The organism is Paralimibaculum aggregatum, from assembly GCF_030270585.1.
Classification (GTDB): Bacteria; Pseudomonadota; Alphaproteobacteria; order Rhodobacterales; family Rhodobacteraceae; genus Thermohalobaculum; species Thermohalobaculum aggregatum.
On record NZ_BSYI01000026.1, the window covers coordinates 1 to 57,671 of the forward strand.

Annotated in this window: 39 protein-coding genes (1 of these 39 running past the window's edge); 26 read left to right on the forward strand and 13 right to left on the reverse strand. The window is 70.0% G+C overall.

What is annotated here, in order from left to right:
- On the reverse strand, positions 1-5,712 hold a 5,712-nt coding region (locus QSJ97_RS15490), incomplete at its 3' end, for a beta strand repeat-containing protein (RefSeq protein WP_285672743.1).
- Positions 5,713-5,970: 258 nt separating this feature from the next.
- On the opposite strand from QSJ97_RS15490, the gene QSJ97_RS15495 reads away from it, so the two are divergent.
- The 7 genes from QSJ97_RS15495 (at position 5,971) to QSJ97_RS15525 (ending at position 17,141) form a co-directional block, all read left to right on the forward strand.
- Positions 5,971-6,477: a hypothetical protein gene (locus QSJ97_RS15495; RefSeq protein ID WP_285672744.1), complete on the forward strand. Its 507-nt coding sequence runs from the start codon at positions 5,971-5,973 to the stop codon at positions 6,475-6,477.
- Positions 6,478-6,479: 2 nt separating this feature from the next.
- A complete protein-coding gene (locus tag QSJ97_RS15500) occupies positions 6,480-7,139 on the forward strand; it encodes a response regulator transcription factor (RefSeq protein ID WP_285672745.1) in 660 nt (219 codons plus the stop codon).
- Positions 7,140-7,144: 5 nt separating this feature from the next.
- On the forward strand, positions 7,145-8,467 hold the full coding sequence (locus QSJ97_RS15505) for a sensor histidine kinase (protein WP_285672746.1): 1,323 nt from the start codon (positions 7,145-7,147) through the stop codon (positions 8,465-8,467).
- A 127-nt stretch (positions 8,468-8,594) separates the two neighbouring features.
- The gene (locus QSJ97_RS15510; RefSeq protein ID WP_285672747.1) at positions 8,595-10,883 is read left to right on the forward strand and encodes a peroxidase family protein; all 2,289 of its coding nucleotides are present in this window, start codon (positions 8,595-8,597) and stop codon (positions 10,881-10,883) included.
- A gap of 254 nt (positions 10,884-11,137) precedes the next feature.
- Positions 11,138-11,665 carry a hypothetical protein gene (locus tag QSJ97_RS15515; RefSeq protein WP_285672748.1) on the forward strand — a complete coding sequence of 176 codons (528 nt, stop codon included), beginning with the start codon at positions 11,138-11,140 and terminating at the stop codon, positions 11,663-11,665.
- A 12-nt stretch (positions 11,666-11,677) separates the two neighbouring features.
- A complete protein-coding gene (locus tag QSJ97_RS15520) occupies positions 11,678-14,446 on the forward strand; it encodes a hypothetical protein (protein WP_285672749.1) in 2,769 nt (922 codons plus the stop codon).
- 16 nt (positions 14,447-14,462) lie between these two features.
- Complete coding sequence (locus QSJ97_RS15525; RefSeq protein ID WP_285672750.1) at positions 14,463-17,141, forward strand: hypothetical protein; 2,679 nt, start codon at positions 14,463-14,465, stop codon at positions 17,139-17,141.
- 17 nt (positions 17,142-17,158) lie between these two features.
- Here QSJ97_RS15525 and QSJ97_RS15530 read toward each other — a convergent pair whose 3' ends face one another.
- Positions 17,159-18,046 (reverse strand): LysR family transcriptional regulator, encoded by an 888-nt coding sequence (locus QSJ97_RS15530; RefSeq protein ID WP_285672752.1) that lies wholly within the window; start codon positions 18,044-18,046, stop codon positions 17,159-17,161.
- A gap of 103 nt (positions 18,047-18,149) precedes the next feature.
- Between QSJ97_RS15530 and QSJ97_RS15535 the strand changes: the two genes are divergently transcribed.
- The 3 genes from QSJ97_RS15535 to ggt all read left to right on the forward strand — a co-directional run bounded on the left by QSJ97_RS15535 (position 18,150) and on the right by ggt (position 21,174).
- Positions 18,150-18,647, forward strand: coding sequence for a lactoylglutathione lyase family protein (locus QSJ97_RS15535; RefSeq protein WP_285672753.1), 498 nt, complete (start codon positions 18,150-18,152; stop codon positions 18,645-18,647).
- A 138-nt stretch (positions 18,648-18,785) separates the two neighbouring features.
- Positions 18,786-19,526, forward strand: coding sequence for an IclR family transcriptional regulator (locus QSJ97_RS15540; protein WP_285672755.1), 741 nt, complete (start codon positions 18,786-18,788; stop codon positions 19,524-19,526).
- 19 nt (positions 19,527-19,545) lie between these two features.
- Positions 19,546-21,174, forward strand: coding sequence for a gamma-glutamyltransferase (gene ggt, locus QSJ97_RS15545; protein WP_285672756.1), 1,629 nt, complete (start codon positions 19,546-19,548; stop codon positions 21,172-21,174).
- Between the two features lie 23 nt (positions 21,175-21,197).
- Here ggt and QSJ97_RS15550 read toward each other — a convergent pair whose 3' ends face one another.
- Positions 21,198-21,776, reverse strand: coding sequence for a cupin domain-containing protein (locus QSJ97_RS15550; protein WP_285672758.1), 579 nt, complete (start codon positions 21,774-21,776; stop codon positions 21,198-21,200).
- 165 nt (positions 21,777-21,941) lie between these two features.
- On the opposite strand from QSJ97_RS15550, the gene QSJ97_RS15555 reads away from it, so the two are divergent.
- The 6 genes from QSJ97_RS15555 to QSJ97_RS15580 are packed head-to-tail and all read left to right on the forward strand — an operon-like array spanning position 21,942 to position 29,992.
- Positions 21,942-23,963, forward strand: coding sequence for a hydantoinase/oxoprolinase family protein (locus QSJ97_RS15555; RefSeq protein ID WP_285672759.1), 2,022 nt, complete (start codon positions 21,942-21,944; stop codon positions 23,961-23,963).
- Positions 23,960-25,633 (forward strand): hydantoinase B/oxoprolinase family protein, encoded by a 1,674-nt coding sequence (locus QSJ97_RS15560; protein ID WP_285672760.1) that lies wholly within the window; start codon positions 23,960-23,962, stop codon positions 25,631-25,633. Before QSJ97_RS15555 ends, QSJ97_RS15560 begins: the two co-directional genes overlap by 4 nt.
- Complete coding sequence (locus QSJ97_RS15565; protein ID WP_285672761.1) at positions 25,630-26,913, forward strand: NAD(P)/FAD-dependent oxidoreductase; 1,284 nt, start codon at positions 25,630-25,632, stop codon at positions 26,911-26,913. The genes QSJ97_RS15560 and QSJ97_RS15565 overlap by 4 nt, the downstream gene beginning before the upstream one ends.
- 53 nt (positions 26,914-26,966) lie before the next feature.
- A complete protein-coding gene (locus QSJ97_RS15570; RefSeq protein WP_285672762.1) occupies positions 26,967-28,091 on the forward strand; it encodes a C4-dicarboxylate TRAP transporter substrate-binding protein in 1,125 nt (374 codons plus the stop codon).
- 49 nt (positions 28,092-28,140) lie between these two features.
- On the forward strand, positions 28,141-28,671 hold the full coding sequence (locus QSJ97_RS15575; protein WP_285672763.1) for a TRAP transporter small permease: 531 nt from the start codon (positions 28,141-28,143) through the stop codon (positions 28,669-28,671).
- A gap of 13 nt (positions 28,672-28,684) precedes the next feature.
- Complete coding sequence (locus QSJ97_RS15580; RefSeq protein WP_285672764.1) at positions 28,685-29,992, forward strand: TRAP transporter large permease; 1,308 nt, start codon at positions 28,685-28,687, stop codon at positions 29,990-29,992.
- On the opposite strand, the gene QSJ97_RS15585 is transcribed toward QSJ97_RS15580, so the two are convergent.
- Both QSJ97_RS15585 and QSJ97_RS15590 read right to left on the reverse strand, forming a co-directional pair.
- Positions 29,961-32,657, reverse strand: coding sequence for a cation-translocating P-type ATPase (locus QSJ97_RS15585; protein WP_285672765.1), 2,697 nt, complete (start codon positions 32,655-32,657; stop codon positions 29,961-29,963). The genes QSJ97_RS15580 and QSJ97_RS15585 overlap by 32 nt on opposite strands.
- Positions 32,658-32,768: 111 nt before the next feature.
- On the reverse strand, positions 32,769-33,689 hold the full coding sequence (locus QSJ97_RS15590) for a hydrogen peroxide-inducible genes activator (protein WP_285672766.1): 921 nt from the start codon (positions 33,687-33,689) through the stop codon (positions 32,769-32,771).
- Between the two features lie 178 nt (positions 33,690-33,867).
- Between QSJ97_RS15590 and katG the strand changes: the two genes are divergently transcribed.
- Positions 33,868-36,078 (forward strand): catalase/peroxidase HPI, encoded by a 2,211-nt coding sequence (katG, locus tag QSJ97_RS15595; RefSeq protein ID WP_285672767.1) that lies wholly within the window; start codon positions 33,868-33,870, stop codon positions 36,076-36,078.
- 66 nt (positions 36,079-36,144) lie between these two features.
- Here katG and QSJ97_RS15600 read toward each other — a convergent pair whose 3' ends face one another.
- The 4 genes from QSJ97_RS15600 to QSJ97_RS15615 form a co-directional block, all read right to left on the reverse strand.
- A complete protein-coding gene (locus QSJ97_RS15600; protein WP_285672769.1) occupies positions 36,145-36,924 on the reverse strand; it encodes an IclR family transcriptional regulator in 780 nt (259 codons plus the stop codon).
- Between the two features lie 10 nt (positions 36,925-36,934).
- On the reverse strand, positions 36,935-38,296 hold the full coding sequence (locus QSJ97_RS15605; protein WP_285672771.1) for a TRAP transporter large permease: 1,362 nt from the start codon (positions 38,294-38,296) through the stop codon (positions 36,935-36,937).
- A gap of 10 nt (positions 38,297-38,306) precedes the next feature.
- The gene (locus QSJ97_RS15610) at positions 38,307-38,975 is read right to left on the reverse strand and encodes a TRAP transporter small permease (protein ID WP_285672773.1); all 669 of its coding nucleotides are present in this window, start codon (positions 38,973-38,975) and stop codon (positions 38,307-38,309) included.
- A gap of 96 nt (positions 38,976-39,071) precedes the next feature.
- On the reverse strand, positions 39,072-40,307 hold the full coding sequence (locus tag QSJ97_RS15615) for a TRAP transporter substrate-binding protein (RefSeq protein ID WP_285672775.1): 1,236 nt from the start codon (positions 40,305-40,307) through the stop codon (positions 39,072-39,074).
- Between the two features lie 115 nt (positions 40,308-40,422).
- Here QSJ97_RS15615 and QSJ97_RS15620 point away from each other — a divergent pair, with 115 nt between their 5' ends.
- From QSJ97_RS15620 to QSJ97_RS15635, 4 genes are all read left to right on the forward strand, one after another.
- Positions 40,423-42,033, forward strand: coding sequence for a GMC family oxidoreductase (locus QSJ97_RS15620; protein WP_285672778.1), 1,611 nt, complete (start codon positions 40,423-40,425; stop codon positions 42,031-42,033).
- 37 nt (positions 42,034-42,070) lie between these two features.
- Positions 42,071-43,855, forward strand: a complete 1,785-nt coding sequence (gene xsc / locus QSJ97_RS15625) for a sulfoacetaldehyde acetyltransferase (protein WP_285672779.1) — start codon at positions 42,071-42,073, stop codon at positions 43,853-43,855.
- A gap of 109 nt (positions 43,856-43,964) precedes the next feature.
- On the forward strand, positions 43,965-44,996 hold the full coding sequence (locus QSJ97_RS15630; protein ID WP_285672780.1) for a YeiH family protein: 1,032 nt from the start codon (positions 43,965-43,967) through the stop codon (positions 44,994-44,996).
- A 29-nt stretch (positions 44,997-45,025) separates the two neighbouring features.
- A complete protein-coding gene (locus QSJ97_RS15635; protein ID WP_285672782.1) occupies positions 45,026-46,240 on the forward strand; it encodes an acetate/propionate family kinase in 1,215 nt (404 codons plus the stop codon).
- Between the two features lie 13 nt (positions 46,241-46,253).
- On the opposite strand, the gene QSJ97_RS15640 is transcribed toward QSJ97_RS15635, so the two are convergent.
- Positions 46,254-48,458 carry a TRAP transporter permease gene (locus tag QSJ97_RS15640; protein ID WP_285672784.1) on the reverse strand — a complete coding sequence of 735 codons (2,205 nt, stop codon included), beginning with the start codon at positions 48,456-48,458 and terminating at the stop codon, positions 46,254-46,256.
- Between the two features lie 121 nt (positions 48,459-48,579).
- Positions 48,580-49,581 carry a TAXI family TRAP transporter solute-binding subunit gene (locus tag QSJ97_RS15645; RefSeq protein WP_285672785.1) on the reverse strand — a complete coding sequence of 334 codons (1,002 nt, stop codon included), beginning with the start codon at positions 49,579-49,581 and terminating at the stop codon, positions 48,580-48,582.
- 119 nt (positions 49,582-49,700) lie between these two features.
- Between QSJ97_RS15645 and QSJ97_RS15650 the strand changes: the two genes are divergently transcribed.
- A complete protein-coding gene (locus QSJ97_RS15650; RefSeq protein ID WP_285672787.1) occupies positions 49,701-50,636 on the forward strand; it encodes a LysR family transcriptional regulator in 936 nt (311 codons plus the stop codon).
- A 30-nt stretch (positions 50,637-50,666) separates the two neighbouring features.
- Here QSJ97_RS15650 and QSJ97_RS15655 read toward each other — a convergent pair whose 3' ends face one another.
- On the reverse strand, positions 50,667-51,581 hold the full coding sequence (locus QSJ97_RS15655) for a LysR substrate-binding domain-containing protein (RefSeq protein WP_285672789.1): 915 nt from the start codon (positions 51,579-51,581) through the stop codon (positions 50,667-50,669).
- A 96-nt stretch (positions 51,582-51,677) separates the two neighbouring features.
- Between QSJ97_RS15655 and QSJ97_RS15660 the strand changes: the two genes are divergently transcribed.
- The 3 genes from QSJ97_RS15660 to QSJ97_RS15670 are packed head-to-tail and all read left to right on the forward strand — an operon-like array spanning position 51,678 to position 56,803.
- Positions 51,678-53,195, forward strand: a complete 1,518-nt coding sequence (locus tag QSJ97_RS15660) for a trimethylamine methyltransferase family protein (protein WP_285672791.1) — start codon at positions 51,678-51,680, stop codon at positions 53,193-53,195.
- 29 nt (positions 53,196-53,224) lie between these two features.
- Positions 53,225-54,310 (forward strand): alcohol dehydrogenase family protein, encoded by a 1,086-nt coding sequence (locus QSJ97_RS15665; RefSeq protein ID WP_285672793.1) that lies wholly within the window; start codon positions 53,225-53,227, stop codon positions 54,308-54,310.
- Between the two features lie 27 nt (positions 54,311-54,337).
- A complete protein-coding gene (locus QSJ97_RS15670) occupies positions 54,338-56,803 on the forward strand; it encodes a GcvT family protein (protein ID WP_285672795.1) in 2,466 nt (821 codons plus the stop codon).
- Between the two features lie 99 nt (positions 56,804-56,902).
- On the opposite strand, the gene QSJ97_RS15675 is transcribed toward QSJ97_RS15670, so the two are convergent.
- Positions 56,903-57,112 carry a hypothetical protein gene (locus QSJ97_RS15675; protein WP_285672796.1) on the reverse strand — a complete coding sequence of 70 codons (210 nt, stop codon included), beginning with the start codon at positions 57,110-57,112 and terminating at the stop codon, positions 56,903-56,905.
- Positions 57,113-57,204: 92 nt separating this feature from the next.
- Here QSJ97_RS15675 and QSJ97_RS15680 point away from each other — a divergent pair, with 92 nt between their 5' ends.
- Positions 57,205-57,671 carry the 5' portion of a LysR family transcriptional regulator gene (locus tag QSJ97_RS15680; RefSeq protein WP_285672797.1) on the forward strand. 457 nt of this gene lie beyond the right edge of the window, so 467 of the gene's 924 nt are visible here — the first part of the coding sequence; it begins with the start codon at positions 57,205-57,207; its stop codon lies beyond the right edge, outside the window.

The window sequence follows — 57,671 nt, forward strand, 5'->3', positions numbered from 1 at the left end:
ATCCCCGTCAATCCGCTGCTCGAAGAGGAAGAGATAGGACACCACGTCGTCGAACCTGCCCTCGAGGCTGCCATCGATCGTGACGACCCGCATCGCATCGCCGAACGCCACGGCCAGCGGGGCGAGCTTCAGCGTGCCCGCAAGCCGGGCATCGCCGCGGATCGTGAGGATGTCGCCGCCTTCCGCCGGCAGCGGCGCCTCGAGCGTGGCGCCGCTGCCCTGCGTGAAGTCTCCGATCACCTCGAGCCGGTCGCCGAGCAGGATCAGCCCGTCGTTCCGGATGTCGCCGGCATAGAGCGTGGCGTCGCGGAGCGTGCCGCCGGCCATGTTGTGGACCTGCATCGCCGCGGTGCCGGCGATCGCCGCCGCCGGGGCCGCGGCGGCCTGCTGGTCGATGATCCCGGTGCCGGTCGAGCCGTCCGCGTAGAGGCCATAGATGCTGCCCGAGACCGTTGCGCCGCTCTCCACCACCACCTGCAGCCCGTCATCGTTCTGCTCCGACTCGCCGAGATAGAGGATGGCATAGGAGCTCGAGCCCTCCGGATCGTCCACCGCGACGGTCGCGCCCTGGCGCACCGTGACGCGGTTGGTCGGCACGCCCTGGCCGTCGCGGATGCTGCCGCCGACCACCTTGATCCCGGCGCTGTCGTTCTGCGGCGTCTGCAACAGGATCACTTCGGAGCCGACATCGACGGTGATCGGCCCGCCGCCGTCCGGCCCGACGCTCTGCGCGAAGATCGGCGAGGCGTAGATGCTGTCGACGATGATCGGCGCGGTGGTGGTGATCGTGACCGGGCCGCCGCTGCCGGTGCTGTCGCCGCCGCCGGTCGAGCCCGCGATGGGCAGGGCGGACGAGCTGGAGCCGGCGAAGCCGCCACCGCCGCCGATCGACTGGGCGAAGATGCCGTAGGCGTTCCACCGGCCGCTGACGCTGATTGCCGCGGCGCTGTCGATGGTCACGGCCCCGCCATCGCCAAAGGAGGCGGTCTCGCCGTCGATATCGGTGGTGATCGGGTCGAACTCGACGGCGCCCGCGATGCCGCCGCCGCCGCCGATCGACTGCGCGACGATGCCATGTGCCGCAACGCCCTCGGTGCTGATCGTGCCGCCGGAGAGAGTCACGGATACGTCGCCGCCGGTGCCGTCGCCGTTCCCGAGGGTGGCGGAGGTGTTGTACTGGTTGAGGGTCGGCGCAAAGCCGCCGCCGCCGCCGATCGACTGGGCAAGGATGCCGTAGGCGGCGGTGCCGCGGGTGGCGATGTCGACCGTGCCGGAATAGCTGACCGTGCCGGCCTCGGCGGTGCCGCCGTCGATGGTGCCGTTGCCGGTGGCGATGGTGGTCTCGACATAGCCGGGCTCGCCGAGCTGTGTGGAGTCTTCGTCGAGGGCGGTGATCTGAGCCACCAGCGCATTGCCCATCAGCGAGGTGCCGCCGCCGCCGGCGATGGACTGGAGCACCATGGCCGGAGCGTCCATGCCGAGGGTGGTGATTGCGGCCGGACCGGTTGCGCTGACGGTGCCGGCGTCCTGGTTGTCCGGCCCGTCGGCGCCCGAGAAGCCGAGCTGGGTGATGCCGAGGATGCGGTCGGAGCCGGAGCCGCCGTCGCCGCCGCCGCCGCCGATCGACTGCACCAGCGCGCCGAAGGCGCCGTAGCCCTGGGTGGCGATGCTGTTGCCCTCGCCGAAGCTCAGGTTCGCGGGGCCGCCATTGCCGCCCTGACCGCCTTCGCCGCCGAGGTTCATCTGGATGCTGGTGCCGGATTCGCTGCCCTGCGAGGAGACGCCGCCGCCGACACCGCCGCCGCCGCCGATCGACTGCACCACCACGCCGTCGGCATGGTCGCCCAGGGTGGAGATCGTGCCGGACTGGGTGAACGAGGCGCTGCCGCCGTCGCCGCCGGTGCCGCCGGCGCCGCCCATGCTGACGGTGAAGTCCATCCACAGGCTCACGTTCTTCAGGTTGCGCACCTGGGTGAGGGTGTTGCTGGCCTCCTTCAGGCGGTCGACATCGTTGCTGATCGCGCCGCCGAGCCCGCCGCCGCCGCCGATCGACTGCACGAGCACGCCGTCCGCGCCGCCGCCATAGGTGGTGATCAGGCCGTCGTTCCGGCCGCCGGCGCTGCTGCCATTGCCGCCCTCGCCGCCGGTCTGGCCGAGCTTGATCTTGAACTTGAGGCTGGGCAGCGTCTTGACGACGCCGCCGGCCGGAAACTTGAAGCCGAGCGAGCCGCCCTGCGAGATGCCGCCGCCGCCGCCGATCGACTGCGCCACGAGGCCGCGCGCCTCCGAGCCATTGGTGGTGACGGTGCTCGTCTCGCCGAGGGTCACGGTGCCGCTGCCGCCGCTGCCGCCGCTGCCGCCGGTGGCGCCGAGCGCGAGGTCGACCGCGAGGCCGAAGCCGCTGGAGAACGGGTAGGAGTTGGTCGAGCCCGGGCCCGCGACACCGCCGCCGGCGCCGACCGACTGCGCGACCATGGCGTTCGAGAAGTCGTCCCAGGTGATGATCTGGCTGCCCTCGGCGGCGCTTGCGCTGGCCGTGTGCCCGTCGCCGCCGCCGCCGCCATCGGCGCCGAGCACGAAGTTGACCTTGCCGCTGTAGGTGTTGCTCGACTTGCGCAGGGCGTTGATCGCGGAGGCGCTGCCGGCGATGCCGCCGCCGCCGCCGATCGACTGCGCGAGCAGGCCGAAGCCGCTGTCGCCGCGGGTCTCGACCGTGATGCCGGAGAGGTCGATGCTGCCGGTGCCGCCCGAGCCGCCCGAGCCGCCGACGCCGCCGGCGCTGGCGCTGAACGCTAGGCCGGCAGAGAGGCTGGCCGTGCCGATCGCCTGGGTGAAGGCGCGGGAGATGCTGGAGCCGCCGACACCGCCGCCGCCGCCGATCGACTGCGCGACGATGCCGTGCGCGTCGGTGGTGTCGTCGGTATCGTCGGTGCCCGTGACGATCGTGCCCGCGGTGTCGAGCACCACGCTCGCGGTGCCGCCACTGCCGCCGAGCCCGCCATCGCCGCCCACCGCGGCCGCGAGGGACAGGCCGAAATCGATCGTGTTGGCGATGGCGTTGCCGCCGGTGCCGCCGCCGCCGCCGATCGACTGCGTGAGGATGCCGATGGCGTGGTCGCCCGCGGTGCTGATCGTGGTGGAGCCGCTGCTCTGGCTGTTGATGATCTCCACCTTGGCGGTGCCACCATGGCCGCCGCCCTGGTCGCTGTCGGACGGGTCGCTGTCGGCGCCGCCGGCGATCTGCACCGAGACGATCCCGATATCCGTGCCGGTCGCGTCGCCGCCCGAGCCGCCGCCGCCGCCGATCGACTGTACGAAAAGCGCGTGGGAATTGTAGCCCGAGGTTGTCACCCTGTAGTCGTTGTTCAGCGTCCCGCGGTCCGGGAGGGCGATCTCCGCCGTGCCGCCGTCGCCGCCCTGGCCGCCATCGCCGCCGACACCGACCGCCGGGATGATGACGCTGAAGTCGAAGGCGTCGCCGCCATTGCCGCCGCCGCCGCCGATCGACTGGAGCTGCACGCCGTAGCTGTAGTCGCCCGCCGTATCGACATAGAGCCCGTAGTTCTGCTCGCTGTCGGGCGAGCCGAGCTTGACATGGCCGCCATCGCCGCCGGTGCCGCCGGCGCCGCCGACCGAGACGATGCCGCCGGTGCTGCCGCCATTGCCGCCGCCACCGCCGATGGATTGCGCGAGCAGGCCGATGGATGCGTCCCCGGAGGTGCTGGAGAGGAGGTCCGAGGAGAGGTCGATGAAACCGCCTCCCCCGCCATAGCCGCCGGCGCCGCCGATCACGAAGAGCCCGGTCTGGTTGCTGTCGCTGGTGGCGTCGCCGCCGCCACCGGCGATCGACTGGAACAGCATGCCATGGGCGTAATCGCCGAGGGTTACCGCCGTGATCGTGCCGTCGGTCGAGATCGTGCCGCCGGCGCCGCCATTGCCGCCCACGGTGTCGGCCCCCGGGGTGTTGATGAAGGCGAAGCCGGCCTCGGCATCGCCGGCCACGCCGCCCGCGCTCTCGAGGTGGATCGCATGGGAGGAGACGCCATGGGTCGTCACCACCGAGGCGCCATCGGCGGCGAGCCTGATCGTCCCGCCGGGCGCGCCGGAGCCCGCGCTGGTATCGCCGACATTGATCACGGTGAACTGGTCGTCGCTGTAGGCCCCGCCATTGCCGCCGAACGAGAGCCCGACGAGCCCGCGCGCATTGTCGCCCAGCGTCTCGATGTCGGTCATGTAGAGCTCGAAATTCAGCGGGCCAACATCGCCGCCATTTCCGCCGCTCGATTCGTTGATGCCGTAGCCGCCCTTGCCGCCGTGCAGCTCGCCCATGACGCCGACGATATGGTCGCCATCGGTCGTGATGGTTCCGGTCGAGAGGTTGATGAACGAGGTCTGCAGCGGGTCGCCCGCGCCGTCGGAGGAGCTGGCATCGCCGCCCCTGCCGCCATCCGCCGAGGACACCGCATCGGCCGAGCCCGGCCCGGCACCGCCATCGCCGCCGACGCTGAGGAGATAGATCCCCGCCGAGCGGTCCGAATAGATGCGCCCGGGGACGCCCGGCTTGGGATCGGCCGCCGGCGGGGTGCGCAGCGGCGTGTAGCTCGGCGCGGCGAGCCCGTGGGCGGTGACCGTGATGTCGCCCGAATGGACGATCTCGATATTGTCGGCGGTGCCACCCTGGCCGCCGGCGTCGGAGCCGTCATAGGAATACCAGTAGGCATGGCCGGCCACGGTCGCGGCATAGATCCCGCGCACGCCCTGCGAGATCGTGCCGAGGCTGCCGGTCATGTCGAGGGTGATGTCGCCGCTGTTGGTCACATAGACCTGGTTGGCCTGGCCTCCGGCCGAGGCATCCTCGCCGCCGGAGCCGGCCATCGCCTCCGCCCCGATGCCCCATAGCGCGCTGGCGACCGCGCCTTCGAGGCGGATGTCGCCCGAGTTGTCGATGCGCACGAAGTTCACGTCGCCACCATCGCCGCCGAACTGGTCGTCGCCGGCGGCGCTGTCCTGCCGGCCGCCGCTGCCGCCATAGGTCGCGGCATAGATGCCGATGCCGGCATTGGGAAAATCGGTGTCGAGCGTGATCGCGCCGCTGTTGGTGATCCTGGCATAGTCGGCGCCGCCGCCATGGCCGCCATCGCCGCCAGAGACGTCGCTGCCTTCGTCGGCATTGCCGCCATTGCCGCCGAAGGAGCCGATGGTGATCCCGCCGATGAAGGCGTCGGAGGCGAGATAGCCCAGCGTGCCACCGGAGCTGGGCGGGACGTCGAAGCTGATATCGGTCGCCGTGAGGGGGGCCTGGTTCTGCACCTCGACCGAGCCGCCGTCGCCGCCGCGGGTTGCGTCGTCATTGCGGTCGGCGGAGCCATCCGCAGCCCAGGAATAGAAGGAGATGAGCCCCAGCCGGGTCTCGCTGTCGGCGCCAACGTCTCCGGATAGCGTGATGGGCGTCGTGTTGAGGTTCTTGAAGAGATAGTCCTGACCTGCTGTGCCAGGCTCGCCGTCCTTCGCGGCGGGCTTGGTATAGGACAGCATGAACCAGGTGCCGGGGTCGTTCTCGCAGCCGCTGGCCTGGGTGATGGTCGCCGAGGTGCAGCTCGCCTGGGCAGGGGCGGAGATCGCCAGCGCCAGCACCGAACTGGTGGTCAGCAGCGCGAGCTGCACGGGTAGGAGGCGGAAATTGCACCGGGATGACTGGGCGCGTCGCGTCATGGCAGTATGTCCTCGCTCATTGCAGCAGCAGGCCGGGTGCCGGTCTCCCGGCCGGCGCCCGCGCGGAAACTAATCCGAAATACATCCGATTCCCAACCGTATTTCGAGAATACTTTTCCGGGCTGCCGCGATCGCTGGCAGACGCCCCGGGCACCGCTGGCAAGGCTTGTTCAGGGCCCGTTCAGCCGCTACCCGATAGGGTGGGGGTTCGCAGGCGCGGGGCTCGGGCCGTCGGTGAAACAGGTGCCGGAAGAGACGATGGCGGGCATCCGCGATCTCACATTGATTCTCGGGCTCGCCGGCGCAGTGGTGTCCGGCGACCCTTCGGCGGCCGACGACAGCGGCAGGCACGCGGAGGCGGGCGCTTTCGCGCAGCTTCTCGAGGCGGCGCAGCAGGCGGTTCCGGGAGGTGTTCTGATCGACGCGCAGGCGAGCGAGCGTGCCGGCAAGCCGGTGCTCGACTTCCTGTTCCTGCGCGACGGGGTGGATCTCGTCTCGGTGGAGATCGAGACGGAGACGGGGCGGATCGCGGGCATTCATGGCAATGGCTCCGACGCGCCGGGCGGCCCCTCGGGTAGTGCCTCGCCGGGCGCGCGCGGCGCGGGCGGGCAGCCGGGCGGCCCCGGCAGCGAGGCTGGTGCAGGGCCGGGCGGCAGTCCGGGAGGTGGCCCGGGTGCCGGGCCTGGCGGGGCCGGCCCCGGTGGCGGCGGCCCGGGCGGCGGCGGTCCCGGTGGCGGCGGTGGCGGCGGCGGGAGTGGGAGATAGCCATGCGGGTGCTGCTGGTCGATGACGAGGCGGATCTGGCCGAGCAGGTGCGCGCGGCGCTGGAGGATGCCGGCATCACCGTCGATCTCGCCGGTGACGGGGAGGATGCCCAGCATCTCGGCGCAACCGAGTGCTATGCCTGCATCGTGCTCGATCTCGGCCTGCCGCGGCTCGACGGCGTCTCGGTGCTGCGCAGCTGGCGTGCCGAGGGCATCGCGACGCCGGTGCTCATCCTGACCGCGCGGAGCAGCTGGCAGCAGCGGGTCGAGGGACTTAACGCCGGGGGCGACGACTATCTCACCAAGCCGTTCCACATCGAGGAGCTGATCGCCCGGATCAGGGCGCTGGTGCGGCGGAGCGCCGGCGCGGCGGACCCGGTGCTGCGCGCCGGAGATATCGAGCTCGACACCGTCGCGATGAGCGTGCGCGCCGCCGGCCTGCCGGTGAGCCTCACGGCCCATGAGCTGAAGGTGCTGCTGACGCTGATGCTCCAGCCCGGCCAGGTCCACGGCAAGGCGGATCTCGCGGCGGCGGTCTACGGCTACTTCGAGGAGCGCGACAGCAACACTATCGAGGCCTTTGTCGGGCGGCTCCGGCGCAAGCTCGGCGCGGGGGCGATCGAGACGGTGCGCGGGCTCGGCTACCGCATCGCGTCGGGATGAGAGCGGTGCGAAACCGGTCGCTGCGCGTCCGGGTGCTGATCGTGGCGGCGCTCTGGATCACGGTGGCGCTCGGCGCCGGGGGCTACGCGATCTACGAGGTGTTCCGCGCCTCGGCGCTGCGCCAGTTCGACCTGCGCCTCGAGGAGGAGCTGGCGCTGCTGCGCGTTGCCGTGGCGCGGGTGCCGGAGGACCCGGGGCGGCGGATGACCTCGCCGGCCTTCTCGCGAGTCTATTCGGGACACTACTGGCAGGCGCAGGCGGCGGGGGCGGCGCCGGTCGCCTCGCGCTCGCTCTGGGATGCGCGTCTGCCGCTCGGGCAGCTCGAAAGGAATGCGGCGCGCCTCGCGGTGGCGGGGCCGGCCGGGCAGCGGCTGCGGATGCTGGCCAGCCGGCTGCGCACGCCGGACGGGCGGGCATGGCGCATCGCCGTGGCGGCGGATCTGGCGGATCTCGAGCGCGAGATGCGGGCGCTCAGGCGCGGGCTGCTGGTGCCTGCGCTCGGGCTGGTGCTGGCGCTGGTGGCCTCCGCCGTGGTGATGCTGCAGACCTCGCTCGGGCCGCTGCGGGAGCTGCGGCGCCGGGTGCGGGCGGCGCAGATGGCCGACCGGGTCGCCCCGGCCGAGGATTTCCCGAGCGAGGTCGCGCCGCTGGTGGAGGACCTCAACGCGATGGTCCGCAAGAACGCGATGCTGCGCGAGAAGGGGCGGGTGCAGGCGGCCAGCCTCGCCCATGCGCTGAAGACCCCGGCGGCGATCCTGCAGAACGAGCTCGACAAGGCGCGCCGCGGCGGCGCCATCGACCTGCAGCTCGCCGACGAGGCGATCGCGCGCATCAGCGCCTCGGCCGAGCGTCACCTGGCCGATGCCGCCCCGGGTGCCGCCGCCCTGCCGGACCACGAGCGCACGGATGCCGGCGCGGTGCTCGCGGAGGTCTGCCGGGCGCTGCGGCGGCTGTTTCCGGCGATCCGCTTCGAAGAGCAGATGGCGTCCCCGGTCGCCCTGCCGATCCCGGCTGCCGACCTGCAGGAGATCCTCGGCAACCTGCTCGAGAATGCCGGCAAATGGGCGGATGGCCGGGTCGTGGCGCGCCTCTCGGCGGCAGAGGGCCGGGCCGAGCTGGCGATCGCCGACGATGGCCCCGGCATCCCCGCGGCGATGCGCGCCGAGGTGCTCGAGGAAGGTGTGCGGCTCGACCCGTCGGTCCGCGGCTCGGGGCTCGGGCTGGCGATCGTGCGCGATCTCGTCGAGCGCTATCGCGGCCGGCTCACGCTCGGCGAGGCGGCACTCGGCGGGCTCGAGATCCGGGTCGTGTTTCCGCAGACCGACTGATCCCTCGGCCGAGATGAACGGCGCCTGAACGGCCGGTTCAGCATTGGTTCAAGCGGCCTCCGCTATGGCTGCCTTCCATCGGAATTCCGACGCGGAGCAGGCGTCGAAGATGAGAAGGACCAGCAGGATGGCTTGGATCTCGGCCTTTGATCGGATCAGGAACGCGCTCGCCGGGATGCCGGTCGGGCTGCAGTCGGGCGATGCGGAGGACATGGCGGCGGCGGCGGCCCCGGCGGAGGGGGGGGAGACCGACACGCCCGTGCCGGTCGCCCGCCAGTCTGCGGCGGGAGACATCCCGGTGAACCGGGCCGGCGACGCACCGGCGGCCGCGGCACCGGCGCCGGAGCTGCCGGACGCGGGCGACACCGGGCAGGAGGCGCTCCGCATGCCGCAGCAACGCCCCGCAGCGGGGCAGGGAGGCGGCGCCGACCGCGACCTCCCCGCAGGCCCGGACAATGCCGGCGGGCCGCGCGAGATCGGCGCCCCCGCTGGGGGCGAGGGCCGCGGCCAGGGCAGCCAGGGCGGCCGCGACATGCGGAGCGCGCCCGGTCCCGGCGAGATCGTCACCCGCAGCATCGACGGCTCCGGTAACAATGCCGAGCATGCGGACTGGGGCGCCGTCGGCCAGGAGCTGCTGCGCCTCGCCCCGGCCAACTACGCGGACGGCATCGGCGAGATGGTCACCGACCTGCCGAACGCACGCGAGATCTCCAATGCCGTGGTGGCGCAGGAGGACGAGATCGAGAACAGCTTTGGCGCCAGCGACTTCCTTTGGGCCTGGGGTCAGTTCATCGACCACGACATCACGCTGACCGAGGGTGGCGATACCGAGTTCGCCCCGATCGCGGTGCCGGAGGGCGACGCCGTCTTCGCCGAGGGCGGGGTGATCGTGTTCAGCCGGGTGACTCCGGAGGAGGGGACCGGCGAGGACAGCCTGCGCGAATATGTGAACGAGGTCACCGCCTTCCTCGATGCCAGCATGATCTACGGCTCGGATGCCGAGACCGCCGAGGCGCTGCGCGATGGCGCCTATCTGCTGCTCGACGCGGATGGCAACCTGCTGCTCACCGACGACGGCGGCGTGCTGGCCGGCGAGGTCCGCGCCGCGGAGAACATCGCGCTGACCTCGATGCAGACGCTGTTTGCCCGCGAGCACAATCGCTGGGTGGACGAGCTGGCCGAGCGTTTCCCCGAGCTCTCCGATGACGAGCTCTTCGACGCGGCCCGGATGCGGGTGGAGGCCGAGATCCAGGCGATCACCTTCAACGAGTTCCTGCCGCTGCTGGTCGGCGAGGACGCGATCGCGGACTATGAGGGCTATGACGCGAGCGTGAACCCGGGCATCGCCGTGGAGTTCTCCGCCGCTGCCTTCCGCTTCGGCCATTCGCTGCTCTCCTCGGAGCTGCTGCGCCTGGAGGAAGACGGGAGCAGCATCGAGGCCGGCTCCATCGCGTTGCAGGACGCCTTCTTCAACCCATCGGAAATCACCGAGAACGGCGGCATCGATCCGCTCCTGCGCGGCCTCGCCGGCAGCACGGCGCAGGAGCTCGATACGCAGATCGTCGAGGATGTGCGCTCCTTCCTCTTCGCTGCCGATGGCGAGGCGGGGCTCGATCTCGCGGCGATCAACATCCAGCGCGGGCGCGACCTTGGCGTGGCGAGCTACAACGACCTGCGCGAGGCGCTGGGGCTCGAGCGCGCCGAGAGTTTCGCCGACATCACCTCGGACGCCGATCTCGCGGCGGAGCTCGAGGCGCTCTACGGCGATGTCGATCTCGTGGATGCCTGGATCGGCGGGCTGGCCGAGGACCCCTATGGCGACGGCATGCTGGGCGAGACCTTCTCGCTGGTGATCATCGACCAGTTCACCCGGATCCGCGACGGCGACGCCTACTGGAGCGAGGCCGGGCAGTTCTCCGACAGGGAGCTCGACGCGCTCTGGGACACCACGCTGGCCGATGTCATCGAGGCGAACACCGATATCGGTTCGGTGCAGGACAATGTCTTCCTCGCCTATACCCGGCTCGGCGGCGACGAGGCCGACAACCTGCTGGTGGGCAGCACGGGCCGCGACCTGATCCTCGGCGAAGGCGGTGACGATACGCTGGAGGGCAGCGCCGGCGACGACCAGCTCGAGGGCGGCGACGGGGCCGACCGGCTCGACGGCGGCGCAGGCGACGATCTCCTCTATGGCGGCGCCGGGGCGGATGTCTTCGTCTTCGTCGAGGGCGGTGACGACGTCATCGCCGATTTCGAGGCCGGGATCGACAGCCTCGAGATCGGCTTCGAGATCGATGCCGGCATGCTGGCCTTCGAGGGCGGCAACGTGGTGCTGCAGATCGACGAGGACACGAGCGTGACCTGGCTCGATGCCTCGCTCGACGACGTGACCTTCGATCTCTTCGGCATGGGCTGACGGAGGCGGGGACGGTTCCCGGCGGGGTGGTGCGCCCCGGCCGGGGGCCTGGCGGCGAGGAATGCACCCATCGCCGCCAGGCCGCCTTGCAGGCCGGCCGACAATGCAGGGCCGCAGGATCGGGGAACCGTGCGCCCGACCGCAGCCCCGCTCTGGGCAAGTGAATTTCCCGAGCCGCTCTTTCCGCCTTGCAAGCCCGCGCGCCTTGGCGTTCGATACCAGGGCGGTTGGCGAACACGGCGCGGAGGCTACCGATGCCACGTATCGAGCTGGAGCCCGAAGTCGATTCCTGGGTGGACGAGGTCTTCGGTGTCACGGCGCTCGGGAAACGCGCGCCGCCGGATCCGGACCCGGAGACATCCGAAAGACCGGTCTCCCTGGTGCGGCTCGGCAAGGCGCGGATCGAATGGATCGCGGTGCGCCGTGCCGCCGCGCGCGATATTTCCCTGCTGAAGGACGCGATCCGCCAGAAATATGCCGCTTTTCCCGGCGTGAGCAATCGGGTCGAGAGCGCTCTCGGCAAGCTCGACACGGTGATCGAGACACTGAACGAGAACCTGCAGGACCAGCTCGACGAACTGCTGAACGCAGACGGCACGGAGGCGCGCAAGCGCATCGCCGCCAAGGTTCGGGTCACCGCCTCGAAATTCGATAGCTATGCCGCGTCCGACAGCGTCGCGGCCAGCATCGACGGCACCGCCTATCTCCCCTCGACACGGGTGATCGGGCCGGTCCGCGCCAAGCTCGCGGACATCCTGTCGGCGCTCGGCGCCATCGACTGAGGGGAAACGCACATGACCACGAGCGTCGAGACCGGCACATCCTTCTTCGAGCAGGCACGGCGGAAGCTCTTCGAGACCCTGGTCCAGCCGCTCCGGAAGCTGCAGTCCGACCCGTTGCATGCAAGCCTCGGGCTGCCCGAGGAGAGCGAGCTCACGCCGAAGGATGTCGAGGAGATCCTCAGGACCGTCGATCTCGCCGATGAGGAGGACGAGCTTCCGGAGAACGAGGCCAGCCGGCTGGCCGAGACCATCGAGGACTGGCTCGCCGGGCTGGTCTCCGAGCAGATCGCGCTCAGCCTGCTGATCGTCGCGAAGGGCGACATGCTGGTGAAGTCCGGCCGGCCGCATGATCGCGTGCCGGCAGATCTGATGGCCCGCGCGCAGAAGGCATTCGGCGAGATCGAGAAGCTGCTCGTCCAGCTTCGCGGCGAGGCGGCGAATCTTGCGCGGCAGCTCGACGGCTCGATGGGCGTGAGCAAGCGCACCGAGCTCGAGCACGCGGTCGGGCAGCTCGAGAAGGATGCCAAGCGGATCGCCGACGGGATACCGCTGGTCGCGCCGCCGATCGAGCAGGCGCTGGTCGAGGCGGTGAAGGGCGCGACCGAGGCCTATGCGAAGTATCTCTTCCTGCCCAAGCCCGTGATACTCAGGCCCGAGGGGGGGGTGCAGTTCGTGCCGGAACCGGAGCCCGAGCCGGAGCCGGTCACCTATCCCGAGGGCCTTGGCGGCCGGCTGATGAAGGCGATCGACGGGTTCTCCCAGCGGCTGACCGAGATCCGCAAGGATGCCGGCGCGGCGATCGAGGAGAAGGCCGACATGCTGACCAAGGCGGGCCCCGAACATGCCAAGCTGCCGGCGGTGCTGGTCAAGCGGCTCGACAGCATGGTGGAGAGCGCTCGCAATGCGCTCGGCGTGCTGCGCTCGACCGCCGCGAGCTATGCCGAGGAGGAGCCGGAGGTCCCGAGCCACAAGCACTCCCAGTGGCTGGAGGACCGCGAACCGACCCGCGACGAGATCGACCGCCAGGGCGAGCAGATCGAGAAGATCGAGCGCTCGCTCAAGAGCCTGCTCGAGCAGGCGGTGAGCCGGGCGGCGGAGGATTACCGTCTCTTCGAGCAGCGCAACCGGCTGGCCGAGACGGAATTTGCCAAGGCGCTGTCGCAGCTCCGCCCGATCCTCGAGGCGGTGGAAACCTGGGATGCACCGGAAGCGCCCGAGCTGCTCGCCCGGCGCCGGAAGATCGAGGCCGAGGCGCCGAACAACTGGGTGGCGGCGCTGGAGGCGATCCGTGCCGTGCAGCGCGATGCGATCGTCGCCCGCGACGCGATCGAGGACAGGTTCGGCCGATACCGGATCGCGGTCGAGCAGCGCATCGAGCAGGCCGTGGCAAAGCGCAAGGAGAAGGAGGGGCGCACGGTACGGTCGGAGTTCATCCAGGCCATCGAGGCGCCGATCGCGGAGGCGCGGAGCATCCTGGCATCGGGCAAGAACCTCGCCGCGGCCACCGCCGCGATGGATCTGGCCAACGAAGCCTATGACGCCGCGGCCGAACTGGTCGCCGCGATCGACAAGCTCGACGAGATCGAGCCGCTGCAACGGGATATCGCCAAGGTCCTCGACAAGGGTGCCTACAAGGCGCTGCGGCCGAAGGATCAGGCGGCGCTGAAGGCGCGCTATGCCGAACTGGAGAAGGGCTGGGTCAAGATGAACCCGGACAAGGCCGTGGAGGCCCATGCCGTGCTGAAGGAGGCGGTGCTGGGCACGGGCGACAGCTTCCAGACCCGCTGCGAGGCGCAGGCGAGCTGGGCCAACGAGATGAAGCAGCTGATCAAGGATGCCGAGAAGGCGATCAAGGCGCTCGACACGCTGGCGGCGGCGCATCCCGAGGCCGGCACGCATGGCCGGAAGTATCTCGGCCAGCTCGGCACCGAGCTTGCGGCGATCAAGGCGCTTCATGGCGGTGAGCCCAGCGCCAGCGAGCGGGCCGCGGCGAAGCTCCGGATCCAGTCGATCAAGCGCACGGCGGAGCTCTATGCGCAGCTCACGCCCGAGGATCTCGCACCGGAGAACCGGGAGTCCAACCCGCTCGCCGAGGAGTTCTTCCGCGACCAGAAGGCGGGCGGCGAGACGGCGGCTGCCGAGCTCAAGGCGAAGGAGGATTTCGAGCGGGACCTGAAGGCGCTGAAGATCAAGCATTCCGATTGTGCCTCGGAGGAGAGCGTGAAGGCCGACAAGGGCGAGCACGACGCGATCGGCCGCCAGATCAAGGCGGCCGAGAATGCCGCCAAGTCCGGCGACAATGCCGGCGCCCGGGCCATGCTCAAGCGGGCGCAGCAGCGGCTCGATGCGCTCAAGAACGGCCCGCCGCCGCTCGACAGGGAGAACCTCGGCAAGATCGGCGCGACCTGGAACCATGCGTCGCTGACCTTTCGGGGAAAGTGCGACGACCTCGTGACGGCGGTTCGCGACACGGCGAAGGAAACCCCGCGCGCCGGGGCCGAGCGCGATGTCGAGCTGGCGCTCAAGAGCACGGTGGCGGCGATCAATGCGCTCGATTTCGCGCCGGAGGGCAGGGTGCTCGGCAGTGAAACCTCGAAGGAGGCGGACCGCAAGCGGGCGCGCGAGACCGCGCTCGCCAAGATCCGCCAGGCGAGCACGCTGATCTCGGGCAATCCGGCGGTGCGGCTCGCCGTGGCCAATCCCTTCGGCGTGGATGCCGTGGCAAGCGAGGCCAATTCGGTGATGAAGCAGATCGAGCTCGAAGTGCTGCGCGGCGTCTGAGCCGGGAGGAGAACCGATGACCGAGCTGACCCAGAAGCAGTCCGACTGGCTCGACAAGCTGGGCGCGGCCAAGGCCACCATCCTGCGCGACGCGGCGATCCGCGAGGCCAGGACGAACGCGCTGGAAAGCCTGAAGCTGGTGATGACGCCGGAGGCCCTCGGGGAGATGCGCGAGACGCTCGGCAGCATCCGGGTCGAGACCAAGGGCGAGGGCCTGATGGGCGCGATCAAGGCGCGGCTCGGAATGGTCGAGCAGATCTCGATCCTCGATCCCGGCGGCAACCCGATGAAGGAGATCGACACCTGGGCGCCGGAGGATCTGAAGGCGATCCACGGCCTCACCGACGAGGATATCGGCAAGATCGGCGCGGTGATGGGCAAGCTGATGCACTATTCGGCGGTGCTGCGCGAGATGAAGACCGAGGATGGCGAGCCGATCTTCAGGGACGATGTCGATCTGGCCAACGAGTTCTGGCAGCCGCTGGTGCGCGAGGGGGTGATCCCCGAGAACTTCGTGCCCGACCGCTATTCCGAGGTGACGCGGACGCTCGCCGGCGCCAACGAGCTCTATGACGAGCGGCTGCAGGAATATTCGAAGAGTCTCAGCACGCCGGAGAAGTTCCTGCAGCATCTCGACCTGCCCGTGGCGATCGTCACCGGCGGGCTCAAGATGGCCTCGGCCGGCATGAAGATGGAAGCCGGCATCCGTGCCTTCGGCGCCCATGTCGAGGACGTGAAGGACTTCAAGGTCGGCAAGGAGCTGATCACCAAGGCCGATATCGTCGAGGGCGTCGCCGCCTGCATCGGCTCGCTGAAGAAGGCGGCGGACGAGGCGCTGGTGGCCAAGGATTTCGGCAAGGCCTCGGACAGCTTCATCGCCGGGCTCAAGGCGGTGCTGACGCCGGTGCTCGGCAAGGAGACGACGACGCTGGTGGTGGGGATCTGCACCGCCGCCGCCAAGACTGCCCCCATCGGCAAGGCGATCAAGGAGAAGAAGGTCGGCGATGCCTTCCGCGAGATCGGTGCCGCGGTGGCCGGAGCGCTCGATGCGGCGAGCGGCAGGGCCGAGGTCTGCGGGGACATCGCGACCGGGGTGAAGGAGGGCTTCAAGCTGATGGGCTCTGCCGCCGACACCGTGCAGAAGGCGAAGGCGGGCGAAACCGGCGCGGCCTTCGAGGCCGCGATGACCGGCATCACCGGCGCCGTCGCGGCGGCCGCCAAGGAGATCAACGGCAAGGTGCAGGAGCGCGCGGTCGAGAAGGCGGGGACCGACGAGCAGAAGAAGAAGGCGATCGAGGCGCATTTCGAGGCGATCGACAATGCCATCGAGAAGGGTGGCGAGGGGCTCGAGAAGCTCGAGGAACTGCCGGGCGAGCTGAAGGAGCTGGCCAAGGACGCCGAGGAGAAGACCGACAAGTCGGTGGTCGCCGAACTCGAGGCCCGTGAGCGGGCGGCGCAGGAGAAGGAGCTGGCCGCTCTCCTGACCGAGCCCGACCCGCAGTTCGACGCGATGCTGGCCTATGGGTTCTCCGAGGCGCAGACCGACGAGGAAGGCAACGCGATCACCGAGGAGATGAAGCTCGCCTCGATCGAGAGGCTGATGGCGGAGGTCGCGCGCAACGACAAGATCTACACGCTAGCGACGACGCTGGCGACCGGCGGCGCCGGCGTGGTCGCCAAGTTCATCCCCGGGGTGGGGCTGGCCAAGGTCGGGCTCGAGATGATCTTCGCGATGGGCGAGGCCTATCAGAAGGGCAAGCAGCTCGCGATGTGGATGGAGAACGTGAAGGATGCCGGCACCGCGGCGACAGCGCAGCTTCACGCGATTCGCAACCGCTACAAGCTGCAGAACCAGCAGACCATCGAGGCGCGGGCGCAGGCGGCACTGAAGGCCATCGAGGTGATCGGCGAGGCGATGAAGCTTGCCGCGCATTTCGCTCCCGTCGGCTACGCGGTCGCCGCCGCCGCCGCGGGGGCCGAGGCGGCGCTCGAGACCGCCAAGAAGATCTATGACGCGAACGAGATGCGCAGCGCCTGGAAGATCTACCAGGACGCGATCGCAAATCCGAAGAACCGCAAGCGCGCCCGCGAGGCGATGGAGACCAACCCGACGCTGGCGAAATACGCGCTGGCCTGGGGCGCGCTGAACGACGGCAACGCCATCGCGCAGGAGGCGCTGCGCCGCTGCGGCCTCAATGACCGGACGCTGGCCAATCCGGGCACCAATGTGAACAAGGTGGTCCAGTATCTCGAGCTGATCTACAAGGACGACCCCAAGCTGCTGCGCGCCGTGCCGGTGCGCAAGGACTGGTATCCGGGCAGCATCGAGCTCTCGGTGAAGGGCTGGAACGCCTTCTACAAGGCCGCGCAGGAGAAGGCGAAGCCGAAGCTGGTGGCCTCGGGCGATGTCAGCGGCATCATCGGCGGCCTGTTCGCCGCTTCGAAGGATCGCGAGGCCTTCCTCGCCGCGGCGACCGACGAGGAGCGGCTGCAGCGCGGGCGCAAGGCCCAGGCCACGGCCGAGAAGCTCGTGTCGGCGTTGGCGCGCTTCACCGCGAAGTCGGAGAAGGGCGGCGAGCACGAGGAGATGGCAGGCTATGTCGCGGCGCTTCGGGAACAGGCGATCGAGCAACGCGAGGAATATGCCGCCGCGGTGGCCGAGCTGGAACGCCAGCCCAGCGAGAGCATCGACTGAGCCGGGCACGGGCGCCGTCAGAGCCCGGCGGCAAGGCTCCGGATCACCTCCGCCACGCGCCTGATGCGGGCGGGCATCTGCCGGCCGCGGCGCGAGACCAGCCAGAGTTCGTGGTGGCGCCGCTGCGGCAGCGCGGCGACCGACAGCAGGTCCCGGCGCGGATAGGCGTCGAGCCCGCTGCGGGGCAGCAGCGTGTAGCCGATGCCATGCGCCACCGGTGTCGGGATCTGGCCGATCTGGTTCACATGGGCGCGGATGCGGAGCCGGTCGGCGCCCTCGAACTCGCCCGGGAAGTTCAGCGTGAAGAGCTCGTCGGCATAGGCATGGCCATCGGGATGCGCGACGAAGCCCCGCGCCTCGAGATCGCCGAAATCGAGCGGCGCGCCCTCGGCATCAGCGGGCAGGATGAGGCAGAGTTCCTCCTGGCCGATGCGCCGCGCCTCGAGCCGCGGGTGCCCGGGATCGCGGCCGGCCACCCCGAGATCGAAACGCCCCTCCAGCACGCCCTCCGGCACGCGGACCGCCGGTGCCGCCTCGAGATGGATCTCGAGCTGCGGCGCGTGCTGCATCAGCGGCAGCAGCATGGGCTGGAGCAGCAGCGCGAAGCTGCCTGAGCAGGCGACCGCCACCCGGCCGCTATCGGGATCGTCCGCCCGGATCGCTTCGCGCAGGCGCTGCTCCTCCTGCCGCCGGGCCTGGCCGAGCGCCAGAACCGCCTCGCCCGCCGGCGTCGGCACGAAGCCCTTGCCCTGCCGCGAGATCAGCGGCTGGCCGAGCTGCGCCTCGAGCTTCCGGAGGTGCTGCGAGACGCCGGGCTGGGTCATCGCGAGCCGGTCAGCGGCGCGGGTGAAATGGCCGGTCTCGCAGAGCACGGTGAAGGTCTCGAGCCAGCGTGCGTTGAGCATGGTGATTACAGAGTGTTATGATTTCGAGATGTAATGATAATTGGCATGCAGGGGAACGGCTGTCCATATCCGGCGCGACAGCAACCCGAAAGGATCACGCCCCATGCAGCCCACGCCCCGCAGCTTTTCCCATATCGGTCTCTCGGTTCCCGATCTCGACGCGGCCGTGACGTTCTATGCCGAGGTGCTCGGCTTCTACGTGATCATGGCGCCGACCGAGGTGGTCGAGGACGACAGCGAGATCGGCCGGATGTGCACCGATGTCTTCGGCCCGGGCTGGCAGCGCCTCCGGATCGCGCATCTGGCGACCGCCGACCGCATCGGCATCGAGCTCTTCGAGTTCGAGGGCAATGCGGCGCCCGCGGAGAACCTCGATTTCCGCCGGCACGGCACCTTCCACTTCGCCATCCAGGATCCGGATCTCGAGGGACTGCTGGCGCGGATCGTCGCCGCCGGCGGAAAGCAGAGGATGCCGGTGCGCGAGTACTTCCCGGGCGAGAAGCCCTATCGGATGGTCTATGTCGAGGACCCGTTCGGGATCGTCTTCGAACTCTACAGCCACAGTTACGAGCTGACCTATTCCGCCGGCGCCTATGCCTGACACCTGGATGCGGTGAGCTGACCGGCACAGCGCCCGGCCCGATGGGCCGGGCGTTCCCGTTTTCATTTGCGCTTGACAGCCATTCCGATGCGCTGCAGCATCTGTATATCGGATGCAACAACCGATAATCGGACAAGCATGGCGCCAGATATCAGTCTCTCGGCCGCGAAGGCCTTCACCGTGTTCAAGGCGATCTGCCGGCTGGGCGAGCCGTGCTCGATCGCGCAGATCGCGGAGATCGTCGGTTATCCGCGGACCGTGATCACGCGCATGGTGGCCACGCTCGAACATCACGACTTCATCACGCGGAACCCGCAGAGCGGGCTCTATGCGGTCAGCCCGATGCTGCTGCATTTCGTCCAGAGGGGGCTGATCCGGAACCCGGTGCTGAGCCGGGTCGATCTCATCATGAACGATATCGTGCGGGTGACCGGCGATACCGCCCTCTACATGATCCGGAGCGACGAGACGGCGCTGGTGATCAGCCGCGTCGAGGGCTCCGCGCCGGTGCGCGTGCTGGCCTCCGAGGTCGGCATGGAGCTGCCGCTGCATTGCGGCGGCGCGCCGCTGGTGCTGCTCGCGCATGCGCCGGAGGAAGAGATCGCGCGCTATCTCTCGGGCACGCTGGTGCGCCGCACGGCGGCCACCGTCACCGACCCGCAGGCGATCCGGGCGCGTCTCGAGGAGGTGCGCCGCGACGGCTACTCGGTCGGCAATGGCGATCTGTTCGACTTCGTCGTGGGTGTCGGCGCGCCGGTCTTCGATGCCGGCGGCAAGCTCGCCGGGGCGGTGAGCGTCGGCAACATCACGCAGCGCTACACGCCGGAACGGGCCCGCGAGGTCGGCCGGATCCTGCTGGAAACCATCGCGAAATACTGAACGTCGGGAGGGGGATGCGATGACACGAGGCCGGGAAAGCAGCAGGCGGGCGATGGTCGTGACGCCGCAGCCCGAGGCGACGGAATGCGGCGCGGAGATCATCGCGGCGGGCGGAAACGCCGTCGACGCGGCCATCGCCGCCGCCTTCGTGCAGGGCGTCGTCGATCCGCTGATGTGCGGCATCGCCGGCTTCGGCAGCATGGCGGTCTGGCAGGCGGCGGACGGCGCGCACGAGTATGTCGACTTTCACGCCCCGGCCCCCGCCGCCGCCCGGCCGGATATGTGGGAGGACCTGATCGAGGGGGAGGCCCGCGACGGCTATGGCTTCGTGCTGCGCGGCCGGGTCAACGATATCGGCTACCGGTCGATCTGCGTGCCGGCTTCGCTCAGGGCCTATGCGACGGCGCATGAGCGGCACGGGCGCATGCCCTGGGCCGAGCTGCTGAGCCATGCCATCGGCTGGGCGCGCGGCGGCTGGGTGGTGCGCCCGCATGTGCATGGCTGGTGGTCGATCCCGTCGGAGATGGGCCGGACGGCGAACAGCGAGCGGATCGCGCATACCCCCGCCAGCCGCGCGCTCTACTGCCGCGAGGATGGAACCCCGAAGCAGGTCGGCGACCCCGTGCGCAACCCGGATCTCGGGGCTGTGCTCGAGACCATCGCCCGCGACGGGGCGGACGCCTTCTACACCGGCGACATCGCTGCCGCGATCGCCGCGGACATGCGCGCCAATGACGGCCTGATCACCGCCGAGGACCTCGCCTCCTATCGCGCCCGGATCGCCCGGCCGATCGAGACCGAGTATCGCGGCCACAGGGTCACCACCAACCGGCCTCCGGGCGGCGGGCTGATGCTGGCCGAGATGCTGAACATCCTCGAGCGGTTCGACCTCTCCGCCATGGGGCACAACAGTGCCGAATATCTCCGCACCGTCGCCGAGGCGATGAAATGGGCGACCATCGACAAGGACCGCCATATCGGCGACCCCGACTTCGTCGAGGTGCCCGTCGAGCGCCTGCTCTCGAAGGCCCATGCGGCGGCGCTGGCGGAGCGTATCCGCAGCGGCGAGAAGGCCGAGGTGCCGCGCTTCTCGCCCGCCGGGCCGAGCCGCGACACGACGCAGATCTGCGTCGTCGACCGGGACGGCAGCTGCGTGTCGATGACCCATTCCCTCGGCATGCCCTCGGGCGTCGTCACCGAGGGGCTCGGCTTCATGTACAACGGCTGCATGGGGGTGTTCGATCCGCGGCCTGGCCGGGCCGGCTCGATCGCGCCGGGCAAGGCGCGGTTCAGCTCGATCTGCCCGACGATCATCTTCCGCGACGGCGCGCCGCGCCTGGTGATCGGGGCGCCCGGGGCGACGCAGATTGCCATGGGCGTGCTGCAGGCGGTGCTCAATGTCATCGATTTCGGCGCCTCGATGTCGGATGCCGTGGCCTGGCCGCGCTTCTCGGCCACGAGCGACATGATCGACGTGACCAACCGCATTCCGCATGGCGTGACCCGCGCGCTGGAGCATGAGGGCTACGAGATCGTGCGCAGCCCGACGAGCTACGGCATTGCCTGGGTGCACGGGATCCTGCTCACGGATGACGGCCCGCAGGGTGGGGCCGACCCGGCCACCGACGGGATGGCAATGTCGTGCTGAATGCGATGCCGTCGCCTGCCGTGCTATTGCGTGTTGATCCAGATGATCTCGGCGCCGCGCTCGCCGACGCATTCGAAGCGGTGCGGCCGGGTGGAGACGAAGCCGAAGCTGTCGCCCTCGGTGAGCAGGTAGATGCGCCCCTCGACCTCGAGCCGCAGCGCGCCGCTCAGCACGTATCCCGCGTCGAGGCCGGGATGGCCATAGGCCTCGGGGCCGGAACTGCTCGCCGGCTCCATGCTCACCAGCATGAGCTGCAGCCCGTCGAGCGCCTGCGGCGTGAGCAGCCGCTTGGCGATGCCCTGCGCGCTGACCGCGAGATCGGTGCCGCGGTTCTGCCGGACGACGATGCCGTCGGCCTCGGCATCGTCGCTCTCGGCGAAGAAGTAGGAGAGCGGAACCGCGAAGCTGGTGGCCAGCTTGTTGAGCGTGCGGATCGAGGGGGAGGAGATCCCGCGCTCGATCTGGCTGAGCGCGCCGATGGAGATCTGCGCCCGGGACGAGAGCTCCTTGAGCGACAGCGCATGGCCCTTGCGCAGCATCCTGAGCTTGTCGCCGATCGATGGCTCGGCCGTCGTGTCCTGCCCGGACCTCTTGTCCTGCATGTCCTGTTCCTCCCTCGGGCGCTTGCCTTTTTTCAAGCATTTCAAGCTCATGCAAGAGAAGTGAAAAAAATTCTTAAAAATTACATTTTTGATGAAAATATGATTGACATCGTTCCGTCAAGATGAATTTTTATGGATAAAGATTCACTTTTGGGGAGCCACGCGATGCGGGTGGGAGTTGAAGTCGGCGGCACGTTCACGGATCTCGTTGCCGTGGACGAGGGGGAGATCCAGATCTGCAAGGTGCCGTCCACACCTGCCTCGCCCGATATCGGCGCGCTGGCATCGCTGGATCAGGCGGGGATCATGCTGGCCGGCGTCGGCGATCTGGTGCACGGCTCGACCGTGGCGACGAATGCGCTGCTGGAGCGCAAGGGCGCGAAGGTCGCCTTCGTGGTGACGCGCGGCTTCCGCGACATCCTCTTCCTGCAGCGCCACGACCGGCGGAACATCTACGACCTGCGCTACAAGCGCCCCAGCCCGGTGGTCGAGCGGGCCGACTGCTATGAGGTGGCCGAGCGGATCGATGCCTCCGGCACGGTCATCGCCGCGCTGGATGTCGAGGCGGCGGTTGCCGAGCTGGCGCCGAAGCTGCGGGCGGGCGGCTATGATTCGGTGGCGATCTGCCTGCTCTCCTCCTATGCCAATGCCGCGCATGAGGAGGCGCTGCGGGCGGCGCTGAACGCCGCCCTGCCGGAGATGCTGGTGACCGCCTCGGCGGATGTCACGCGGGAGTTCCGGGAGTTCGAGCGGGCCTCGACGGCGACGCTCGCCGCCTATGTGCAGCCGGTGATCGACAGCTACCTGTCGCGGCTCGACCGCGAGCTGGTGGCGCGCGGGTTCTCCAGCCGCTTCTCGATCATGCAGTCGAATGGCGGGCGGATCCCGGCCCGGGCGATGCGGCGCAACGCGATCTCGGCGCTGTTCTCCGGCCCGGCGGCAGGGGTGGTCGGCGCCATCCGCCAGGCCGAGCGGGCAGGCACCGGCAATGTCATCACCTTCGACATGGGCGGCACCTCGACGGATGTCTGCCTCGTCACCGACGGCAAGCCCGGGATCTCGCCGGATACCGAGCTCGACGGGCTGCCGGTGCGGACCCCGGTGATCGACATCGCCACGGTCGGTGCCGGCGGCGGCTCGCTGGTCTGGATCGACGACGGCGGCATGCTGCGGGTCGGCCCGCGCAGCGCCGGCGCCGAGCCGGGCCCGGCCTGCTATGGCAAGGGCGGCACCAAGCCGACGATCACCGATGCCCATGTGCTGCGCGGCACGATCCGGCCCGAGGCCTTCCTCGGCGGCGCCATGGAGATCGACCGCGCCGCGGCCGAGCGGGCCTTTGCGCCGATCGCCCATGCGCTCGGCCTGAGCATCCCGGAGGCGGCCTCGGCGGCGCTGCGCCTCTCGGTGGCCAACATCGTGCGCGCGATCCAGCTGGTCTCGACCGAGAAGGGCAACGACCCGCGGGACTATGCGCTGGTGCCCTATGGCGGCGCCGGTCCGCTGCTGGCCGCCGAGATCGCCGACGAGATGCAGCTCGACCGGGTGATCGTGCCGCCGAACCCCGGCGTGCTCTCCGCCTATGGCCTGATCGCCTCGGACTTCTCCAAGATCAGCGCGATCACCCGGCGCTTCGTGGTGGACGGGGACGCGCCGGCGCGGATTCGCGCCACCCATGCCGAGATGGAAGCCGCGGCCCGCGCCGATTTCGCCAGCTTCGGGCTGACCGACGGGCTCGGCTTCGAGTTCGTCGCCGACATGCGCTTCGTCGGCCAGGCCTTCGAGGTTCCGGTGGAGCTGAGCCCGGCGACGCTGGCCGGGCTCGACGCGGCCAAGCTCGAGGAGCTGTTCCAGCAGGCACATCACCGGATCTTCCTGCATGGCGGCTCGAAGGGGCAGAAGATCGAGGTGGTCGGCTTCCGCATGACCGTGTCCCGCCCGCTCGAGTCGCTGCCCGCCTTCCGCGAACGCGCCAATGCGGCCGAGACGCCGAAGGAAAGCCCGATCGTGCTGGCGGATGGCAATGCGGTCAGCGCCGCGGTCCGGGCCGCGGCATCCCTCACCCTCGACGCGCCGGTCGCCGGGCCGGCGCTGATCGAGGGCTATTCCTCGACGACCTATGTGCCGCCCGGCTGGCAGGTCTGGCGCGATGCCGATGACAACCTGACCATGACGAGGACCGCGAAATGACCGTCTCCCCCATCGATTACGCCATTCTCAGCCAGGCGATCCTCGCAGCCGCGCGGGAGATGGGCGCGAAGCTGGTGCGCTCGGCCTATTCGACGATCCTGCGCGAGGCGCGGGACGGCTCCGCGGCGATCCTCGACCGCGACGGCAACACCGTGGCCCAGGCCGAGCTGATCCCGATGCAGCTCGGCACCATCGGGCTGGTCTTCCAGGCCTGCGCGCGGGAATACGATCTCGACGCCGTCGGCCCGGACGATTTCTTCGTGATGAACGACGCCTATTCCGGCGGCCAGCACCTGCAGGACGTGTTCTTCTTCCACCCGATCTTCGCCGGCGACCGGCGGGTGGGCTTTGCGGCCTCGGTGGCGCATCACCTCGATATCGGCGGCGGCAGCCCGGGGCTTTCGGTGCATGCGCGCGACGTGCATTCCGAGGGCATCATCATCCCGCCGACCAAGTTCTCGATGGCGCGCGACTGGAACGGCGGCCCGCTCGAGCGGATCCTGCGCGCCAATGTCCGCGCGCCGCTGCAGACCATGGGCGATTTCAACGCGCAGATCGCCGCGAACCGGATCGGCGCGCAGCGCATCGGCGAGATGTGCGCGCGCTACGGCGCCGAGACCGTCGAGGCGGTGATGGCCGAGTTCCAGGCCTATACCGAACGGCGGGTCCGCGCCGCCATCGCCGAGGCGCCGGACGGCACCTATACCGGCGAGGCGGTGCTCGACGATGACGGCCTCGGCCGCGGGCCGATTCGGGTCCGCTCCACCGTCACCATCGCGGGCGACCGCATCAGGGTCGACTATGACGGCACCGATCCGCAGGTCGCGACCTATCTGAACGCGCCGCTGGCCGGGACGATCTCCGCCACCATGTCCTGCGTGAAATCCGTGCTCACCTCGCCGGACATTCCCTTCAATGCCGGGCTCACCCGTTCGGTCGAGGTGGAGGTGCCGAAGGGCAGCATCCTCAACCCGCATTACCCCGCACCGGTGCGGGCCCGGATGCTGTCCTGCTACCGCGCCTTCAACGCGACGATGAACGCGCTCTCCCAGGCGGTGCCGGAGAAGGTGATCGCCAACGGCTTCGACTGCACCACCGTCGCCTGCCTGAGCTGGCTCAACGACGGCGCCTACTCGGTCTATCTCGAGATCTTCGGCGGCGGCTATGGCGCATCGGCCGACGAGGACGGCTGCGATGCCATCGACAGCCCGATGTCCAACTGCGCGAATACCCCGGTCGAGGCGGTGGACCAGGACTATGCGTTCTTCCGGGTCGAGGAATACGCGCTGACGCCGGACAGCTTCGGCCACGGCACCGCGCGGGGCGGCACGGGCTTCGTGAAATCCTATCGGATCCTGCGCGACGGCGCGACGGTGGCGCTCTATGGCGACCGCTTCACCACCGCGCCGCAGCCGCTCTTCGGCGGCGCGCCGGGCACCACCGCGGCCTGCGAGATCCGCCGCGGCGACGAGGTGATCAGCCTGACCTCCAAGGACATGAAGGAACTCCGTGCCGGAGACCTGGTGACCTTCCGCCTCGGCGGCGGCGCCGGCTACGGCCCGGTCTCGGGCCGGTCCGCCGAACGCATCGCCGAGGATCTGCGCAACGGCCTGCTGACGCGCGAGACCGCAGAGCGGGTCTATCCGGCGCAGCTGGTTGCCGCGGAATGACGTTGTCTGCCGATCTCTGGTCCCGCTCCTTCTGGTGGGCCACATCCGCCGAGCCGGCGCCCGAGGGCGACCGGCCCGAGGATGCGGATGTGCTGGTGATCGGCGGCGGCTATTCCGGGCTCTCGACGGCGCTGCACCTCGCCGAGGCGGGCAGGCGCGTCACCCTGCTCGAGGCGCGGGAGATCGGCTTCGGCGCCTCGGGGCGCAACGGCGGGCAGGTGATTCCCGGGCTCAAGATCGACCCGGTCGCGATCCGCGCGCGCTGGGGCGCCGAAGCCGGGCAGCGCCTGGTGGATTTCGTCGGCACTGCGGCGGATCGGGTCTTCGACCTGATCGACCGGCATGGCATTGCCTGCGATCCGCAGCGCAGGGGCTGGGTGCAGGCGGCGCCCTCCGAGGCGGCGGCGACGCTGCTCCGTGCCCGGGCGCGGGACTGGCAGGCAGAGGGTGCCGCGGTCGAGATTCTCGATGCCGAGCAGGTCGCCCGCGCCACCGGGGCGGCCTGCTATCGCGGCGGGCTGCGCGATGCGCGGGCCGGCACGGTCAACCCGCTCGCCCTGGCGCGGGGGCTGGCGCGGGCCGCGCGCGCGCAGGGGGCGCGGATCGTCACCGGCCAGCCGGTGCGGGCGATCCGCCGGACCGGTGCGGGATGGACCGCGGATCTCGGCAATGCGTCGGTTTCCGCGCCGACGATGGTGCTTGCCACCAATGCCTATGACGCGGCGCTGCTGCCGAGGCTCGCGCGCTCGCTGCTGCCGGTGCAGTCCAACATCATCGCGACGGCGCCGCTCGACCCGGCGGTCGCCGCGCGCATCCTTCCCGGCGGCGCCTGCTGCTCGGAGGCCCGCCATCTCGCGCTCTACTACCGCGTGACGCCGGACCGGCGGCTGGTGATCGGCGGGCGCGGCGGTGTCGGCGCGACCCATTCGGCGGCGCTGCAACGGGCGCTCGAGAGCGCCATGCGCCGGATGTTTCCCGGGATCGGCGATGTCCCCGTCGCGCATGCCTGGTCCGGCCACCTGGCGCTGACCATGGACGGGCTGCCGCATGTCCACGCCCCCGAGCCGGGCCTCTGGGCGCTGGCCGGCTACAACGGCCGCGGCATCGCGATGGCGACCGCGCTCGGCGCGGCGCTCGCCGCCCGGATCGCCGAGGGCCGCCCGCTGCCGCTACCCGAGACACCGGTTTCGCCGCTGCCCTGGCACGGCTTGCGCCGCCCGGTGATGAACGCCGGCGTGCGCTTCTACTGGCTGAAGGATCGACTGGGGCTCGCCGCATGAGCGGGGGGCACGAGAACCGCCGGCATCCGACCGGCACCAACTGGGAGACGATCATGACCAAGCTTTCGACCAAGGCCCTGCTTCTGGCCTCCGCCATGGGCGTTGCGCTGCCCGCCGCCGCGACGGAGATCACCGCCTCCGTCTGGTTCCCGGACACCCATCCGCTGACCCGCGACGGCTACATGGAGCTGGCCAAGACGCTGGAGGAGACCTCGGGCGGCGACCTCACCCTCAAGCTCTATACCGGCACCTCGCTGCTGCCGCCGGTGGCGCATCTCTCCGGGCTGACCGACGGCATCGTGCAGATGACCTATCATGCCGGCACCTACACCCCCTCGGACCTGCCGGAGGACAACACCCTGGCCGCGCTCGCCATCGGCCTGCCCAACAGCATGGCCACGGCACTCGCGGTGGCGGAGTTCTACATCAACGACCCGGCGATGCAGGCGATGTTCGAGCGCCTCGGCATCGTCTTCCTCGGCTCCTATGCCACGCCGCAATACGTGATGATGTGCGCCGAGGAGGTCCGCACCCTCGAGCAGGTGGCGGGCAAGAAGCTGCGGATGCCGAGCCCGGTCCACGCCGCCTGGGCCGAGAGCGTCGGTGCGGTGCCGGTCAACGTGCCGTCCTCGGAGATGTTCTCCGGGCTCGAGAAGGGCCAGCTCGACTGCGCCATCAACGCCGCCAACGATCTCAAGTCGCGCTCGCTCTGGGACGTCGCCAAGCACACCACGCTGCTCGGTTTCGGCCCCTATTTCGCCGGCTGGGAATACGCCATGGCGCAGGATGCCTGGGCCGACCTGACCGATGCCGAGCGGCGGATGCTGCTCGATGCCATGCCGTCGAACATCGTGCACCTGGTCGCGGCCTATTTCGCGACCTCGGACGAGGCGCTGGCCGAGGCCGATGCGCATGGTGTCGCGGTGACCGAGCCGGCCGACGATCTGGCGAACAGCCTCAGGGACTTCGTCGCCAACGAGGTCGCGGAGATGGCGGTCGCCACCGGCGAGAAGCTCGGCGCCGAGGACCCGGCAGGCCTCGCCAGCCGCTTCCGCGAGACCTACGAGAAATGGGAAGGCCTGCTGAAAGACGTCCCTGCGGACGACTACGACGCGATCGCCGCGCTCTTCAAGGCCGAGGTCTACGACAAGGTCGACGCCTCGGCCTACGGGCTCTGAGCGGGACCTGACAGGCTGACCAGAGGCTGACCACAGGGAGGCGACGACGATGGCCGCACTTGTCGACAGGGCGCTGCTGCTGCTCGCGCGGGGGCTGATGTTCCTCGCGGGGCTGGGGCTCGCGCTCATGATGATCCAGACCGTGGCCGACGTCGTCGCCGACAATTTCTGGCGGCGCCCGATCCCGGGCAATCTCGAGGTGATCTCGGTCTACCACATGGTGCTCGTGGTGTTCCTGCCGCTGGCCTATGTCGAGTGGCAGCACGAGAACATCGAGGTCGACCTGCTGTGGCGCCTGATGCCCGGCTGGCTGCAGCGCGCCGTGCTGGTGCTCGGCTATGCGGTCTGCGTCGCCTTCTTCGCGATCCTCGCCCGGCAGACCTGGTTCGACGCGATGAAGGCGATGGCCAAGGACGAGATGATGATGGGCAATGTCTACGTGCTCATCTGGCCGGCGAAGTTCGTTCTGCCGATCGGCTTCGCGGCGATCTGCCTCGTCTCCCTCCGCCATGCGGTTCATGCCGCGATCGACCCGGATTTCTCGCCCGACCCGGCGGATCCGACCGAAGGCCATATCTGAGAAGGGGTCCGGTATGGACAATGTCGCGATCGGATTTCTCGGCCTCGGCGCCGGGGTGTTCCTGCTGCTGCTGCGGGTGCAGATCGGCGTTGCGCTGGGGCTGGTGAGTTTCATCGGCATCGCCGTGCTTCTCAACATGCGGGCGGCCTGGGGGATCATCACGGCGATCCCCTTCAACTTCGTCGGCGACTGGAACCTGACGGCGATCCCGATGTTCCTGCTGATGGGGTTCATCGCCTCGGAGGCGGGGCTCTCGGCCGGCGTCTTCCGCACCATGCGGCTGGCGCTGAGCTGGCTGCCCGGCGGGCTCGCGGTGGCCAGCGTCGGCGCGAGCGCGGTGCTCGCCGCGGCCTCGGGCTCCTCGGTGGCCACCTCGTCGGCCTTCGCGCGGATCGCGACGCCCGAGATGCTGCGCTATCGCTACGACCCCGGCCTGGCCACCGGGGTGATCGCGGCGGCGGGCACGCTCGGCTCGCTGATCCCGCCCTCGATCCTCATGGTGCTCTATGGCTATCTCGCCGAGGTCTCGGTGGCCAAGCTCTTCGCCGCCGGCGTGCTGCCGGGGATCCTGACCGCCTTCGCCTTCACCACGATGATCGTGCTGCGCGTGCTGAGGACGCCGGCACTGGCGCCGAAGGTCGAGAGCGATTTCACCCGGGCCGAGCTGATCGCCGGGCTGCGCGACACCTGGGCGCTGCCGGTGATCATCCTCGGGGTGCTGCTCGGGATCTTCCTCGGCGTGTTCACCCCCACCGAGGCCGGCGCGGTCGGCGCCGCGCTGGCGATCGCGGTGGCGGCGCTCAAGGGCACGCTGACCCGGCGGGTGCTCGGCGCGGGGTTCCGCCAGACGCTGATCAGCACCGCGAGCATCTTCATGGTGGTCGTCGGCACCTCGCTGCTCGGGCGGTTCATGGCGCTTTCGGGCGTGCCGACCTATGTCGCCGACACCTTCATCGAATGGGGCAGCTCGCCGCTGATGGTGATCCTCGCGGTGTCGCTGCTCTACCTGATCCTCGGCTGCTTCCTCGACAGCATCGGCATCCTGCTGCTGACCATGCCGATCATCCTGCCGATGGCGCGCGAGGCGGGGCTCGACCTCGTCTGGTTCGGCATCATCCTGGTGAAGCTGCTGGAGATCGGGCTGCTGACGCCGCCGGTGGGGCTCAATGTCTACATCATCAAGGGCGCGCTGGGCGACCGGGTCTCCCTGACCACGATCTTCCGCGGCGTGGCGTGGTTCGTCGTCGTCGATCTCTTCGTCCTCGCCTTCCTCGCGCTGGTGCCGGGCTTCACCCTCTGGCTGCCGGGCCTGGTCGACTGACCGGGCCGGCGCGGCGCCGCTCGAGCGCCTTCGCCGCCTCCTCGACGCCGAGCAGGACGGCGGCGAGGCAGAGCAGCCCGGCCCATTCGGCGAGGGAGATCGGCGCGATCTCCAGCACGCCCGACAGGCCGGGCACATACATCGCCCCGACATGCAGCAGCTGCGCCGCCGGCACCGCGAGCGCCAGGAACGGGTTGCGCGCCAGCGGCATCGCGAAGACCGAGCGCGTCTCCGACCGGCTGGAAAGCGCGTGCAGGTTCCCGAACAGCACCATCAGCATGAGCGTGAGGTTGCGGGCGGCCTCCGGCGCATGCCCGCTCCAGATGAGCGCGGCGTAGAGGCCGAAGGCCAGCAGCCCCATCACCGTGCCGGCCAGCAGCACATGGCGCAGCACCCGGGCCTCGAAGATCGGCTCGTCCGGCCGCCGCGGCCGCCGGTCCAGCTCGCCGCCCTCGCGCGGCTCGAAGGCGAGGGCGACATCCTGCAGCCCGTTGGCCACCAGATTGAGCCAGAGCAGCTGCACCGCCGTCAGCGGCATCGGCAGCCCGGCAAGCACCGTGAGGAAGAAGAGCAGCAGCGCCGAGAACCCGGTGGCGATCAACAGCGCCACAACCTTGCGGATGTTGTTGTAGACGACGCGGCCCTGCTCGATGCCGGCGATGATCGAGGCGAAGTTGTCGTCGGTCAGGATCAGGTCGGCGGCGTCGCGCGCCACATCGGTGCCGCCGCGGCCCATCGCGACGCCGACATTGGCGCGCCGCATCGCCGGCGCATCGTTGACCCCGTCGCCGGTGACGGCGACGAAATGGCCGGCGCGCAGGAAGCTCTCGACGATGGTCACCTTCTGGCGCGGCTCGATGCGGGCGAAGACCCGTGCCGGCTGGATCAGCGCATCGAGCGCCGCCTCGCCGCCGGGCTCGGCGGCGCGGATCATCGGGCCGGTCACCACCGGCCCGTCGCCGTCGATCAGCTCCAGGTCGGCGGCAATCGCGCGGGCCGTCGCCGGGTGGTCGCCCGTCACCATCGCGACGCCGATGCCGCCGCGCCGTGCCTGCGCCACCGCGGCGCGGGCCTCCGGACGCAGCGGGTCGATCATCGCGACCATGCCGAGGAAGGTCATGCCGCCGAGTGCCTCCTCGGCGAGGTGCTCCGCCGCGCCCAGGCCCTCGCGCCGCGCCAGCGCGATGATGCGGTAGCCCTCGCCAGCCAGGGCCTCGAACTGCCGGGCGATCGCCGCGCGGTCGATCGGCACGGTGCCGGCGGCGGTCTCCATCGCGGTGCAGAGTGCCAGCATCTTCTCCGGGCTGCCCTTGGCGTGCAGCACGGCGCCATCGGCGCGGCGGTCCAGGCTGGCGCTGAAGGCCCGCTCGGATTCGTAGGGGATCAGCGCGAGGCGCCGCTGCTCGGCCCGCAGCGCCGAGAGCGAGAGCCCGAGCTTCTTGGCGAAGACGAGGAAGGCGACGTCGACGATGTCGCCCTCGCTGACCCAGTCCCCGCCGGAATAGTCGAGATGGCTCTCGTTCGCCAGCGCCCCCGCGATCGCCAGCGCGCGCAGCCGCTCGGTGCGCTCGCCCAGCACCGCGCCGCCGGGCCGCACCCCCGCGCCGGTGACGTCGAAGGCGGTGCCGCCGGGCAGCACGGCGCGGGCGATGGTCAGCTCGTTCACCGTCAGCGTGCCGGTCTTGTCGGAGCAGATGAAGGTGCAGGAGCCGAGCGCCTCCACCGCGACGAGCTTGCGGATCACCACGTTGCTGGCTGACATGCGCCGCATCCCGATCGCCAGCGCCACGGTCAGCGCCGCCGGCAGCCCCTCCGGAATGGTGGAGACCGCGAGCCCGATCGCCATCATCGCCATCTCCTGCGGGAGATAGCCGCCGACCAGACCCATCAGCCCGGCCAGCGCCGCGATGGCGATGCCGATCGCCGCCGCCACCTGCCAGGTGAACTGCCGGATGCGGATCATCAGCGGCGGCTCGGAGAGGCGGGCGCTGCCGAGGCTGCGGGCGATGCCGCCGATCTGTGTCTCGAGCCCGGTGGCGAGCACCTCGCCCCGGCCGCGCCCATGCGTGACCGTGGAGCCGGCGAAGCAGACGTCGTGGCGCTCGGACAGCGGGGCTTCCTCGGCCGAGCGGGTCGCGGCGGCCTTGGTGACGGCGAGCGATTCCCCGGTCAGCATCGATTCGTCCACCGCCAGTCCCTGCGCGTCGAGCAGCCGGAGATCGGCGGGCACCCGGTCGCCCGAGGCGAGCAGCACGAGATCGCCGGGCACCACCTCCTCGCTGTCGATCCGGATCGGCATGCCGCCGCGCACCACGGTGGCGTGTCCGCGGATCATCTGGCGGAGCGCCGAGGCCGAGCGGTGCGCCGAGTTTTCCTGCACCGCGCCGATCAGCGCGTTCAGCAGCAGCACGGCGACGATGAAGACCGCGCTCGGCAGCTGGCCAACCGCGAGGGCGGCGACCGCGGCGATGCCGAGGATGTAGATGAACGGATTGAGGAACTGCCGCACGAAGAGCGCGAGCGGGCCCGGCGGCGCCGGCTCGGGCAGGCGGTTGCGGCCGTGGCGGGCCAGCCGGGAGGCGGCCTCGGCGGGGGTGAGCCCGTCCTCGCGCTCCGGGGCTGGGGCGGTCGGGCGGTCCGCGACCGCAGATGCGAATCCGGTCATTGATGCTCCCTCGCGCTGCCTCTGTCTGCCGGTTAGGCGAGGCACGGAGGGGCCGCATTGCGCTGCATCAAATCCGGCCGGCCCGGATCGGCACCCCGCGGCCGGCGCGGATCAGGCCGTCAGGATGCCCTGCTGCCGGCGGAGCGTCTCGGCGGCCCCGCGCACGATCTCGGCGATCTGCAGGAGCTGCTCGGCGAGCGGGCTGGTCTTGCGCCAGACCATGCCGATGGTGCGCGTCGGCCGCGGGCTGTTGAACCGCGCCACCGAGACCGGGGCCGAGCGCAGCTCGACCGGCATCGCCATCTCCGGGATCAGCGTGACCCCGATGCCGGCGCCGACCATCTGCACCAGCGTCGAGAGGGAGCTGCCATCGAGCAGCTCGCGCGGCAGCGCCGATTGCAGCTTGCAGAAGGACAGCGCCTGATCGCGGAAGCAGTGCCCCTCCTCGAGCAGCAGCAGGCGCATCTCGCGGAGGGTCTCGCGATTCGGCACCGGCTTGCCGGCATCGGCGCTGGGCCGGACCAGGACGAAATCCTCGGAGAACAGGCGCACCTCGGTCAGCGAGGGCTCGGAGACGGGCAGGGCGACGATGGCGGTGTCGAGCCGGCCCTCGGCCAGCTCCTGGATCAGCCGGGCGGTCAGGGTCTCGCGCACGCGCAGGTCGAGCCCCGCATGGGCCCGCGAGAGATCGCCGATGATCCTCGGCAGCAGATAGGGCGCGATGGTCGGGATCACGCCGATCCGCAGGCGGCCGACCAGCCCGTCGCGCGAGGCCCGGGCCAGCTCGCCGAGCTCGTCGAGCGCGCGCAGGATCTCCCGCACCCGCACCGCGAAGGTCTCGCCGAAGCCGGTGAGCCGCACCTGCCGGGCGCTGCGCTCGAAGAGGGGGGTGCCGAGCGCCTCCTCGAGCTCCTTGATCTGCATGGAGAGCGCGGGCTGCGAGATCGCGCAATCCTCCGCCGCCCGTCCGAAATGCCCGTGCCGGGCCAGAGCCTCGAAATAGCGGAGCTGCTTGAAGGTGAAGTTTATCATAAGGCGACCTTATCGCAGCGATCAGGAGATTCAAGCTGGCCTAATCGCTCGCCTTTGTTAGAGTGCGCCCGGATCCGGTAGCGGGCCCACCTGCGAGAGGCTGCGCCGCCGCCGCGGCCCTCCAGGCGCCAGCGCCGGTGCGCCCATGCGAAACGCACAAGGACAACGGGAGAGAAGAATGGACGGAAACGACGCACCGAGCACCGGCAAATGCCCGGTCATGCACACGAATTTCGGCACCCGCTCGATTCGTGACTGGTGGCCGAACCAGCTGAACCTGAAGATCCTGCACCAGAACCCGCCCTCGATCGACCCGCTGGGCAAGGCGTTCAACTATGCCGAGGAGTTCGAGAAGCTCGACCTCGATGCGGTGAAGAAGGATCTCTATGCCCTGATGACCGAGAGCCAGGACTGGTGGCCTGCGGATTACGGGCACTACGGGCCGTTCTTCATCCGCATGGCCTGGCACAGTGCCGGCACCTACCGCACCGCCGACGGCCGCGGCGGCGCGGGCTCGGGCAGCCAGCGCTTCGCGCCGCTGAACAGCTGGCCGGACAACGGCAACCTCGACAAGGCGCGCCGGCTGCTCTGGCCGGTGAAGCAGAAATACGGCAACCGGATCTCCTGGGCCGACCTGCTGATCCTCGCCGGCAACTGCGCCATCGAATCGATGGGCGGCAAGACCTTCGGCTTCGGCGGCGGGCGCGAGGACATCTGGGAGCCCGAGGAGGACATCTACTGGGGCTCGGAGACCGAGTGGCTGGCCACCAGCGACAAGCCGAACAGCCGCTACTCCGGCGAGCGTGACCTCGAGAACCCGCTGGCCGCGGTGCAGATGGGCCTGATCTACGTGAACCCGGAAGGCCCGGACGGCAAGCCGGACCCGGTCGCCTCAGGCCGCGACATCCGCGAGACCTTCGCGCGCATGGCGATGAACGACTACGAGACCGTGGCGCTGACCGCCGGCGGGCACACCTTCGGCAAGACCCACGGCGCCGGCGATGCCGCGCATGTCGGGCCGGAGCCGGAGTCTGCCCCGCTCGAGGCGCAGGGCCTCGGCTGGCTCAGCACCTACAAGAGCGGCAAGGGCCGGGACACCATCACCAGCGGCCTCGAGGGCGCCTGGACCCCGACCCCGACGAAATGGGACATGAGCTATTTCGACGTGCTGTTCGGCTATGACTGGGAGTTGACCAAGAGCCCGGCCGGCGCCTGGCAGTGGACGCCGAAGGACCTCAAGGAAGAGGACATGGCGCCGGATGCCGAGGACGGCTCCAAGAAGGTGCCGATCATGATGTCCACCGCCGACATGGCGATGCGCATGGACCCGGAATACGAGAAGATCTCGCGCCACTTCCATGCCAACCCGGACGAGTTCGCCGATGCCTTCGCCCGCGCCTGGTTCAAGCTGACCCATCGCGACATGGGGCCGAAGCAGCGCTATCTCGGCAAGGAGGTGCCGGCGGAGGACCTGATCTGGCAGGATCCGCTCCCGGCGGTCGATCATGCGCTGATCGATGCCGGCGACATCGCCGCGCTGAAGGAGAAGATTCTCGGCTCGGGCCTCTCGAACGCCGAGCTGATCTCCACCGCCTGGGCCTCGGCCGCGACCTTCCGCGGCTCGGACAAGCGCGGCGGCGCCAATGGCGCGCGCATCCGCCTCGCCCCGCAGAAGGACTGGGAGGTGAACCAGCCGGCCCAGCTCGCCAACGTGCTGGAGGCCCTCGGCGGCATCCAGGCCGCGTTCAACGGCGCGCAGTCCGGCGGCAAGAAGGTCTCGCTCGCGGATCTGATCGTGCTCGGCGGCTGCGCCGCGGTGGAGCAGGCGGCGAAGGCGGCCGGCCATGCCGTGGAAGTGCCCTTCGCGCCCGGCCGGACCGATGCCATCGAGGAGCAGACCGATGTCGAGTCCTTCGAGGTGCTCGAGCCGGCGGCGGACGGTTTCCGCAACTACCTCAAGACCGAGTACACCGTCTCGGCCGAGGAGCTGCTGGTCGACCGGGCGCAGCTGCTGACCCTCTCGGCGCCGGAGATGACGGTGCTGGTCGGCGGCCTGCGCATGCTCGGCGCCAACCATGGCGGCGCGCAGCACGGCGTCTTCACCGACCGGCCGGGCCAGCTGACGAACGACTTCTTCGTCAACCTGCTCGACATGGGCACGGAGTGGAAGGCGAAGCCGGATGCGGACGGCGTGTTCGAGGGCCGCGATCGCAAGTCGGGCGACCTGAAATGGACCGCGACCCGCGTCGACCTGGTGTTCGGCTCGAACTCGCAGCTGCGGGCGCAGGCCGAGGTCTATGCGCAGGACGATGCCAAGGAGAAGTTCGTGACGGACTTCGTGGCCGCCTGGAACAAGGTGATGACCCTCGACCGGTTCGATCTCGCCTGATCCCCGGCGCGGGCTGACTGCGGGGGCGGCGTTCCGGCGGGAGCGCCGCCCCTTTTCGTTGCGCCCTCAGAGCATGGCGAGGTGGGAGAGTTCCGCCGCCGCCTGCCGCAGCCGCGGCACATGGCTGCGCGCCGCCGCCAGCGAGAGCCGCATCGTCGGCGCGTGGAAGGAGACCGTGGCGAGCAGCCGCTCCTGGTCGTCGAGGATCGGCATGGCGATGGCGATCATGCCCTCCATGAACTCCTCCGCATCCTCCGAGTGGCCGCGCTCGCGGGTGAGGGCGATTTCCGCGGCCAGCCGCTCGCGGTCGGTGATGGTGTGGGGGGTGCGCGCGGCGAGATGCGCCGCGCCGAGATAGCGCTTGAGATGCGTGGCGTTGAGCGTGGAGAGATACATCTTGCCGCTGGCGGTGCAGTAGAACGGCACCTCGGTGCCGACCGGCAGCTGGATGCGCAGCGGCCATTTCGTCTCGACCCGGTCGAGATAGATCATCGCCTCGCGATCCGGCACGGCGATGTTGCAGGTCTCGCCGATCTCCTCGGCGAGCGCGCCCAGCACCGCGAGGCGCGCGGTGCGCACCCGCAGCGAGGACAGCACGTTGACGCTGAGATTGCGGAGCCGCCGGCCGGGGCTGTAGGAGCGCCCGTCGACCTCGCGCATCAGGAAGCCCTCGGCCTCGAGGGTGGCGAACAGCCGGTGGATCGTCGGCTTGGGCAGGCCGATGGCCTCGTTGATCTCGGTCGGCGTGACCGGCACGCCGACCTTCGCGATGCGCTCCAGGATGAGCAGCAGACGGAGGTTCGTGGGAACATTGCTGTCGGGCTTGTCCTTGTCGGCTCCGTCCATCTCGTCCTCCTTACCTGGTCGGCAACAGCATGGTCGACAGCTCCGGCGTGAGCGCGACGATCATCCAGACGGCAAGCAGCGCGCCCAAATATGCAACGATATACCGCAACAGCCGGAAATACGGCACTCCGGTGACGCCGCTGGCGACATAGAGGTTGAGCCCGTAGGGCGGCGTGATGAAGCCGATCGAGGCGCCGACGAGGAAGATCACCGCGAAATGCACCGGCTCGACCCCCACCGAATGGGCGATCGGCGCGAGGATCGGCGCGAGGATGATCGTCACCGGCAGGCTCTCGAGGATCATGCCCGAAACGAAGACGATCGCCATCGAGGTGAACAGCACCGCGTGATAGCCGCCCATGCCGCGCACGAACTCGCCGATCACCTCCTGCGCGCCGAGCAGCGAGAGGATCTGCTGCATCACCACCGAGATCGCGATCAGCGGCGCCAGGATGCCGGTGATCTGCGCTGAGCGCATGGTGATCGAGGGGATCTCGGTCAGGCTGAAGCCCTCCACCACCAGCATCTCGCGATAGCGCTTCTCGGCCACCGGGCGGTCCTGCCCCTGCAGGCCCATCAGCCGGTACAGCGGCAGCGAGACCAGCCCGACGATGAGGCAGAAGCCGACTGTCACGCCGGCTGCCTCGGTCGGCGAGAACTTGCCGGTGTAGATCCCCCAGAGCACCAGCCCGATGGCGAAGAAGCCGAGCCAGGCGCCGACCGCGGTCTTGCCCACGCGCGACATCTGCAGCGGGATCAGGTGGCCCCAGCCGTTGACCATGCAGATGACCCAGCAGGTCAGCATCATGCCGCCGACCATCAGCGTGCCCGGGATGATGCCGGCCACGAAGAGGTCCGAGATCGGCAGGTTCATCAGGAAGCCGTAGACGATGAAGATGATCGAGGGCGGGATGATGATGCCCACCGTGCCGCCGGCCGCCGCGGTGGCCGCCGAGAAGCGCGCGTCGTAGCCACCCTTGGTCATCTCCGGATGCAGCATCGAGCCGATGGTCGCGGTGGTGGCCGAGTTCGAGCCCGAGATCGCGGCGAAGAGCCCGCAGGCGCCCAGCGAGGCCATGGCGAGCCCGCCGCGCAGCCAGCCGAGGCAGGCATAGGCGAAGTCGGACAGGCGCCGGGCGATGCCGGAGCGGTTGATCAGGTCGCCGGTCAGGATGAAAAGCGGCATCGCCAGCAGCGCGAACCCGTCGGTGAAGACGTCCGACAGCGCCGCGCCGATGTTGTCGAGCGTCATGCCGAGCACGAAGCTGCTGCCGAGCACCCAGTAGGCGATGACCAGGAAGACCGGCACGCCGAACATGAAGAGCACGGTGACGCCGAGCGAGATGAGGGTGATCCAGGTTCCGTCGGTCATGGCGGCCCCCTCAGTCCGCGCCGATGACAGCCTGCCCGATCAGCGGGCGGCCGTTGCGGTAGTTGCCGAGATCCTCCAGCAGGTTCTCGATCACCCGCGTCGCCATCATCGTGAAGGCGATCGGCACCGAGATCAGGAACCACCACTGCAGCACGTCGTCGGTGCCGAGCAGGATCTGGAAGTTGGAGGCGGAGTTGGCGGTCACCCGCACGGAGGTGACGATCACCACCCAGCAGAAGCCGAGCCAGAGCACCGCGTCGAGCACCAGGCAGAAGAGCTGGCCGCCGCGCGGCAGGTTGGTGCGGAACTCGCTGAACGCCAGATGCGTGCGCAGCCGCACGTTATAGGCGCAGCCGAACCAGGTCATGATCAGGAACAGGAAGGGCGGCAGGGTGGTGGACCAGGGCGCCTGCTGGCTCAGCACGAACCGCCGGAACACCTCGACGAAGATCACCCCGGCGATGATCAGATAGGTCCAGACCATGACCGTGCGCTCGAGGTTGCGGTCAATCCACGGCACCAGCCGGTAGATCACCAGCAGCAGCGTCGCCGCCCCCAGCATGGCAATCAGGCCGACCGGCCAGGCACCGGCGGTGGTGAGCGCCTCGCTCATCTCCCAAGCGTCGTTGGTCATGAGCGCGGTCACCACCGAGTGCGCCTCGGTGAAGAGAGAATTCATGGGCGTCCTCCAATTCCGCCGGCTGTTCCGGTGGCGGCGGCTTGTTCTTGTCGTTGAACGGGCGGCGGCGTTGCGCCGCCCGTGGTCCCGGTCGGGTCAGGCGGTGCGCCACCAGCGGCGCGGCTCCACGTTCTCCGGCAGCGTGTCGGCCGGGATCTCGCGGGCGATGCGGTGGATCTCGGTATAGGTGTCGATGCCGCCGGCCCATTTGTTGAGGCGCTCGCGCCACTGGGCCCAGGGCTCGGGCTTGAACTCGGGCGAGCACATCTCCTCGGCCATCCGGATCTCCGAATCCGGCAGGAAGGCCGGGCGGACGTTGTCCTTCACGAAGATCGTGTCCGGCAGCTGCGGATCGGAGAAGCCCACCGTCTTGACCAGTGCCGCCTCGTTGGCCGCCTGCACATGGACCTGCGCCAGATAGGCCGATTCCATGATCGCATCCTGCAGGTGCGGCTCCATCGCGTCGAAGACCTTGGACGACATCGAGGTGTGCTCGGTGCCGCAGAAGAACTTCAGGTCCACCGACTGGCTCACCACCGGGCTCATGTTGGCATAGGCCACCGCGGAGGCCCAGGTCTCGGCGCCGTCGATCAGGCCCTGCTTGAGGCCGTCGAGGGTTTCCTCCCAGGCCACCGGCACCGGATTGAGGTTGAGCTGCTGCATCGCGATGCGGCCGAGCTGGGTGCCCGTCACGCGGTTCTTGGTGCCGAACAGCTGCTCGATCTTGGTCACGGTGGGCTTGTCCTGCCAGGCGAGGCCGAGCTGGATGCCGCGCAGCTCGCAATGCGAGAACAGGAATTTCAGCCCGTGCCGCTTCTCCAGCGGGTCGCGCAGGATGCGCTGGCTCTCCGGACTGTAGAGGAAGTGGTACTGTGAAGCCCGGCTCGGGAACATGTAGGCATAGTCCAACACGTTCAGATAGGGGGCGCCGCCGGCCGAGTTCTGGGTCGAGGCGGCGTAGATGTCCACGATGCCGAGCTGGGTCTTCTCGACGCAGGAAAGCTGTCCGCAGATCTGGTTGTCGCCGATGAACTCGACGCGGATCTCGCCTTCGGTCCGCTCCTCGAGATCGCGCGCGAATTCGAGGCAGCCGGCGCGCTCGATCAGCAGGTTGCGCGCGTTGAAGCCGGAGGCGCCAAACTTCAGCGTGTGCTTCGGCTCCTTGGCAAAGCGCTTCTCGTATGTCGATTCGGCTGCCCGCGCGAGCGAGCCGAGGCTGGCCGTTCCGACCAGTCCGCCCGCCGCGATGAGGGTCGAACTGATGCCGTACTGCCCGGTGAGACGGAACAGATCCCGTCGCGAGATCCGGCTGAGCTTGCTGGTGATGGTCATTGGCGCCCTCCCATGGACGTGTTTATTAATGAGACTTGCGGTCTCAAAAAATCATAGTATGGTCCATCTTGCAAGCACAAAGGACAAGGCCCCGGAGGCCGGGAGAAGGGCGCAGATGGAAGCGGATTTCGTGATTGTCGGGGCCGGTTCGGCCGGATGCGTGCTGGCGAATCGGCTGAGCGCGGACCCTGCGAACAGGGTCGTGCTGCTCGAGGCGGGCGGGCGCGACCTGAATCCGTGGATCCATGTGCCGGTCGGCTATTTCAGGACGATGCACAACCCGAACACCGACTGGTGCTACAAGACCGAGCCCGATCCCGGGCTCAACGGGCGCCGGCTGGACTGGCCGCGCGGCAAGACGCTGGGCGGCTCGAGCTCGATCAACGGGCTGCTCTATGTGCGCGGCCAGCGCGAGGACTACGACCACTGGGCGCAGCTCGGGAACCGCGGCTGGGGCTGGGATGACGTGCTGCCGCTGTTCAAGCGCTCGGAGACCCACGAGGACGGCGAGAGCGCGGTGCATGGCGGCAGCGGCGGGCTCTCGGTCAGCCGCATCCGCGCCAAGAGCGAGATCGCCGAGGCCTTCATCGCCGCCGCCGTCGAGATGGGCGTGCCGCGCACCGAGGACTATAACGGCGAGAGCCAGGAGGGCGCGGGCTATTTCCACCAGACCGCCCGCGGCGGCTTCCGCTGCTCGAGCGCCCGGGCCTTCCTCAACCCCGCGAAGGGGCGGAAGAATCTCGAGATCGTCACCCATGCGCATACCGAGCGGCTGCTGTTCGCCGAGGACGATCCGCACCGGGTGACCGGCGTCGCGTTCGACCGGCGCGGCACCCGGCAGACCGTGACGCTGCGGCCCGGCGGCGAGGTGATCCTCAGCGCCGGGGCGATCGGCTCGCCGCAGCTCCTCGAGCTCTCGGGCATCGGCCGGGGCGATGTGCTGGCGCAGGCAGGCGTGGCGCTGCGCCACGAGCTGCCGGGGGTGGGCGAGTGCCTGCAGGACCATCTGCAGATCCGCCTCGTCTACGAGGTCAACGTGCCGACGCTGAACGACACCATCAACCGCTTCCTGCCGCGCATGGGGATCGGCCTCGAATACCTGCTCCGGCGCACCGGGCCGATGAGCCTCGGCGCGAGCCAGGTGGCGATCTTCGCGAAATCCATGGAGGGGCTGGAAACGCCGGACATCCAGTTCCACTTCCAGCCGCTCTCGGCCGACAAGCCGGGGATCGAGATGCACCCCTTCCCGGGCATCACCTCCTCGGTCTGCCAGCTCCGCCCGGAGAGCCGCGGGCATATCCACATCGCGAGCCCGAGGGCGGCCGACTATCCGAAGATCGTGCCGAACTATCTCTCCGCCACCGCCGACCAGCTCTGCGCCGTGCGCGCGGTCAGGTTCGCCCGGGCCATGACGAAGACCAGGGCGCTCGAACCCTTCATCGTGCGCGAACACGTGCCGGACACCGACCCGCAGACCGACGAGGAGATCCTCGAGGCGGCCCGCAGCATCAGCCAGACGATCTATCATCCGACCAGCACCTGCCGCATGGGCGCCGATCCGCAGGCGGTGGTCGACGACCGGCTGCGGGTGCACGGGCTGCGCGGCCTGCGCGTCGCGGATGCCTCGGTCATGCCGGCGATCGTCAGCGGCAACACCAATGCGCCGGCCATCATGATCGGCGAGAAGGCCAGCGACATGATCCTCGCGGACCGTCGCGGCCGATGAGCCTTCCCCCAAACTTATCGTATCGAAAGGAAACGCCATGAAGATGACGACGGAAGAGGCCTTCGTCAAAGTCCTCCAGATGCACGGCATCGAGCATGCCTTCGGCATCATCGGCTCGGCCATGATGCCGATCTCGGACCTGTTCCCCAAGGCGGGGATCAAGTTCTGGGACTGCGCGCACGAGGTGAATGCCGGCATGTCGGCCGACGGCTACACCCGGGCCACCGGCAAGATGTCGATGGCGATCGCGCAGAACGGCCCGGGCATCACCAACATGGTGACGCCGGTGATCACCGCCTACTGGAACCACACGCCGATGCTCGTCGTCACCCCGCAGGCGGCGAACAAGACCATCGGCCAGGGCGGCTTCCAGGAAGTGCAGCAGATGCGCATGTTCGCCGACTGCGTCTGCTACCAGGAGGAGGTGCGCGACCCGACCCGCATCGCCGAGGTGCTCAACCGCGTCATCACCAAGGCGCATCGCGGCTCGGCCCCGGCGCAGATCAACGTGCCGCGCGACATGTGGACCCAGGTGATCGACATCGAGCTGCCGCAGATCGTCGACATCGAGCACCCGCGCGGCTCGGCCAACGGCATCGCCGAGGCCGCCCGCCTGCTCTCCGAGGCGAAGTTCCCGGTGCTGCTCAACGGCGCGGGCGTGGTGCTTTCGGGCGCGATCCCGGCCTCCGCCGCGCTGGCCGAGCGCCTCGCCGCGCCGGTCTGCTGCAACTACCAGCACAACGACGCCTTCCCCGGCGGCCATCCGCTCTATTGCGGCCCGCTCGGCTACAACGGCTCCAAGGCCGGCATGGAGATGATCGCCAAGGCCGACGTGATCCTGGCGCTCGGCACCCGGCTCAACCCGTTCTCCTCGCTGCCGGCCTACCAGACCGAGTACTGGCCCAGGGATGCCAAGATCATCCAGGTCGACATCAACGCCGACCGCATCGGCCTGACCAAGCGGGTCGCGGTGGGCATCCAGGGCGATGCGCGCATGGTCGCCGAGCAGATCCTCGCCGAGCTCGCCGACACCGCCGGCGATGCCGGCCGCGACGAGCGCCTCGGCATGGTCGCGCAGGCCAAGTCGCGCTGGGCGCAGGAGCTCTCCTCGATGGATCACGAGGATGACAGCGACGAGGGCGTGACCTGGAACGAGCGTGCCCGCAGCCGCGAGCCCGACCGGATGTCGCCCCGCCAGGCCTGGCGCGCGATCACCGCGGCGATGCCCGAGGACGCGATCATCTCGACCGATATCGGCAACAACTGCGCCATCGGCAACGCCTATCCGAGCTTCCCGAAGGGCCGGAAATACCTTGCCCCCGGCCTCTTCGGCCCCTGCGGCTACGGCCTGCCCTCGATCCTCGGCGCCAAGATCGGCTGCCCGGACGTGCCCTGCATCGGCTTCGCCGGCGACGGCGCCTTCGGCATCTCGGTGAACGAGCTGACCGCCTGCGGCCGCGGCGATTGGCCGGCGATCACGATGGTGGTATTCCGGAACTATCAGTGGGGTGCCGAGAAGCGCAACTCGACGCTGTGGTTCGACGACAACTTCGTCGGCACCGAGCTCAATCTCGGCGTCGACTATGCGAAGGTCGCCGAGGCCTGCGGGCTGAAGGGCGTGCAGGTGCACTCGATGGAGGAGACCACCGCGGCGCTGCGCGAGGCGGTCCGCGCGCAGATGGAGGACGGCGTGACCACGCTGCTCGAGGTCGTGCTCAACCAGGAGCTCGGCGAGCCGTTCCGCCGCGACGCGATGAAGAAGCCGGTGGAGATCGCCGGCATCAAGGCCGAGGACATGCGCCCGCAGCAGCCGCGGCTCTGATCCCCGCCCGGGCCGCGCTGCCGATCGGCGCGGCCGCACCGACGACCCCGGACCCGCCCCCGCAGGGGGCGGGCCGCCTTGCCACGCCCAAGCGAGAGGCCAGCCCGCGATGCCTGCAACCGCCCAGTCCGCCTTCGACACGGAGCGCCTGAAGCGCCGCGCCAGGGAGATCGGCCCGGGGCTTCTCGTCTCGGCGGTGATCGGCATCGCCGCGCAGTTCCTCTCCGAGCACTACGGCGCGCCGGCGATGCTGATGGCGCTGCTGCTCGGCATCGCCTTCCACTTCCTCGCCGAGGAGGGACGCTGCGTCTCCGGCATCGAGTTCACCGCGAAATCGGTGCTGCGGATCGGCGTCGCGCTGCTCGGCGTGCGGATCAGCGTCGAGCTGCTGATGGGGCTCGGCGTCGAGCTGATCGCGCTGGTGATCGTCGGCGTGGTGCTGACGATCCTCGTCGGCATGGTCGGCGCGCGGCTGCTCGGCCGCGGCTGGCGGCTGGCGCTGATCACCGGCGGCTCGGTGGCGATCTGCGGCGCCTCCGCCGCCATGGCCATCGCCGCGGTGCTGCCGAAGAACGAGCATTCCGAGCGCAACCTGATCTTCACCGTGCTCAGCGTCACCGTGCTCTCGACGGTGGCGATGATCCTCTATCCCATCGTGGTGCAGGTCTTCGACCTCGACCAGCGCGCCATCGGCGTCTTCCTCGGCGGCACCATCCACGATGTCGCGCAGGTGGTCGGCGCCGGCTTCTCGGTGAGCGAGGAGACCGGCGACACCGCGACCCTGGTCAAGCTGATCCGGGTGTCGATGCTGGCGCCGGTGGTGCTGGTGTTCTCGCTGGCGATCCGCGCCGGCGGGGCCGAGGCGGTGGAGCCGAGCAGGCGCCCGCCGCTGGTGCCGGCCTTCGTGCTGGCGTTTCTCGGGCTGGCCACGCTCAACTCGCTGGGTCTGGTGCCGGAGATCGCGGCCGACCTGCTGAGCGACGTCTCGCGCTGGGCGCTGCTGGTGGCGATCGCGGCGGTCGGCATGAAGACCTCGCTGCGGCGGATCCTCGATGTCGGCGGCCCGGCCGTGGTGCTGATCGTCGGCGAGACGCTGTTCATCGCCTTCTTCATCCTTGCGGGCGTCCTCTGGCTCGGCTGAGCCGGCACCCCCGGAACCGGAGACCCGACATGGCCCCGACCGCCGAGACCGCCAAGACCGACGGCACGATCCTCGTCGTCAATGCCGGATCCTCGAGCATCAAGCTCGCGGTGTTCCCGGCCGACGATGCCGCCCATGCCGCCGAGCCGCGGCTGACCGCGCTGATCGAGCGCATCGGCGCGCCGGAAGCCGCGGCCTGGATCCGCCCCGCCGGCGGGGCGAAGCAGCCGGTGGCGCTGGGTGCCGAGGCCGGGCGCGGCCATGCCCCGGCGCTGCGCGTGCTGCTGCCCGAGATCGCGGCGCAGGCCGGCGGGCCGATCGCCGCGGCCGGGCATCGCATCGTCCATGGCGGCGACGGCTACAGCGGGCCGGTGGCGATCGACGAAGGCGTGCTCGAACGGCTCGAGACGCTCGTGCCGCTGGCCCGCACCCACCAGCCCCACGGCATCGCGGCGATCCGCGCGGTGGGCGAGGTCTGGCCCGCGGTGCTGCAGATCGCCTGTTTCGACACCGCCTTCCACGCCACCATCCCCGAGCGCGCCCGGACCTTCGCGCTGCCCGAGGCGGTGCGCCGCGCCGGGGTCCGGCGCTATGGCTTCCACGGCCTCTCCTACCAGTGGATCGCCGCCAGCCTGCCCGGCATCCTGGGCGATGCGGCGGAGGGGCGCATCGTCGTCGCGCATCTCGGCAACGGCGCCAGCCTCTGCGGCATGGCCGGGCGCGAGAGCCGGGCCACCACCATGGGCTTCACCCCGCTCGACGGGCTGGTGATGGGCGAGCGGCCGGGCCGCACCGATCCCGGCGCGATCCTCTTCATGCTCGAGGAGATGGGGCTGGCGCCGGCGGAGATCCGCGAGATGCTGTTCAAGCGGAGCGGGCTGCTCGGGCTCTCCGGCATCTCCAACGACATGCGCACGCTGATGGCCTCCGCGGCGCCGGAGGCGCGGCTGGCGCTCGAGGTCTATGTCGAGCGGGCGGTGGTGGAGATCGGTGCCATCGCCGCCTCCATCGGCGGGCTCGACGCGCTGGTCTTCACCGGCGGGGTGGGGGAGAACGCCGCCGGGATCCGCGCGGCGATCGTGGCGCGGCTCGGCTGGCTCGGGCTCGGCATCGACCCGGAGGCCAATGCCGCCAACGCGTTGCGCCTCTCGCCCGAGGGCGCGACGCCGGTGCTGATCGTGCCGGCCAACGAGGAGGCGGTGATCGCGCGGGAGACCCGCGGCCTCGCCCTCGCCGCCGGCTGAAGCCGGCCCCGCCTCAGCCGGGCGCCGCGGCCGGCGCCCGCCGCTTCGCCAGCTGCCAGAGCAGCGCCGGCGCCACGCAGGCCAGCGCGATCAGGTCCGACTGCCAGCTCGGCGCGATGGCGATCAGCCCGGCGAAGGCGCAGAGCAGCCGCTCCAGCGCGTTCATCGGCGCCAGGAAGAAGCCCACCACCGCCGCCGAGAGCGCCACCACCCCCAGCACCGCGCTGGTCGCGGCATAGGCGAACACCACCCCGTCGAAGCCGGTGGAGGAGACGAAGAGCAGCACCGGCGCATAGACGAAGGCCATCGGCGCCACCACCTTGCCGAGGCCGAGGGTGAAGGCCGAGATGCCGGTGCGGAACGGGTTGGAATTGGCAATCGCCGCCGCCGCATAGGCCGAGGTGCAGACCGGCGGCGTGATCTCCGCCACCACGCCGTAATAGAGCACGAACATGTGGCTCGCGATCGGCGGCACGCCGAGCTGCGCCAGCGCCGGCTGCGCCACCGAGACCAGCATGATGTAGAGCGCCGTCGTCGGGATCCCGGCACCCATCAGGATGCAGGACACCGCGATCAGGATGAGCGAGATGAAGAGCTGCAGGTTCTCGCGCGCGAAGAGCTCGAAGCCGCCGAAGACGAAGAAGCCGTGAACGCTCTCGGCAAGGCTCGCCGAGCCCGAGGTCACCATGAAGCCGATGCGAAAGCCGATGCCGGTGGTGTTGATCACCCCCACCACGATGCCGACCGCCGCCGAGGCCGCGCCCACCGCGAGCGCGTATTTGACGCCGGTCTCGACCGCCTCGAGCAGGCCCGAGGTCTCGATCCGCTTCTCCGGGTTGAAGAGCCCGAGCACCGCGCCGCCGCAGAGCAGCGCGGTGATGGTGAGATCGAACCCGCCGCCGGTGTATTTCCACAGCACGAAGGCGATGAAGGCCGCCGGATAGGCCAGCGTCAGCGGCGCCGAGAGCCGCGCGGCGCCGACGATCACCGCGAGGCTGATGCCGCAGAAGGCCGACATGTAGGGCGTGTAGCCCGAGAACAGCACGATCAGCAGCGCGAAGAGCGGGATCACGTTGGCCCAGCCGCGCGCCCAGACCTCGCGGAACCGTGGCAGCATCTCCGCCGAGAGGCCGCGCAGGTCGAGCCGCCGCGCCATCAGGTGCACCACCGCGAAGACGCCGACATAGTGCAGGAAGGCCGGGAAGATCGCGGCGATCACGATGGTGGTGTAGGGCAGCTCGAGGAACTCCGCCATGATGAAGGCGGCGGCCCCCATGATCGGCGGGGTGATCTGCCCGCCGGCCGAGGCCGCGGCCTCGACGCCGCCGGCGAAATGGCCGGGATAGCCGAGCCGCTTCATGTTGGGGATGGTCAGCGCGCCGGTGGAGACGGTGTTGGCCACCGAGGAGCCCGAGATCGTGCCGAAGAAGGCCGAGGACACCACCGAGACCTTGGCCGGCCCGCCGGTATAGCGGCCGGCGAGGATCGTCGCGTTGTCGATGAACAGCTTGCCGAGCCCGGTGCGCTGCGCGATCACGCCGAACAGCACGAAGTGGAACACGATGGTCGAGACCACCCAGAGCGTCACCCCGAAGATGCCCTCCTGCGGGAAGTACATCGAGGAGACGAAGGTGCGGAAGTTCACCCCGGGATGCTGCAGGATGCCCGGGAAATAGGGCCCGAACAGCGCATAGGACATGAACAGGCAGATGATCAGCGGCAGCACCCAGCCGAGCGTGCGCCGCGCGATGTCGAGCACCAGCACGATCAGGATGCAGCCGAACACGATGTCGTAGTCGTTGGGGTTGCCCATGCGGAAGGTCTGCTCCTCGATGCCGAGGAGCGGGAGCCCGTGCCAGGCGAAGCCGACATAGAGCGCCGCCGCGATCCCGAGCACCATCAGCACGAGCTCCGGGATCGGGATGCCGCCGATCTTCAGTCGGTCCGGCGCCTTCGCCGCGCGCCGCCACACCGGGAAGAAGGCATAGACCAGCACGAAGAGCCCGGAGAGGTGCCAGCCCATGTGCCACTGCTCGGGGGGCAGCGAGAAGCCGGCGGTGAGGTAGTGATAGAGCGCGAAGGCGATCGCCACGCCGCGCAGGATCAGCGAGGCGGTGGCGCTGACCGGGCGGAGCGCGCCGGCCTCGTCGTACTCCTCCTCGATCCGGGCAAGCTCTTCGGCGGTGAGCTGGTGCTCGCGGCTGTCCGTTTCGGGCATCGGCGACCTCGTGGGCATGGGCAGAAGGCTGCGGGAAGGGGGGCTGGCCCGCGGCGGGGGGGGTCCGCCGCAGGCCGGGGTCAGGCGGGGCGCGCCCGGTTCGGCGCGCCGGGCGCGGGCCTCACTTCAGCAGGCCCGCCTCCTTGTAGAAGCGCTCGGCACCGGGATGCAGCGGCACGCCGAGGGCGGCGATGCCGTCGAGGGCGGTGTCGGCGGTGATCTGCTTGCCCTTGGCATGGCCGTTGTCGAGCAGATTGCGGGTGTTGTCGTTCCACAGCGCCTTGGTGATGCCGTAGACCAGCTCGTCGTCGAGATCGGAGGAGACCACGAGGAGCGCGCTCACCGCCGGGGTCTTCACCTCGTAGTCGATGCCCTCATAGACCCCGGCCGGGATCTTCGAGGGGATGTAGGCCGGGATGATCTCGTTGATCTTGGCCAGGTCCTCGTCGGAGAACGAGTGCAGGTCCATGCCCTTGGTCGAGGCGAGCTGCACCATCGCCGCGACCGGCCAGCCGGCGGCGTAGAAATAGGCGTCGAGCTGGCCGTCGGCGAGGCGCTCGGCCGACTGCGAGTTGTTGAGCTCCGCCTCGTCGATGTCGTCGCGGGTGATGCCCCAGCCCTCGAGCATCTCCAGCACCGCGACCTGGGTGCCCGAGCCGGCCTGGGCGATGCCGACGCGCTTGCCGGCGAGGTCTGCGAGGCTTCCGATCTTGGCGCCCTTCGGCATCACGAGATGCAGGTCCTCGGGGAACAGGTTGGCGACGATCCGCAGCTTGGGATGCGGCTTGCCCTCGAACTTGCCCTCGCCGAGATACATCGAGCGGGTCACGTCGGCCGCCGCGAGCCCGGCCTCGAGCTCGCCGTTCTGCACCGCGGCATTGTTGAACACCGAGGCGGTGGTCGACTGCGCGATGGCGATCAGCCCCGGCACGCCGCACTGCCCGCCCTGGTCGCAGGGCCGCGCGCCCGGCGGTGCCGAGATGCCGTTGGCGATGGTGCCGCCGATCGGGAAATAGGTGCCGCCGGCGCTGCCGGTGCCGATGCGGAAGAAGGTCGGCGACTGGGCCTCCGCGACTCCGGCGAGGGCGAGGGTTGCCGCCAGGATGGGTGCGGTCAGCTTCATGCGAGGTCTCCCTGTGATACGCGCCGGTGTCTCCGGCATCCCGCGATCATATGGACCGCTATCCATCGGCACAAATTCCAATATTATTGCAGTCCATAGATGAGATTTATGGGGGTGCGATGGATCTCAGGCAGCTCAGGGTGTTTCGCGAGGTGATGCGCACCGGTTCGATCTCGCAGGCCGCGCGCAATCTCGACCGCACGCAGCCCGCCGTCAGCCACATGATCGCGCGGCTCGAGGAGGAGCTCGGCGTCACGCTGTTCGAGCGCCGGCGCGGGCGGCTCTATGCGGTGCCCGAGGCGCAGTATCTGCTGCGCGAGAGCGAGGAGCTGCTCGGCCGCGCCACCGCGGTGCGCCAGACCATGCAGCGGATGAAGGCGCTCGAGGCCGGCGAGCTCAGCGTGATCTCGATGCCGGGGCCGGCGGCGGTGCTGCTGCCGGCGCTGATCGGCGAGCTGGTCGGCCCGCATCCGGAGATCAAGGCGACGCTGCTGACCCGCAGCTCGGATGCCATCGTGCAGCTCGCCGGCACGCAGCAGTTCGACCTCGCGATCGCCGACCACGACCCCGCGCGGCGGATCAATGCCGACCTCCTGCACACCGAGACCCACGTGTTCGACAGCATCTGCGCGGTGCCGGGAGACGATCCGCTGGCCCGGGCCGAGGCGGTGACGCCGGGCGATCTCTCCGGCCTGCCGATGGCGGCGCTCTATCCCGAGCATCTCAGCCACCGCCTCGCGCGCCGCGCCTTCGAGGCGGCGGGGGCGGATTTCTCGGTTCGCTTCTTCGGGCAGTTCTTCCTGCCGCTGCTGAGCTATGTGGCGCACGGGCTGGCGCGGGTCATCGTCGATCCGCTGACCGCCGAATCCTGGATCCGCTCGACCAACCGCCCCGGCGCCGTGGTGTTCAGGCGGTTCCGGCCCGAGATCGCCTTCGGCGTCGACGTGATGCGCCCGGCCTATCGCCCGGAATCGCTGCTGGCGCACTCCTTCCTCGCGCATCTGCGCGGGCTCTTCGCGGAGCTTGGCGGGCGGCAGGAACCGCCGGCGGGCTGAGCCGGGGTCAGCCCGGGTGTAAGACCGGGGTCAGGCCGGGGCGCCCGGCAGGGCGGCCAGCATCCAGTCCCTCACCGCCTCGGCGGCCGGGCTCAGCGGGCGGTTCTTCGACCAGACGAGGTGAAAGCCATGCCCGGTGCGCCAGCACCAGTCGCGCCGCGCCGCCAGCAGGCCGCGTTCGACCAGCGGATCGGTCAGGTGGCGCCAGCCGAAGGCGAAGCCCTCGCCGGCCATCGCCGCCTGCAGCACCAGCGCATAGTCGTTGAGCCTCAGCCCGCCCTGCGGCGCCGCGCCGGCGATGCCGAAATGCGCGAACCACTGCGCCCAGGTCGGGCGCTCGCGGATCGGCTCCTCGAGATGGATCAGCCGCTGGTGCAGGAGGCTCGGGATGCCGCGCAGATTGACCGCCGCGGCCATCACATGCGGCGCCGCGACCGGGTAGATCTCCTCCTCGGCCACCGGGGCGGAGTGACAGTCCGGCCAGGCGCCGTCGCCGCGGCGGATCGCGAGGCTGATGTTCTCGGCGTCGATGTCGGGCTCGCGGTCGCTCGACTGCAGGCGCAGGTCGATCTCCGGATGCAGGGCGTGGAAATCCGCCAGCCGCGGCATCATCCAGTAATAGGTGAAGGCCGAGGAGGCGTTCAGCGTCACGTAGTCGCTGCGCGCGAGCTGGCGCACCGAGCGCGCCGAGAGCAGCAGCAGCTCGAGCGCCCGCGCCACGTCGGCATGCAGCCGCTTGCCCGCCGCGGTCAGTTCGACCTTGCGGTGCCGGCGGGTGAACAGCGCCACCCCGAGCGCCGCCTCGAGCTGGCGGATCGCGGCGCTCACGGCGGGCTGCTGCACGTTCAGCTCCTCCGCCGCGCGGGTGAAGGAGCCGTGCCGCGCCGCCGCCTCGAAGACGATCACATGGCGCGGCGAGGCGAGGAGTTTCCAGAGTTCCTGCATAACTCAGGCTTATCCAGAGCATTCGGATTTTCAAGCGTCACAGGCGCTCTTTGCGCGCGTAACATCACCTGAGAAACATCAATCGGGAGCGAAGCCATGGCCCGGCGCGCAAGAGCGACCCGCGGACGCCCGCCGGAGGGGGCGGCCCCCGCCTCGCCGCATGTCGCGCGGCGGCTGCCCTTCTTCGAGGTGCTGGACGACGAGCAGATCGCCCGGCTCGAGGCCCAGGTGGACTGGATCCTCGAGGATGTCGGCATCGCCTTCCGCGACGATCCGGAGGCGCTGCGGCTCTGGCGGGCCGAGGGCGCGCGGATCGAGGGCGACACCGTGCGCGCGCCGGCCGACTGGATCCGCGCGCTCTGCGCCAAGGCCCCGCGGCAGTTCACCCAGCTTGCCCGCAACCCGGCGCGCTCGGTGGAGATCGGCGGCACCAGCCAGGTCTTCGCCCCGGTCTACGGCCCCCCCTTCGTGCGCGATCTCGAGGGCGGTCGGCGCTATGGCGACATCGCCGCCTTCCGCGACCTCGTGCGCCTCACCTACATGCTGCCGAGCCTACATCATGGCGGCTTCGTCACCTGCGAGCCCTGCGACGTGCCGGTCTCCAAGCGCCATCTCGACATGCTGCTGGCGCATATGACGCTGTCCGACAAGCCGCATCTCGGCGCGATCACCGAGATCGGCCGGGCCGAGGACAGCGTGGCGATGGCCGAGATCGTCTTCGGCGCCGAGACCATGGCGGAGCACTGCGTGATCCTCGGCAACGTCAACACCAACTCGCCGCTGCTGGTGGACAAGGTGGTGACCGAGGCGGTGCGGGTCTATTGCGGCCGCGGGCAGGGGATCATCGTGGTGCCCTTCATCCTCTCGGGCGCCATGGGGCCGGTCTCCACCGCCGCCAGCGTGGCGCAGGCGATGGCGGAGGCGATGATGGTCTGCGCCTATGCCCAGCTGGTGCGGCCGGGGGCGCCCTTCGTGCTGGGCAACTTCCTCTCCTCGATGTCGCTGAAATCCGGCGCGCCGACCTTCGGGATGCCGGAGCCGGTGGTCTCCAACTATGCCATCGGCCAGCTGGCGCGGCGGGTCGGGCTGCCGCTGCGCTGCGGCGGCTCGCTCACCGCCGCGAAGATCGAGGATGCGCAGGCGGCCTACGAGAGCGCCGACTCGATGCATTCCACCATGCTCGCCGGCGCCGGTTTCGTGCTGCATGCGGCGGGCTGGCTCGAGGGCGGGCTCTGCACCGGCTTCGAGAAGCTGGTGATGGATGCCGACCGGCTCGGCGGCTACCAGAAGGTGCTGGCCGGCGGGCTCGACACCTCCGACGAGGCGCTGGCGCGCGATGCCTATGCCGAGGTCGGCCCCGGCGGGCATTTCCTCGGCTGCGGCCACACCATGCGCAACTACCAGACCGCCTTCTACGAGCCGCGGCTCTCCGACAGCGAGAATGTCGAGAGCTGGGAGGAGGGCGGCGCGCAGGACATGCGCCGCCGCGCGCACGCGCGCTGGACGCAGATGCTGCGCGACTACGTGCCGCCGCCGATCGACCCTGCCGTGCGGGAGGCGCTGGAAGCCTATGTCGCGCGGCGCAAGGCAGAGCTGCCGGATGCCTGGTACTGAGGGCCGAGCCCGGCCGGAAGGAGAGAGCGATGACCATCGAGATCCCCGAGCGGATGCGCGCGGTGCTGCTGACCGGGCATGGCGGGCCGGAGACGCTGGAATACCGCGAGGACGTGCCGGTGCCGCGCCCCGGCCCCGGCGCGGTGCTGATCCGCGTGGGTGCCGCCGGCATCAACAACACCGACATCAACACCCGCATCGGCTGGTATTCGAAGGCGGTTTCCGGCGACACCGAGAGCGCCGCCGGCAGCCTCGCCGCCGAGGATGCCGATGCGAGCTGGACCGGGCGGCCGCTGGTGTTCCCGCGCATTCAGGGCGCCGATTGCTGCGGCGAGATCGTCGCGGTGGGGGCCGGGGTGCCGGAGGCGCGGATCGGCGAGCGGGTGCTGGTGGCGAGCCTGCAGCCGGCGGCCGATGCCGCGCATCCGTGGGACTTCATCACCTTCGGCTCGGAATGCGACGGCGCCTTCGCCGAATACACCACCGCGCGGAGCGACCAGACGCACCGGATCTCCAGCGCGCTGACCGATGCCGAGCTCGCCTCCTTCCCCTGTGCCTGTTCCACCGCGGAGAACCTGATCGCCCGCGCCGGCTGCAACGCCGAGGACACCGTGCTGATCACCGGCGCCTCCGGCGGCGTCGGCTCGGCCGCGGTGCAGCTCTGCCGCCGCCGCGGTGCCCGGGTGATCGCCATGGCGGGCCGGGCCAAGCACGACGTCATCGCCGGGCTGGGTGCCGAGCGGCTGCTCGACCGCGGCGAGGACCCGGCCGCGGCGCTGGGGGCGGAGAGCGTGAGCCTCGTCGTCGATCTGGTGGCGGGGGAGACCTTCCCCGCGCTGATCGCCTGCCTGAAGCGCGGCGGGCGCTATGCCACCGCGGGCGCCATCGGCGGGCCGATCACCACGCTCGATGTGCGCGACCTCTATCTCAAGGATCTCAGCTTCTTCGGCGCCACCGCGCAGGCGGCGGAGACCATGCCGAACCTCGTCGCCTATATCGAGCGCGGCGAGATCCGCCCGCTGGTCGCCGGGACCTTCCCGCTTGCGGAGATCCATGCCGCGCAGGCGCTGTTCCTGAAGAAGACCTTCGTGGGCAAGCTCGTCCTGCTGCCCTGATCCACCCGCGCGCCAGAAGGAGGCCCCATGCCCGAGATCCAGACGGACGACACCGCCGCAGCCAAAGCGCTGCCCTCCCATGCCCGCGTGGTGGTGATCGGCGGCGGCGTGGTCGGCTGCTCGATCCTGTTCCACCTCGCGAAGTTCGGCTGGAAGGACGCGGTGCTGCTGGAACGCGACGAGCTGACCTCCGGGTCCTCCTGGCACGCCGCCGGGCAGATCCACACGATCAGCTCTGACCCCAACATCTCGCGGCTGCAATCCTACACCATCGACCTCTACCGCGAGATCGAGGAGACCTCCGGGCATTCGGTCGGGCTGCACATCACCGGCGGTTTCTACCTCGCCTCCACCAAGGACTGGTACGACTACCTGAAGCGCGAGCGCTCCAAGGCGCGCTACATGGGGCTGCACCAGGAGTTCATCAGCCCTAGGGAGGTGGCCGAGCGCCATCCGCTGATCGACCCGAGGCACTACCACGCCGCGCTCTGGGACGATCAGGACGGCGATCTCGACCCCTCCGGCGCCACCTATGCCTTCGCGAAATCGGCCCGCCACCACGGCGCGCAGTATTTCACCCACACCCCCGTCACCGCGCTCGCGCAGCGGCCCGACGGGAGCTGGGACGTCACCACCCCGCGCGGCACGATCAATGCCGAGCAGATCGTCAACTGCGGCGGGCTCTGGGCGCGCGAGGTCGGGCGCATGGCGGGGCTGGCGCTGCCGGTGCAGCCGATGGAGCACCACTACCTGATCACCGAGCCGATCCCGGAGATCGCCGAGCGGATGGCGGCGGGCGGCGCCGGGCGCCTGCCGGCGGGGATCGACTACGAGGCCAACATCTATTTCCGCCAGGAACGGCAGGGCATGCTGCTCGGCACCTACGAGCCGAGGGGCACGCCCTGGAAGGTGGAGGGCACGCCCTGGGAGTTCGGCCACGAGCTGCTGCCGCCGGATCTCGACCGCGTGGCGGACCGGCTGGAGATGTCGTTCGAGCGCATCCCGGCGGTCGGCAATGCCGGCATCAAGGACATCATCAACGGCCCCTTCACCTTCGGCCCGGACGGCAACCCGATGATCGGCCCGGTGCCGGGCATCCGCAACTGCTGGGTCGCGGTGGGCGTGATGGCGGGCTTTTGCCAGGGCGGCGGCGTCGGGCTGACCATGGCGGAATGGATGATCGACGGCGAGCCCTCGATCGATGTCTGGGCGATGGACGTGGCGCGCTTCGGCGAGTTCGCCACGCCGGACTGGGGCACGGTGAAATCCACCGAGAACTACGAGCGCCGCTTCGTGATGACCTTCCCCAACGAGACGCTGCCGAAGGGCCGGCTGCAGAAGACCACGGCGCTCTACGACCGGCTGGTGGCGAAGGGCGCGGTGATGGGGCAGGGCTTCGGCCTCGAGCACGCGCTCTGGTTCGCCGACGGGCCGGCCGATGCGCATGAGGAGCCGAGCTTCGAGCGCAACCGCAGCCACGGCTATGTCGCCCGCGAGGTGCAGGCGGTGCAGGAAGCCGTCGGCGTGATCGAGATCGCCAACTTCGCCAAGCACGAGGTCCGCGGCCCGGGCGCGCGGGCCTGGCTGGGCCGGGTGCTGGCCGGCCGCCTGCCGAAGCCCGGGCGCCTCGCGCTGACCCCGATGCTGACGCCGAAGGGCCGGCTCTGCGGCGATCTCACGGTGGGCTGCCTCGGCGAGGAGCATTTCATGCTGTTCGGCTCCGGCGCGATGCAGGAGGCGCACCGGCGCCGGTTCGAGGCGGATCTGCCGGCCGGCCTGGCCTATGCCAATGTCTCGGACGACTGGCACGGGCTGGCGCTCTCGGGGCCGCGCAGCCGCGATCTGCTGGCGCGGCTGACCCGCGAGGACGTCTCCGGGCCGGCGCTCGGGTTCCGCGACCTGCGGCGCAGCGTCGTCGGCGGGGTGCCGGTGCTGCTGGCGCGGATCAGCTTCTCGGGCGAGCTCGGCTACGAGATCTACTGCCGGCCGCATTACCTGCTGCGGCTGGCCGAGGCGGTGGAGGCGGCCGGCGCCAATCTCGGGCTGCGCTGGTATGGCGCGCGGGCGCTGATGTCGATGCGGCTGGAGAAGGGCTGGGGCGCCTGGACGCTGGAGTTCCGCCCGGATTTCGACGCGGTGGAGAGCGGCCTGGCGGCGTTCATCGACTGGGACCGGGACTTCACCGGCAGGGCGGCGGCGCTGGCCGCCCGCGCGGCCGGGCCGAGGCAGCGGCTGGTGACCATGGCGATCGATGTCGAGGGGATCGACGTCTCGGGCGACGAGGCGATCCTGAAGGACGGCCGGGCGGTGGGCCATGTCAGCTCCGGCGGCTATGGCCACCGGGTGCGGCGCTCGCTGGCGATGGGCTATGTCGGCGCCCAGCACGCGGCGCCGGGGACGCGGCTCGAGGTCGAGATCCTCGGCCGGTTCTGCCCGGCCGAGGTGCTGGGGGCGGCGGCCTATGACCCGGGCGGCGCGCGGATGCGCGGCTGAGCCCCGCGCCGGGGGGCGGGCCGCCGGGGGCATCGAGCCCCCGCCGGCCCGGCGACGCCGGCGCGCCGCGGCGCCCGATGGCCGGCGGGGCCGCGCCGCTCAGAGGTATTTCACGCTGGCCCAGTGGCGCGGCCAGCGCGGCTCGGTCATCGGCTTGGCCATCGGCGCGGGCTCGGCGGCAGGCTCTGCCCCGGCCGCCGGCAGCGGCGCCGCGTGCGGCGCCCGGGCGGGCGGCGCGACGGCGGGGTGGCTCTCGAGGCGGGTCTCGACCGCGCCCGGTTTCGTCAGCAGTCCGAGATCGATCTTCATGGCAGGGCTCCTTTCGCTCCGTGCCATTGACATGCGGCATCGGGCCGCGCATTTGAAATTCAATCTTCTCGCCCGCGGTATGAGTTTTTCAAATGTCGTTCACGCTGAAGCAGCTCCGCTACTTCCTCGCCGCCGCCGAGGCCGGGCAGGTCTCGGCCGCCGCCACCGCGGTGAACGTCTCGCAATCGGCGGTGACGCTGGCGCTGCGCGATCTCGAGGCGGCGCTCGGGGTGAAGCTCTTCGAGCGGCGCCCGACCGGGCTCGAGCTGACCCGCGAGGGGCGGGCCTTCATGAACTGCGCGCTGGCGATCCAGGACCAGGTGGCGCGGGCGATGCACTGCGTCGCGCGGGTCGAGGACCCGCTGACCGGCACGCTCCGGATCGGCGTCACCGACACGCTGTCGAGCTATTTCCTGTTTCCGCGGCTGGCGCAGTTCCGGCGCGAGCATCCGGGGCTCGAGATCCGGCTGAAGGAGGCGCTGCGGCCCGAGCTCGAGGCCGGGCTGCTGGGCGGGGAGATCGACGCGGCGCTGCTGATCACCGCGCGGATCGAGCACCG

Bases quoted from the DNA above. Each gene is read 5' to 3' on its own strand.
- QSJ97_RS15655 (WP_285672789.1), bottom strand. From the start codon at position 51,581: ATGCAGGAACTCTGGAAACTCCTCGCCTCGCCGCGCCATGTGATCGTC.
- xsc (WP_285672779.1), top strand. From the start codon at position 42,071: ATGAAGATGACGACGGAAGAGGCCTTCGTCAAAGTCCTCCAGATGCAC.
- QSJ97_RS15620 (WP_285672778.1), top strand. From the start codon at position 40,423: ATGGAAGCGGATTTCGTGATTGTCGGGGCCGGTTCGGCCGGATGCGTG.
- QSJ97_RS15570 (WP_285672762.1), top strand. From the start codon at position 26,967: ATGACCAAGCTTTCGACCAAGGCCCTGCTTCTGGCCTCCGCCATGGGC.
- QSJ97_RS15540 (WP_285672755.1), top strand. From the start codon at position 18,786: ATGGCGCCAGATATCAGTCTCTCGGCCGCGAAGGCCTTCACCGTGTTC.
- QSJ97_RS15670 (WP_285672795.1), top strand. From the start codon at position 54,338: ATGCCCGAGATCCAGACGGACGACACCGCCGCAGCCAAAGCGCTGCCC.
- QSJ97_RS15520 (WP_285672749.1), top strand. From the start codon at position 11,678: ATGACCACGAGCGTCGAGACCGGCACATCCTTCTTCGAGCAGGCACGG.
- QSJ97_RS15535 (WP_285672753.1), top strand. From the start codon at position 18,150: ATGCAGCCCACGCCCCGCAGCTTTTCCCATATCGGTCTCTCGGTTCCC.
- QSJ97_RS15525 (WP_285672750.1), top strand. From the start codon at position 14,463: ATGACCGAGCTGACCCAGAAGCAGTCCGACTGGCTCGACAAGCTGGGC.
- QSJ97_RS15510 (WP_285672747.1), top strand. From the start codon at position 8,595: ATGGCTTGGATCTCGGCCTTTGATCGGATCAGGAACGCGCTCGCCGGG.
- QSJ97_RS15630 (WP_285672780.1), top strand. From the start codon at position 43,965: ATGCCTGCAACCGCCCAGTCCGCCTTCGACACGGAGCGCCTGAAGCGC.
- QSJ97_RS15590 (WP_285672766.1), bottom strand. From the start codon at position 33,689: ATGATAAACTTCACCTTCAAGCAGCTCCGCTATTTCGAGGCTCTGGCC.
- QSJ97_RS15675 (WP_285672796.1), bottom strand. From the start codon at position 57,112: ATGAAGATCGATCTCGGACTGCTGACGAAACCGGGCGCGGTCGAGACC.
- QSJ97_RS15605 (WP_285672771.1), bottom strand. From the start codon at position 38,296: ATGACCGACGGAACCTGGATCACCCTCATCTCGCTCGGCGTCACCGTG.
- QSJ97_RS15585 (WP_285672765.1), bottom strand. From the start codon at position 32,657: ATGACCGGATTCGCATCTGCGGTCGCGGACCGCCCGACCGCCCCAGCC.
- QSJ97_RS15600 (WP_285672769.1), bottom strand. From the start codon at position 36,924: ATGGACGGAGCCGACAAGGACAAGCCCGACAGCAATGTTCCCACGAAC.
- QSJ97_RS15635 (WP_285672782.1), top strand. From the start codon at position 45,026: ATGGCCCCGACCGCCGAGACCGCCAAGACCGACGGCACGATCCTCGTC.
- QSJ97_RS15515 (WP_285672748.1), top strand. From the start codon at position 11,138: ATGCCACGTATCGAGCTGGAGCCCGAAGTCGATTCCTGGGTGGACGAG.
- QSJ97_RS15660 (WP_285672791.1), top strand. From the start codon at position 51,678: ATGGCCCGGCGCGCAAGAGCGACCCGCGGACGCCCGCCGGAGGGGGCG.
- katG (WP_285672767.1), top strand. From the start codon at position 33,868: ATGGACGGAAACGACGCACCGAGCACCGGCAAATGCCCGGTCATGCAC.
- QSJ97_RS15665 (WP_285672793.1), top strand. From the start codon at position 53,225: ATGACCATCGAGATCCCCGAGCGGATGCGCGCGGTGCTGCTGACCGGG.
- QSJ97_RS15555 (WP_285672759.1), top strand. From the start codon at position 21,942: ATGCGGGTGGGAGTTGAAGTCGGCGGCACGTTCACGGATCTCGTTGCC.
- QSJ97_RS15615 (WP_285672775.1), bottom strand. From the start codon at position 40,307: ATGACCATCACCAGCAAGCTCAGCCGGATCTCGCGACGGGATCTGTTC.
- QSJ97_RS15575 (WP_285672763.1), top strand. From the start codon at position 28,141: ATGGCCGCACTTGTCGACAGGGCGCTGCTGCTGCTCGCGCGGGGGCTG.
- QSJ97_RS15530 (WP_285672752.1), bottom strand. From the start codon at position 18,046: ATGCTCAACGCACGCTGGCTCGAGACCTTCACCGTGCTCTGCGAGACC.
- QSJ97_RS15610 (WP_285672773.1), bottom strand. From the start codon at position 38,975: ATGAATTCTCTCTTCACCGAGGCGCACTCGGTGGTGACCGCGCTCATG.
- QSJ97_RS15645 (WP_285672785.1), bottom strand. From the start codon at position 49,581: ATGAAGCTGACCGCACCCATCCTGGCGGCAACCCTCGCCCTCGCCGGA.
- QSJ97_RS15550 (WP_285672758.1), bottom strand. From the start codon at position 21,776: ATGCAGGACAAGAGGTCCGGGCAGGACACGACGGCCGAGCCATCGATC.
- QSJ97_RS15580 (WP_285672764.1), top strand. From the start codon at position 28,685: ATGGACAATGTCGCGATCGGATTTCTCGGCCTCGGCGCCGGGGTGTTC.
- QSJ97_RS15650 (WP_285672787.1), top strand. From the start codon at position 49,701: ATGGATCTCAGGCAGCTCAGGGTGTTTCGCGAGGTGATGCGCACCGGT.
- QSJ97_RS15640 (WP_285672784.1), bottom strand. From the start codon at position 48,458: ATGCCCGAAACGGACAGCCGCGAGCACCAGCTCACCGCCGAAGAGCTT.
- QSJ97_RS15500 (WP_285672745.1), top strand. From the start codon at position 6,480: ATGCGGGTGCTGCTGGTCGATGACGAGGCGGATCTGGCCGAGCAGGTG.
- QSJ97_RS15560 (WP_285672760.1), top strand. From the start codon at position 23,960: ATGACCGTCTCCCCCATCGATTACGCCATTCTCAGCCAGGCGATCCTC.
- QSJ97_RS15495 (WP_285672744.1), top strand. From the start codon at position 5,971: ATGGCGGGCATCCGCGATCTCACATTGATTCTCGGGCTCGCCGGCGCA.
- QSJ97_RS15565 (WP_285672761.1), top strand. From the start codon at position 25,630: ATGACGTTGTCTGCCGATCTCTGGTCCCGCTCCTTCTGGTGGGCCACA.
- ggt (WP_285672756.1), top strand. From the start codon at position 19,546: ATGACACGAGGCCGGGAAAGCAGCAGGCGGGCGATGGTCGTGACGCCG.